This is a genomic window from uncultured Eubacterium sp., from assembly GCF_934295145.1.
GTDB lineage: Bacteria > Bacillota > Clostridia > Lachnospirales > Lachnospiraceae > Eubacterium_I.
Genome location: NZ_CAKRAS010000007.1, coordinates 1 through 57,671, shown reverse-complemented (window position 1 = coordinate 57,671; position 57,671 = coordinate 1). Strand labels below are relative to the sequence as shown.

Annotated in this window: 47 protein-coding genes, 1 pseudogene and 1 riboswitch (1 of these 49 running past the window's edge); of the genes and pseudogenes, 37 read left to right on the top strand and 11 right to left on the bottom strand. The window is 43.7% G+C overall.

Going from position 1 to position 57,671, the window contains the following annotated elements:
- The 11 genes from Q0I54_RS02535 to Q0I54_RS02485 all read left to right on the top strand — a co-directional run.
- A protein-coding gene (locus Q0I54_RS02535) for an alpha-ketoacid dehydrogenase subunit beta (protein ID WP_296116174.1) crosses the window boundary here: on the top strand, positions 1 to 919 show its 3' portion. The gene continues 56 nt to the left of window position 1, outside the view; only the last 919 of its 975 coding nucleotides appear in the window; the start codon falls outside the window, past its left edge; its stop codon occupies positions 917 to 919.
- A gap of 86 nt (positions 920 to 1,005) precedes the next feature.
- Positions 1,006 to 2,346: a dihydrolipoamide acetyltransferase family protein gene (locus tag Q0I54_RS02530; RefSeq protein WP_296116171.1), complete on the top strand. Its 1,341-nt coding sequence runs from the start codon at positions 1,006 to 1,008 to the stop codon at positions 2,344 to 2,346.
- 9 nt (positions 2,347 to 2,355) lie between these two features.
- Positions 2,356 to 4,095 carry a dihydrolipoyl dehydrogenase gene (gene lpdA, locus Q0I54_RS02525; RefSeq protein ID WP_296116170.1) on the top strand — a complete coding sequence of 580 codons (1,740 nt, stop codon included), beginning with the start codon at positions 2,356 to 2,358 and terminating at the stop codon, positions 4,093 to 4,095.
- A gap of 21 nt (positions 4,096 to 4,116) precedes the next feature.
- Positions 4,117 to 5,229 carry a 4-hydroxybutyrate dehydrogenase gene (locus Q0I54_RS02520; protein ID WP_296116168.1) on the top strand — a complete coding sequence of 371 codons (1,113 nt, stop codon included), beginning with the start codon at positions 4,117 to 4,119 and terminating at the stop codon, positions 5,227 to 5,229.
- Positions 5,230 to 5,293: 64 nt separating this feature from the next.
- The gene (locus Q0I54_RS02515) at positions 5,294 to 6,604 is read left to right on the top strand and encodes an acetyl-CoA hydrolase/transferase family protein (RefSeq protein ID WP_296116166.1); all 1,311 of its coding nucleotides are present in this window, start codon (positions 5,294 to 5,296) and stop codon (positions 6,602 to 6,604) included.
- A 200-nt stretch (positions 6,605 to 6,804) separates the two neighbouring features.
- Complete coding sequence (locus tag Q0I54_RS02510; RefSeq protein WP_296116164.1) at positions 6,805 to 7,806, top strand: lipoate--protein ligase; 1,002 nt, start codon at positions 6,805 to 6,807, stop codon at positions 7,804 to 7,806.
- A 16-nt stretch (positions 7,807 to 7,822) separates the two neighbouring features.
- On the top strand, positions 7,823 to 8,569 hold the full coding sequence (locus tag Q0I54_RS02505) for an MBL fold metallo-hydrolase (protein WP_296116162.1): 747 nt from the start codon (positions 7,823 to 7,825) through the stop codon (positions 8,567 to 8,569).
- Positions 8,563 to 9,510 (top strand): lipoate--protein ligase family protein, encoded by a 948-nt coding sequence (locus Q0I54_RS02500; protein WP_296116160.1) that lies wholly within the window; start codon positions 8,563 to 8,565, stop codon positions 9,508 to 9,510. The genes Q0I54_RS02505 and Q0I54_RS02500 overlap by 7 nt, the downstream gene beginning before the upstream one ends.
- A gap of 25 nt (positions 9,511 to 9,535) precedes the next feature.
- Positions 9,536 to 9,787: a biotin/lipoyl-containing protein gene (locus Q0I54_RS02495; RefSeq protein WP_296116158.1), complete on the top strand. Its 252-nt coding sequence runs from the start codon at positions 9,536 to 9,538 to the stop codon at positions 9,785 to 9,787.
- Positions 9,784 to 10,647, top strand: coding sequence for a lipoyl synthase (gene lipA / locus Q0I54_RS02490; RefSeq protein ID WP_296116157.1), 864 nt, complete (start codon positions 9,784 to 9,786; stop codon positions 10,645 to 10,647). The genes Q0I54_RS02495 and lipA overlap by 4 nt, the downstream gene beginning before the upstream one ends.
- On the top strand, positions 10,634 to 11,614 hold the full coding sequence (locus Q0I54_RS02485) for a lipoate--protein ligase (protein ID WP_296116155.1): 981 nt from the start codon (positions 10,634 to 10,636) through the stop codon (positions 11,612 to 11,614). Before lipA ends, Q0I54_RS02485 begins: the two co-directional genes overlap by 14 nt.
- Before the next feature lie 168 nt (positions 11,615 to 11,782).
- Here Q0I54_RS02485 and Q0I54_RS02480 read toward each other — a convergent pair whose 3' ends face one another.
- Complete coding sequence (locus tag Q0I54_RS02480; RefSeq protein ID WP_296116153.1) at positions 11,783 to 13,714, bottom strand: FAD-dependent oxidoreductase; 1,932 nt, start codon at positions 13,712 to 13,714, stop codon at positions 11,783 to 11,785.
- 286 nt (positions 13,715 to 14,000) lie between these two features.
- On the opposite strand from Q0I54_RS02480, the gene Q0I54_RS02475 reads away from it, so the two are divergent.
- Entirely contained in the window at positions 14,001 to 15,062 is a 1,062-nt protein-coding gene (locus Q0I54_RS02475) for a GntR family transcriptional regulator (protein WP_296116152.1), read from the top strand.
- A gap of 105 nt (positions 15,063 to 15,167) precedes the next feature.
- On the opposite strand, the gene Q0I54_RS02470 is transcribed toward Q0I54_RS02475, so the two are convergent.
- Positions 15,168 to 17,300, bottom strand: a complete 2,133-nt coding sequence (locus tag Q0I54_RS02470) for a sigma-54-dependent Fis family transcriptional regulator (protein ID WP_296116150.1) — start codon at positions 17,298 to 17,300, stop codon at positions 15,168 to 15,170.
- Positions 17,301 to 17,510: 210 nt separating this feature from the next.
- On the opposite strand from Q0I54_RS02470, the gene Q0I54_RS02465 reads away from it, so the two are divergent.
- From Q0I54_RS02465 to Q0I54_RS02375, 19 genes are all read left to right on the top strand, one after another.
- Complete coding sequence (locus tag Q0I54_RS02465; protein ID WP_296116148.1) at positions 17,511 to 18,548, top strand: alcohol dehydrogenase catalytic domain-containing protein; 1,038 nt, start codon at positions 17,511 to 17,513, stop codon at positions 18,546 to 18,548.
- Positions 18,549 to 18,588: 40 nt separating this feature from the next.
- Positions 18,589 to 18,957 (top strand): hypothetical protein, encoded by a 369-nt coding sequence (locus Q0I54_RS02460; RefSeq protein ID WP_296116147.1) that lies wholly within the window; start codon positions 18,589 to 18,591, stop codon positions 18,955 to 18,957.
- A 3-nt stretch (positions 18,958 to 18,960) separates the two neighbouring features.
- Positions 18,961 to 20,475 carry a sodium:solute symporter gene (locus tag Q0I54_RS02455; RefSeq protein ID WP_296116145.1) on the top strand — a complete coding sequence of 505 codons (1,515 nt, stop codon included), beginning with the start codon at positions 18,961 to 18,963 and terminating at the stop codon, positions 20,473 to 20,475.
- A 313-nt stretch (positions 20,476 to 20,788) separates the two neighbouring features.
- Positions 20,789 to 21,670: an NAD(P)-dependent oxidoreductase gene (locus tag Q0I54_RS02450; protein ID WP_296116144.1), complete on the top strand. Its 882-nt coding sequence runs from the start codon at positions 20,789 to 20,791 to the stop codon at positions 21,668 to 21,670.
- Between the two features lie 38 nt (positions 21,671 to 21,708).
- On the top strand, positions 21,709 to 22,554 hold the full coding sequence (locus Q0I54_RS02445) for a sugar phosphate isomerase/epimerase (protein ID WP_296116142.1): 846 nt from the start codon (positions 21,709 to 21,711) through the stop codon (positions 22,552 to 22,554).
- A 459-nt stretch (positions 22,555 to 23,013) separates the two neighbouring features.
- The gene (locus Q0I54_RS02440) at positions 23,014 to 24,249 is read left to right on the top strand and encodes a Xaa-Pro peptidase family protein (RefSeq protein WP_296116141.1); all 1,236 of its coding nucleotides are present in this window, start codon (positions 23,014 to 23,016) and stop codon (positions 24,247 to 24,249) included.
- Positions 24,250 to 24,400: 151 nt separating this feature from the next.
- Positions 24,401 to 25,177, top strand: coding sequence for an SDR family NAD(P)-dependent oxidoreductase (locus Q0I54_RS02435; protein ID WP_296116139.1), 777 nt, complete (start codon positions 24,401 to 24,403; stop codon positions 25,175 to 25,177).
- Positions 25,178 to 25,529: 352 nt separating this feature from the next.
- Complete coding sequence (locus tag Q0I54_RS02430; protein WP_296116138.1) at positions 25,530 to 26,489, top strand: carbohydrate kinase family protein; 960 nt, start codon at positions 25,530 to 25,532, stop codon at positions 26,487 to 26,489.
- A gap of 89 nt (positions 26,490 to 26,578) precedes the next feature.
- Positions 26,579 to 28,003 carry a sigma 54-interacting transcriptional regulator gene (locus tag Q0I54_RS02425; protein WP_296116136.1) on the top strand — a complete coding sequence of 475 codons (1,425 nt, stop codon included), beginning with the start codon at positions 26,579 to 26,581 and terminating at the stop codon, positions 28,001 to 28,003.
- A gap of 256 nt (positions 28,004 to 28,259) precedes the next feature.
- A complete protein-coding gene (locus Q0I54_RS02420) occupies positions 28,260 to 29,711 on the top strand; it encodes a 4-hydroxyphenylacetate 3-hydroxylase family protein (RefSeq protein WP_296116135.1) in 1,452 nt (483 codons plus the stop codon).
- Positions 29,712 to 29,869: 158 nt separating this feature from the next.
- The gene (locus Q0I54_RS02415) at positions 29,870 to 30,172 is read left to right on the top strand and encodes a NifU family protein (protein ID WP_296116134.1); all 303 of its coding nucleotides are present in this window, start codon (positions 29,870 to 29,872) and stop codon (positions 30,170 to 30,172) included.
- A gap of 72 nt (positions 30,173 to 30,244) precedes the next feature.
- Positions 30,245 to 30,712 carry a 3-hydroxyacyl-ACP dehydratase FabZ gene (fabZ, locus tag Q0I54_RS02410; protein WP_296116132.1) on the top strand — a complete coding sequence of 156 codons (468 nt, stop codon included), beginning with the start codon at positions 30,245 to 30,247 and terminating at the stop codon, positions 30,710 to 30,712.
- A 7-nt stretch (positions 30,713 to 30,719) separates the two neighbouring features.
- Positions 30,720 to 30,971: an acyl carrier protein gene (locus Q0I54_RS02405; protein ID WP_294785857.1), complete on the top strand. Its 252-nt coding sequence runs from the start codon at positions 30,720 to 30,722 to the stop codon at positions 30,969 to 30,971.
- A 98-nt stretch (positions 30,972 to 31,069) separates the two neighbouring features.
- Positions 31,070 to 32,587, top strand: coding sequence for an AMP-binding protein (locus Q0I54_RS02400; protein ID WP_296116130.1), 1,518 nt, complete (start codon positions 31,070 to 31,072; stop codon positions 32,585 to 32,587).
- A gap of 14 nt (positions 32,588 to 32,601) precedes the next feature.
- Positions 32,602 to 34,872 carry an acyl-CoA reductase gene (locus tag Q0I54_RS02395; protein WP_296116129.1) on the top strand — a complete coding sequence of 757 codons (2,271 nt, stop codon included), beginning with the start codon at positions 32,602 to 32,604 and terminating at the stop codon, positions 34,870 to 34,872.
- Positions 34,873 to 34,989: 117 nt separating this feature from the next.
- The gene (locus Q0I54_RS02390) at positions 34,990 to 37,101 is read left to right on the top strand and encodes a SulP family inorganic anion transporter (RefSeq protein WP_296116128.1); all 2,112 of its coding nucleotides are present in this window, start codon (positions 34,990 to 34,992) and stop codon (positions 37,099 to 37,101) included.
- Positions 37,102 to 37,388: 287 nt separating this feature from the next.
- Complete coding sequence (locus Q0I54_RS02385) at positions 37,389 to 38,381, top strand: LacI family DNA-binding transcriptional regulator (RefSeq protein WP_296116126.1); 993 nt, start codon at positions 37,389 to 37,391, stop codon at positions 38,379 to 38,381.
- A 465-nt stretch (positions 38,382 to 38,846) separates the two neighbouring features.
- Positions 38,847 to 41,840, top strand: a complete 2,994-nt coding sequence (locus Q0I54_RS02380; RefSeq protein WP_296116124.1) for a glycoside hydrolase family 2 TIM barrel-domain containing protein — start codon at positions 38,847 to 38,849, stop codon at positions 41,838 to 41,840.
- Between the two features lie 101 nt (positions 41,841 to 41,941).
- On the top strand, positions 41,942 to 42,853 hold the full coding sequence (locus Q0I54_RS02375; protein WP_296116123.1) for a DMT family transporter: 912 nt from the start codon (positions 41,942 to 41,944) through the stop codon (positions 42,851 to 42,853).
- Positions 42,854 to 42,948: 95 nt separating this feature from the next.
- On the opposite strand, the gene Q0I54_RS02370 is transcribed toward Q0I54_RS02375, so the two are convergent.
- From Q0I54_RS02370 to Q0I54_RS02335, 8 genes are all read right to left on the bottom strand, one after another.
- Complete coding sequence (locus Q0I54_RS02370; RefSeq protein ID WP_296116121.1) at positions 42,949 to 44,331, bottom strand: NCS2 family permease; 1,383 nt, start codon at positions 44,329 to 44,331, stop codon at positions 42,949 to 42,951.
- Between the two features lie 326 nt (positions 44,332 to 44,657).
- Entirely contained in the window at positions 44,658 to 45,713 is a 1,056-nt protein-coding gene (locus tag Q0I54_RS02365; protein WP_296116119.1) for a type IV pilus twitching motility protein PilT, read from the bottom strand.
- A 19-nt stretch (positions 45,714 to 45,732) separates the two neighbouring features.
- Positions 45,733 to 46,197 carry a hypothetical protein gene (locus tag Q0I54_RS02360; RefSeq protein WP_296116118.1) on the bottom strand — a complete coding sequence of 155 codons (465 nt, stop codon included), beginning with the start codon at positions 46,195 to 46,197 and terminating at the stop codon, positions 45,733 to 45,735.
- The gene (locus Q0I54_RS02355; RefSeq protein ID WP_296116116.1) at positions 46,194 to 46,721 is read right to left on the bottom strand and encodes a hypothetical protein; all 528 of its coding nucleotides are present in this window, start codon (positions 46,719 to 46,721) and stop codon (positions 46,194 to 46,196) included. The genes Q0I54_RS02360 and Q0I54_RS02355 overlap by 4 nt, the downstream gene beginning before the upstream one ends.
- A 16-nt stretch (positions 46,722 to 46,737) precedes the next feature.
- Positions 46,738 to 47,223 (bottom strand): DUF4860 domain-containing protein, encoded by a 486-nt coding sequence (locus Q0I54_RS02350; protein ID WP_296116114.1) that lies wholly within the window; start codon positions 47,221 to 47,223, stop codon positions 46,738 to 46,740.
- Positions 47,220 to 47,573, bottom strand: a complete 354-nt coding sequence (locus tag Q0I54_RS02345) for a hypothetical protein (protein WP_296116112.1) — start codon at positions 47,571 to 47,573, stop codon at positions 47,220 to 47,222. Before Q0I54_RS02345 ends, Q0I54_RS02350 begins: the two co-directional genes overlap by 4 nt.
- A gap of 16 nt (positions 47,574 to 47,589) precedes the next feature.
- Complete coding sequence (locus Q0I54_RS02340; RefSeq protein WP_296116110.1) at positions 47,590 to 48,642, bottom strand: type II secretion system F family protein; 1,053 nt, start codon at positions 48,640 to 48,642, stop codon at positions 47,590 to 47,592.
- Between the two features lie 62 nt (positions 48,643 to 48,704).
- The gene (locus Q0I54_RS02335) at positions 48,705 to 49,679 is read right to left on the bottom strand and encodes a transglutaminase-like domain-containing protein (protein ID WP_296116109.1); all 975 of its coding nucleotides are present in this window, start codon (positions 49,677 to 49,679) and stop codon (positions 48,705 to 48,707) included.
- 216 nt (positions 49,680 to 49,895) lie between these two features.
- Between Q0I54_RS02335 and Q0I54_RS02330 the strand changes: the two genes are divergently transcribed.
- The 5 genes from Q0I54_RS02330 (at position 49,896) to Q0I54_RS02310 (ending at position 55,034) form a co-directional block, all read left to right on the top strand.
- A complete protein-coding gene (locus Q0I54_RS02330) occupies positions 49,896 to 51,143 on the top strand; it encodes a BTAD domain-containing putative transcriptional regulator (RefSeq protein WP_296116108.1) in 1,248 nt (415 codons plus the stop codon).
- A gap of 76 nt (positions 51,144 to 51,219) precedes the next feature.
- On the top strand, positions 51,220 to 51,657 hold the full coding sequence (locus Q0I54_RS02325; protein WP_296116106.1) for a hypothetical protein: 438 nt from the start codon (positions 51,220 to 51,222) through the stop codon (positions 51,655 to 51,657).
- A 271-nt stretch (positions 51,658 to 51,928) separates the two neighbouring features.
- Positions 51,929 to 52,453: a cob(I)yrinic acid a,c-diamide adenosyltransferase gene (locus Q0I54_RS02320; protein WP_294787024.1), complete on the top strand. Its 525-nt coding sequence runs from the start codon at positions 51,929 to 51,931 to the stop codon at positions 52,451 to 52,453.
- Between the two features lie 17 nt (positions 52,454 to 52,470).
- Positions 52,471 to 53,511 carry a hypothetical protein gene (locus Q0I54_RS02315; protein ID WP_296116105.1) on the top strand — a complete coding sequence of 347 codons (1,041 nt, stop codon included), beginning with the start codon at positions 52,471 to 52,473 and terminating at the stop codon, positions 53,509 to 53,511.
- A complete protein-coding gene (locus Q0I54_RS02310) occupies positions 53,508 to 55,034 on the top strand; it encodes a MutS-related protein (RefSeq protein ID WP_296116102.1) in 1,527 nt (508 codons plus the stop codon). Before Q0I54_RS02315 ends, Q0I54_RS02310 begins: the two co-directional genes overlap by 4 nt.
- 211 nt (positions 55,035 to 55,245) lie before the next feature.
- On the opposite strand, the gene Q0I54_RS02305 is transcribed toward Q0I54_RS02310, so the two are convergent.
- Positions 55,246 to 56,829, bottom strand: coding sequence for a Na+/H+ antiporter NhaC family protein (locus Q0I54_RS02305; RefSeq protein WP_296116101.1), 1,584 nt, complete (start codon positions 56,827 to 56,829; stop codon positions 55,246 to 55,248).
- Between the two features lie 318 nt (positions 56,830 to 57,147).
- A riboswitch (Lysine riboswitch) is annotated at positions 57,148 to 57,322 on the top strand.
- A gap of 215 nt (positions 57,323 to 57,537) precedes the next feature.
- Between Q0I54_RS02305 and Q0I54_RS02300 the strand changes: the two are divergent.
- Positions 57,538 to 57,671 (top strand): annotated as a pseudogene (locus Q0I54_RS02300) (3-aminobutyryl-CoA ammonia lyase); the annotation flags it as partial.

Sequence of the window (57,671 nt, the reverse complement as noted above, 5' to 3'; positions counted from 1 at the left end):
AAGAGACGACTCTGTATTTAATATGGGTGAGGATGTTGGATTCCTCGGTGGAAACTTTAAATGTACCGAAGGTCTGATGGACAAGTACGGAGATTTAAGATGTAAAGATACACCAATCTCTGAGCAGGGATTTGTCGGCATGGGAGTTGGAGCTGCTTTACGTGGACTCCGTCCGGTAGTTGAACTGATGTTTGGTGACTTTATGATGGTTTGTATGGATCAGATTTGTAACCAGATGGCAAAAATCACCTATATGTCCGGTGGACAGGTAAGTGTTCCGATGGTTATCCGTATGCCAATCGGTGGTGGACGTTCCTCCGCAGCGCAGCATTCCCAGTCTTTCCATGCATGGGTTGCTCACTGTCCGGGTATGAAAGTGGTTGTTCCGTCCACAGCAGCAGAGGCAAAAGGTTTATTGAAAACAGCAATCCGCGACAACAACCCGGTTGTATTTTTTGAGCATAAAATGCTTTACACAACCAAATTTGATGTTCCGGAAGATGAAGATTATACTATCCCATTCGGACAGGCAAGAATGGTATCCGAGGGTGATGATATTACAGTTGTAACAAACTCTATTATGACTGTAAAAGCAGAGAAAGCAATTAAAAAATTACAGAAAGAAGGTATTTCTGTTGATCATATCGATCTGAGAACTATTGTACCTCTTGATACAGACACAATTATCAAATCTGTGAAGAAAACAGGAAAACTGCTCATCGTAGATGAAGGACATGAGAGCTTTGGTATTAGCGGCGAAATAGCAACCAGAATCATGCCGGAAGTGTTCTATGATCTGGAAGCACCGGTGAAACGTCTCGGTACTGCAGATGTTCCGCTTCCATTCAGCCCGGCTCTGGAGTTTCCACTGATTCCGGATGATAAGAAAATCTACGCAGCAATCAAAGAAATGTTATAACAATTCCATTTCAGGCAGTTTTACAGAAAAATGTAAATCATGTGTCGGGGAATATGATAAGTCAGTAAAAATGGGAGGACATAAGAATGGCAGAAGTAATCTGTATGCCGAAACTCGGATTTAATATGGACGAGGGACAGCTTGTACGCTGGTGTAAAACGGTCGGCGAAGAAGTAAAAAAAGGCGAAGTACTTTTTGAGATAAATACGGATAAGACTACAATGCCGGTAGAAGCAACCGGTGACGGAGTGTTATTAAAAACAATGCTTGGAGAAAACGAATATGCAGATGTATTTACTCCGATTGCAGTTGTTGGTGCGGCAGGAGAAGATGCAGATGCAGCACTGGCAGCTTATGGTGACGGCGCAGAAGGAGGAAATGCGCCGGCAGCACCTGTTGAGGGAGAAGCAGCAGCACCTGTTACAATTGCTGCAGAGGAAGCTCCGGCAGTGGATGTCAAAGATCTGAAACTGACACCGAAGGCAAAGAAGCTGGTAAAAGACGAGGGAATCGATCCTGCATCCTTAAAAGAAATCAAAGGAACCGGTTTCCGAGGCGGTATCACAGCGAAAGATATTAAAGCATCACCACTTGCAAGAAAACTGGCAGAAAAGAGAGGTGTGGATCTTGCTACAGTAGCAGGAACCGGTATCAATGGCAAGATCATGAAAGCCGATGTGGAGAAAGCAGCAAGTGCAGCTCCGACGGCAGCACCTGTAGAAAATCCGGATAAGAAGATTCTTTCTTCTGTTCCTTACAAGGGAGTACGTAAGATTATTGGTGATAAACTTGCTGAGAGCAAATTTACAGCACCGCATCTGTACTTTACAGACGCTGTAGATACAACAAATATGACTGCTTTCCGTAAACAGATGAACGAAGTATCTGACAGAAAGATCACAGTATCTGACATACTTGTTTACGCGGCAAGCAAAGCATTGCAGAAATTCCCGGGAATCAATTCTTCTCTGGTAGACGGCAATATCGTGACATACAAGAGTACCAATATCGGTGTGGCAGTTGCCGGTGACAATGGTCTGATCGTTCCTGTTATCAAAAATGTTCAGGAGAAGACTTTGACAGCCATTTCTGAAGAAAACAGAGATCTGGTTGACCGTGCAAAAGAAGGTCATCTGAAACCAGAAGAATATTCCGGAGGAACTTTCTCAATCTCCAACCTTGGAATGTTTGGTATCGGTAACTTTACTGCAATTATCAATCCGCCAGAGGCAGCAATCCTTTCTATCAGTTCTGTTCGTAAGACACCGGTTGTCATCGAAGAAGACGGCGAGGACAAGATCGAGATCCGTCCGATGATGAACATTCAGCTTTCCGTAGATCACAGACTGATCGATGGCCTGTTGGCTTCACAGTTCGTAGAGTATATGAAAGAACTGCTGGAAAATCCGTTAAAAATCTTACTGTAGGAGGGCATCATGGCAGAAGTAATCATCATGCCAAAACTCGGTTTCAACATGGATGAAGGCGAGTTAGTAAAATGGCACAGAAAAGAAGGCGAAAGCATCAAAAAAGGAGAAGTCCTTTTTGAAATCAATACAGATAAAACAACGATGCCGGTAGAAGCTACCGCAGATGGAACCGTATTAAAAATTGTCCTTGCAGAAGGTGAAACTGCTGATGTATTCACCCCGATCGCCGTTGTCGGCGATCCGGGCGAGGATGCGGACGCAGCATTGGCTGCAGCAGGCGCAGAGGTGGATGCACCGACTCCGGTACAGGCAGAAGAAACTGCAAAAGTAGTAGAAGCTACACCGACTCTGGCAGCAGTTTCAGGAAGTTACGATTACGAAGTGATCGTTATTGGTGCTGGACCGGGCGGTTATGAGACAGCAATCAAATCTGCTCAGTCCGGCAAGAAAACAGCCATTGTGGAAGCAAAACATTTTGGTGGTGTATGTCTGAATGAGGGATGTATTCCGACAAAGACACTGGTTCGTACCGCAAATCTGTATACAGAAATGAAAGAAGCAGAGAAATTTGCAATCTTCGGAGTCGATCAGTCTGCATTAAAAGTAGATATGAAGAAACTGCAGGATCGCAAAAATGGTGTAGTAACGACTTTAACAACCGGTGTACAGGGATTGTTACGCGGTAATAAAGTGTCTATCATCAATGGTCATGCTTCCTTTACAGATACACATACCATCGAAGTAGAAGGAAAAACTTATACATCTGAGTACTTTATCATTGCTACCGGTTCCAACACATTTATGCCGCCGTTTATTCCACTGGAAGGCAATACAAATGTGATCACAAGCCGCGAAGCATTAAATATTGATTCACTTCCAGAGTCCATCGCGATCATCGGTGGTGGTGTTATCGGAATTGAGTTTGCACATGTATTCTCACACCTTGGTTCCAAAGTAACTGTTCTGGAGCTGATGGATCACATCTTGCCAATGGTAGATGAAGAAGTGTCCGATATGGCGAAAAAACGTATGGAGAAAAACGGTGTAGTATTCTGTAACGGTGCAAAAGTACAGAAAGTAAAAGACAATAGCGTTATTTATGAATACAACGGAGAAGAAAAATCCGTAGAGGCAGAAGTTGTTCTGATGGCAGTCGGACGTGTAGCAAATACCGACGGATTGAATGCAGAAGGCATCGGCATCGAGTTTGAGAAAAAGGCGATCAAGACAGATGGCCATATGCATACAAATATCCCGAATATTTATGCCATTGGTGATGTTAATGGAAAAGTTATGCTGGCACATACCGCATCCCATGAAGGTTTTGTTGCAGTGGCAGACATTTGTGGCGAAGGTGGTCATGAAATGGATTACGGCAGAATTCCATCCTGTATCTATCTGGATCCGGAAATTGCCTGCATCGGTCTGACAGAGAAACAGGCAAAAGAAAAAGGCTATGACATTCAGGTCGGCAAATTCCCGATGATGGCAAACGGCAAATCTCTGGTTGAGGGAGACACCGACGGAATCGTAAAAGTGATCCTGGATAAAGAACTGGGAGAAATCCTTGGTGTACATCTGTATGGAAAACATGTGACAGACATGATTGGAGAAATCTCTGTAGCAATGAATCTGGAAGCAACTGCTGAGGAAGTGATCGGAGCCATCCATCCGCATCCAACGGTTTCTGAGGCAATGCCGGAAGCATTTATGGCAGCTTTCTATGGCCGGGCAATTAACTGCTAAGCATCGGCGAAAGGAGAACAAATGCAGGAATTAATGTTAAAACCAACCATTTTTAAATATGATACCGTAAAAGAATTTGTAGATGAATTTAAACCGGGTAAAGGTGATCTGGTTATCACAAATGAGTATATTTATAATCCGTATTTCGGGCAGATGAATCTGGAATGTGATGTGATTTTTCAGGAAAAATACGGTGCGGGTGAGCCATCCGATGATATGGTAGAAGCAATGTATAAAGATATCAAAGGAGAACATAAGCGTGTAATAGCCATCGGTGGTGGAACTGTCATTGATATTTCCAAACTGTTTGCATTACAGACAGTTTCTCCGGTTTTGGATCTGTATGACGGCAAAATTCCGCCGGTCAAAAACAAAGAGCTGATTTTGATTCCGACCACTTGTGGAACAGGTTCCGAAGTGACCAACATTTCCATCCTTGCGTTAAACAGCAGAGGAACCAAAAAAGGTCTGGCGGTGGATCAGATGTATGCGGATACCGCCGTACTCATTCCGGAGTTGTTGGAAGGACTTCCGTTTGGCGTATTTGCGACAAGTTCCATTGATGCATTGATCCATGCCATTGAGTCCAGCCTTTCCCCGAAGGGGAATGAGACAACAAGACTGCTTGGATATCAGGCAATCAGCATGATCCTGAATGGATATAAAGAAATTGCAGAAAAAGGAAAAGAGGCACGGATTCCGCTGCTCAGCCAGTTCCTTATGGCTTCGAACTATGCGGGCATCGCCTTTGCAAATGCAGGTTGTGCAGCCGTTCATGCAATGAGCTATCCGCTGGGAGCTACTTATCATGTGGCACATGGAGAATCTAATTATGCGATGTTTACCGGAGTTATGAAAAATTATATGGAACTGAAAACGGATGGGGAGATTGCAGTTCTGAATAAATTTATTGCCCATATTCTTGGATGTAATGAGAAAAACGTTTATGAGGAACTGGAGAAACTGTTAAATGTAATCATCCAGAAAAAACCATTACATGAGTATGGTATGAAAGAGTCTGAGATTGAAGAATTTGCAGATTCCGTTCTGGAAAATCAGCAGCGTCTGCTGACAAATAACTTCGTGCCATTAGACAGAGACAGACTGATCAAAATCTACAGAGAACTTTATTAATAATATAACAGCGTCAGATGTTCTCTGATAAGGGGGCGTCTGGCGACAGAAAAGGGGACTTTTTATGGACTGGAAAAAAATATATAAGGGAAGAACCTGTACGGCAGAAGAAGCAATATCCCATATCCGATCCGGAGAACGGGTGGTTGTAGCGCATGCATGTGCAGAACCGGTAGTCCTCACAGATGCAATGACAGCGGCAGCCGAGAAGTACGACTGGAAGGACGTAGAAGTTGTACATATGGTTGCTATGGGAAAGGCCGGTTACTGTGCACCGGAGATGGAAAAATATTTTCGACATAATGCATTGTTTGTCGGAGGATCTACCAGACAGGCAGTAGAGGAAGGACGTGCAGATTTTACGCCGGTTTTCTTCTCTGAAGTACCAAATCTGCTTCGTAATGACATGCATGTAGATGTGGCGCTGCTTCAGGTCAGCGCACCGGATGAACATGGTTACTGTTCTCTTGGGGTATCCTGTGATTATACCAAAGCGGCGGCTGAGTGTGCAGCGATTCGAATTGCACAGGTGAATGAAAAAATGCCAAGAGTCATGGGAGACAATTTTATCCATGTATCCGAGCTGGATTATATTGTTCCAATGGATACCGATCTGATCGAACTTCAGCCGCCAAAGATCGGTGAGGTGCAAAAAAAGATCGGAGAGTACATTGCGTCACTGGTAAAAGACGGAGATTGTCTTCAGTTGGGAATCGGAGCAATCCCGGATGCGGTTTTGATGTTTTTAAAAGATAAAAAAGACCTTGGTATCCATTCTGAAATGTTTTCTGATGGTGTAGTTGATCTGATCAATGCGGGTGTGATCACCAACAAATGCAAACAGATTGATAATGGTCAGTGCGTGGCAACGTTCCTGATGGGAACAAAGAAATTATATGATTTTGTAGACAATAATCCGATGGTTCAGATGAAAACGGTGGATATCGTAAATGATCCACGTGTGATTTGCCAGAATGACAATGTGGTATCCATCAATTCCTGTGTGGAAGTGGATCTGATGGGGCAGGTTTGTTCTGAGTCAGTGGGCTTAAAACAGATTTCCGGAGTCGGCGGTCAGGTTGATTTTGTACGGGGAGCAAATATGTCAAAAGGCGGCAGAACCATCATGGCGATGCCGGCTACAGCAGCAAAAGGAACGATCTCAAAGATCGTACCACTCCTTTCAGAAGGAGCGGCTGTCACAACATCCAGATGCGATGTGGATTATGTTGTGACAGAATACGGAATTGCAAAATTACATGGATGTACGTTAAGAGAACGTGCATATCAGTTAATTCATATCGCAGCGCCTGAGTTCAGAGAAAGTCTGAAACAGGAATATGAAAAACGGTTTCGCTGCAAATTAGAAGATTAAGTATATCAGGTCAGAAGTGGACGCCATCCCTTTTTTGAACGTTTTCAGATATATTTAATTTCACTACCCTCTTTTTTGGGAATCATCGGCGGCCGATGGTTCCCTTTTGCCTTATTTGAAAGAAAATTACGCTGAACATGAGGTTCAGGTACAGATAGAAACAGAAAAGAAAGTCAGATAAAAAAAAGGAGATATAGTATATGAGAAAAAAAGTAGTTTTTATAGAAAGTAATTCAAATGATCCGAGATTTAATCTGGCACTGGAGCAATATGTATTTGACGAGATGCCAACAGATCGTGAGTATTTCTGGTTATGGCAGAATCATAATACTATTGTGGTCGGAAAACATCAGAATACGGTACAGGAGATTAATCATGAATATGTGAAAGAACATGACATTACCGTTGTGCGCAGACTGTCCGGAGGTGGTGCCGTGTATCATGATATGGGAAATGTGAATTTTACCTTTATCGCAGATGCAGGCAATATGGAGCAACTGAATTTGCAGGCTTTCTGTCTGCCGGTTGTAAACACGCTGGAACAGATCGGTGTCAAAGCAGAAGTCAGTGGCAGAAATGATATCACCATTGACGGAAAGAAATTCTCCGGGAACTCTCAGTATATCAAGCATGGACGCATCATGCATCACGGAACATTGATGTTTGATTCAGATCTGTCCGTGGTGTCTAAAGCTTTGCAGGTGTCCAGTGATAAATATGAGTCCAAAGGATTCCAATCCGTCAGAAGCCGTGTGACGAACATCAGACCGTATGTGCCGGGAGATATGGGCATGGAGACCTTTAAAAGCATCCTGAAAAAATACATGGTATTTGGCAGTGATGTGGAAGTATATCATCTAAACGAAGAAGACCTGACGCGTATCCGCAAGATCCAGGAGGAACGTTACAATACCTGGGAATGGACCTATGGTGAATCACCGGAATTTACCGTACACAAAAAGCGCCGGATCGAAGGATGCGGACAGATCGAAATCCATATGAACGTGGAACAGGGCTGTATCAATCAGTATCGCAGTTATGGAGACTACTTTGGAGACGGAGATACAGAGGAATTGCAGGAACTGTTAAAAGGTTGTCATCTGAATGAACCGGCATTGCATAACCGGCTACATGGATTTGATCTGGAATCATGTTACCGTCATCTGGATCAGAATGCTTTTATTCAGTTGCTGATCGCATAGAGAGGATAAAAAACAGATGAAAACAGAAATTTTTCATGCAGGGAATGCTGGGCTGTTCTTTTACCGGGATGGAACAGGAATTTTAATTGATGGAATTTATGATGGAAGTAATGTTGGCATGTCCGCCATGCCAGAAAAGTGGAAGGGGGACTTGGAACAGTGCAAAGGAATCTGGCAGCATGTAGATGGACTTTTGTTCACCCACAGACATCCGGATCATTATCATGAAAAGATGACAGAGGCATATATGGATATGTTATCTATGCAGAAGAAAACGGTTATCACTTATGCGCCTGACTGGGAAAAAACCAATGCAATGTACCGTGATCTGGGTGATGGTATGAAGCGGATACGGATTAAAAATGCTGAAATAATTACAAGAAGGACAATGCATGATGGTGGACCATGGAAATGTGATCCACATGAATCATTTTTGGTCAAAATGGGAAATGAAACCTTCTTTGTGGCAGGAGATGCAGCACTTCTGCTGGATGATGCAAAAGCCTTTCGCAAGTATGCCTATCGGATCAATGCAGCATTTGTAAATCTGTATCAGCTGGGAGGCTTCGGTGGAAGAAAGTGCGTGGAGCAGCTTGGCGCGGATCGTATCTTTCTGTATCATCTGCCATTTCACAGTGATGACAGCTGCTATTACTGGCTGCTTGGCACACAGGCGGCAGAAGGGTTTTCAAAACGATATGGGATTCCGGTGGAAATAATGGAGCATATGAGCTGGATGGACGGGGAGAGAATGATATGTTGACAGTATATAACAGTTCGAAAGATCCATTTTATAATCTCGCATTAGAGGAATACATTTTTATGAGATATCAGAAGGATGATATTTTTTATCTGTGGCAGGACAGACCGGCTGTCATAGTGGGCAGTTATCAGAATATCTGCCGTGAAGTAAACATGAAAAGTTTGATAGACCGGAATATCCCAGTGCTCAGAAGAATCACCGGAGGCGGGACCGTATATCATGATCTTGGAAATATAAATTATACGCTGATACGGAATGCGGGAGACAATCCGGATTATGATATGTGTCTGGAACCGGTAATCCGGGCACTTATTGCACTGGGAATACCGGCGGGCAAAAACAGATCCTGCGACATCTCTATTGGCAGTCAGAAAATATCCGGCAGTGCACAGCGGATGGTCAGAAAACGTATCCTGCATCATGGAACGCTTCTGTTTTCGTCAGATCTTGAACTGTTGGATGAGATCACAACGCATCATAAAAATGAATGTTTCCAGTCACATGGAACAAAATCTGCAGTCTGTCAAGTGACAAATATCAGTGAGCATCTGTCAGAGGCAATGACACTGGAAGAATTTCAGGAAAAACTACTGGAGGAGGTGCTGCCTGCGGATACGAAAAGGATCCACCTGGGAATGTCCCAGGTGGCGGAAGTGCTGCAACTGAGGGATAAGAAGTATCATAGCTGGGAGTGGATCTGGGGGCAGACACCGGCTTTTACTTATGAAAAGAAAGGAATGTATCGTGGAAAACCAATCCGGGTTTCCTATCAGGCGAAGAAAGGAATGATTTGTGCGTTTGCGCTACAATCCGAATGGTTCAGAGAATCGGAGGCAGAGATGCTCTTTCAGGGAGCCAGACTGGATCCGGTTGGATTTTACGAATCCTGTGAAAAACTTGGTGGAGAATATGCAGATGAACTGATGGAACTGCTGATGTAACAAAATATGGAAAGTGAGGAAATAAATGATGAAAAAGGAAGTAAAAATGCCAAAACTGAGACCGGAAATGAAACGTGGCGTGGTATGTGCCTGGATGAAAGAAGAAGGGGAAACCGTGCGTGCCGGAGAACCGCTGTTTGAAGTGGAAACAGATAAAGTGGTGAATCAGATCGAAGCTCCGGAGGATGGCATTTTAAAACAGCAGCTTTGTGAAGAAGGAGATACCATAGAGGTGGATGCTGAGGTAGCTGTACTGGAAGTGGAAGGAGGAAAATGATGGAGCGAAAACCAGACTGGCTGAAGGTACGGTATAATCAGAATGCAGTTCAGGAAGTGGCGGAACTCATGAGAGATCTGAACTTAAATACGGTATGTAAAGAAGCGAATTGTCCGAATCTGGGAGAATGTTACCAGAAGCATACCTCGACATTTATGATACTTGGAAGTATTTGTACCAGAAACTGCCGTTTCTGTAATGTAACGACTGGAAGACCGCTTCCACCAGATTCGAAAGAGCCGGAGAATGTAGCTGAGGCGGCAAAGAAACTTGGTCTGCGTCATGTAGTGCTGACCTGTGCGACCAGAGATGATCTGCCGGATGGCGGCGCGGAACAATTTGCGCAGACTGTTATGGCAATTCATGAAAAATGTCCGGGGACGACCGTAGAAACGTTGATCTCAGATATGAAAATGAATACAGAAGCGTTGGATGTGGTGCTGGATTCCAGACCGGATGTACTGAACCACAACGTGGAAATGGTACGTTCACTGCAGAAAGAAGTTCGTCCACAGGCAGATTATGAGAGATCTCTGCGGGTGCTCCGGTATTGTAAGGAGAAAAAACCGGCATTGCTTACGAAAACAGGATTCATGGTAGGACTGGGGGAAACAGAGGAAGAGATTTCAGAACTGATGGACGATATTCTGGAAACCGGATGTGATATTCTGACGATAGGACAATATTTGCAGCCAACGAAAGATCATTACCCAATGGCGCGGTATGCTACACCGGAAGATTTTAAGCGTTACAAAAATATGGCATTACAAAAAGGATTTCAGCATGTGGCATCCGCTCCTCTGGCACGCAGTTCTTATCGTGCATGGGAGGTATTGGAGGGGCAGCATGATCTATATTGAAACAGGATCTGCGGATGTATATTATAATTTCGCATTGGAATATTATTTTACTGTGGAAAAAATACTGCCGGATACGGTTTTTCTGTTCTGGCAGACAACACCGACATTGATGGTTGGAAAATTTCAAAATGTTCTGGAAGAGATCAATAAGCCTTATGCGGATGAGCATGGGATACATATTGTTCGGCGGATGAGTGGGGGAGGAACAATCTATACAGATCTTGGAGGCTGGCAATTTACCTTTATACAGAAAAGATCAGACCGGGAAATAGAATTTCAGGAGTATATCGAACCGGTTATTGATGCATTGAGAGAACTTGGAATATACGCATCATTTAACGGGAGAAATGATCTGACGATTGACGGACGAAAATTTTCCGGAAACGCACAGTATCGTCTTGGAGAGTGTACGGTACATCATGGTTCGTTGCTGTATCAGACTGATATTGATCAGATGGTTGCATCTACAACGGTGGATGATTATAAAATATTGTCCAAAAGTATAAAATCTGTTCGTGACAGGGTGACAAATATTGCAGATCATATGCAGAATCCGATGGAGGCAGAGAAATTTAAGTGGCAGATGGTGAAATTCATAATGCACGGACGGACAGACACTTATATTGTGACGGAAGAAGACAGGCAGCGGATCCGTCAGATCGCAGAAGAAAAGTTTCACAACTGGGAAAGCATTTTTGGAGCATCCCCTAGATTCAATATCGAAAGAACCGGAAGGTTTGCGGGAGGAAAGATGCAATTTCAACTGGAAATCAAAAAAGGACAAATCTGCAATGCGGCAGTATATGGAGATTTTTTTGCAACTGTGGATGCAGAAAAAATCTGCGGGGTTCTGATCGGGTGTAGATATGATCGAAAAGTTATATTGGAGAGATTAAAAAAACACGATATGGAACATGCGGTATACGGAATCACAGCAGAGGAAATCGCGTCACTGATTGCTGATTAGGTATATGGCGGAAATTGATAAAAGAGTAGAATAACAGGAATAAAAAACAGCCCGATCAGAAAATATTCTGACCGGGCTTTGAATGTGCAGTGATTTGGAGAAGAATATGTCAGCTTTCGCTGATCAGAATCACGTACCAAGTCTCACGTGCGTTCGACTTGAACTGTATTATATTGTCAATGCTGCGGTATAACCTTCTTTGATGGCATCTAGTGCATTGCCCGGTTTTAATGCGTCTCCGACGTATACAACCTCAGAAACGAGAGATTCTAGCGTATCTTTTAATTCGGTATTGGCACGCATGCCGACAGCGGTAATTACATAGTCAAACGGTCCGAGAATCTGCTCATTACCGCCAAATTTTACAGTAATGGTATGATCTTCGTTGATGGTTTGTACAGCGGTACTTTCATGAATATCAACACCATGCTCTGCAAAGGATTTCATCAGGAAACGCTTCATATTACCAGGTTCCTCTGCAACAATCTCGGGAAGCATCTCGATGATGGTTACCGGGTTGCCATGGGTAGCAAGGAAATTGGCTGTCTCACCGCCAACCAGACCGCCACCGATGACCGCTGCTGAACCGTTTACCTGAAGTCTGCCTTCCAGAAGATCAACAGCACTTACGACGAAATCCTGATCTTTGCCAGGAAACGGTGGAACAAACGGATGACTTCCGGTTGCGACAACTACCGTATCCGGCTTATCTGCAGCAACAATTTCCGGTGTCAGTTCCGTATTATAGAGGATGGTTACGCCAAGCTTTTCCAACTGAGTACGCTGCCATACAACAAAAGCAGAAATCTCACCTTTCCAAGGTGGAACTGCAGCTGTCTTATACATGCCGCCAAGATGATCAGATTTTTCAAATATCGTAACGGTATGTCCGCGCTGTGCCAGTACAATGGCTGCTTCTGCACCGGAAGGACCGCCGCCGGCCACATAGATATTTTTCTTTGTCTCAGCTGGGGTGATTTGCAGCTCATCTTCCATAACAGTACGTGGATTTAAGGTACAGCTACCATGAAAACCGCTGTCAATTTTCTCTGTACAGCCCTGAAGACAGGCGATACAGGTGATAATATCTTCAAAATGTCCACACAATGCTTTGTTTGGCATATGAGGATCGGCCAGAGAGGCACGTCCCATATAACAGGCATCAGCCTTTCCACTGCGGATAATACTTTCTGCTACCAGTGGATCATTGATACGTCCAACCGTTGTAACCGGAATATCAACGACTTTACGGATTTCCTCAGCGTAGTGGGTTAGCCATCCATGTCCCATGACAGCAGGTGGAACCTGCATATACCAGGTTTCGTAAACGGCCACAGATACATTCAGGGAATTGATGCCGGCTTCTTCCAACATAATTGCCATAGCTTTGGTATCTTCGATGTTTGTGCCACCGTCGGTACATTCTTCTCCGGAGATTTTATAATCAATCGCAAAATCGTCACCGCATTTTTTACGGATATTTTTAATGATTTCCACCGGGAAACGCATGCGGTTTACAAGGTTTCCGCCATATTTGTCCGTACGTTTGTTGGAATAAGCGGAAGCAAATTCACAGACGAGATATCCATGGGCACCATGGATCTGTACACCGTCAAAACCAGCCTCTTTGGCACGCAGTGCAGCATCACCGAATTTTTCAATCATGTCGTCAACTTCCTGCGTTGTCATTTCATGCGGAAGTGCTTTTTTTACCGGACATGGAATCGGAGACGGAGCCCATACCTGACATCCTGTGATCCATTCTTCAGTCTGGCGTCCACCATGATAGATCTGTGCGTAGATTTTGGCACCGGCAGCATGTACGCGGTCCGTAAGTTGTCTGTGTGACGCAATCTGATAATCTGCCCATAATCCCGGAACATATTGATATGTTCTTCCGGTCGGGTCGACAGCATAATCTTCTGTAACGATCAGTCCCCATCCGCCTTTTGCCTTTTCTTCATGATATGCGATGAACTTTTCGGTCGCTGTACCATCTTCGTTACAGCAGTTCATGACCATCGGAGAAACGATAAACCGGTTTTTGATGGTAACCGGTCCTAATGTAAGCGGTGTGGACATCATTTTTAATGTTGCCATAATTTGTATATACCTCCCTTTTTGATTTAGACTTGTAAATATATCGTTAGTTTTGCAAGTCACCTGTTTAATGCAGTCATATTACCATACAAATTTCGTAAAAACAATAGATAAGTATACAAATAAATGCATACAACTCAATGTTTGGTGACTTCTAACATAAAATTTGTGGGAAAAAAGTTCAAAATAATCATACAAATTTGAAAAAGTAGTTGTATAGTAAGACTAAATGCTATATGATAGAACTAATAAGAATGGTGAAATTAATGAAAAGAAAGGATAAAATATGATACGTTTTAAATACAGTGATCTTGCAGTATGGCTGAGAGAGCAGATTATTGCGGGCGTCTACAAAGATGGTGATCGTATTCCCACAGAGACAGAACTGGCGGAACACTTTGGAGTCAGTCGGGATACTGTAAGAAAAGGAATCGCAGTGCTGGAAAAAGAAAATATGGTTTATAAGGTAAAAGGAAGCGGCACCTATGTGCACACATCGGGGTATCCGATCGTATCACCGGAAAATGCCAATTCTAAACGGATAGGCGTGCTGATGAATAATATTGATAATTATATTTTCCCGGCGATTGTACAGGGAATTAATAATGCGCTGGATAAATGTGGTTATACAGCAGTCTTACAGTTTACAAACAACCGGATCTCACAGGAACGAACTGCTCTGGAAGATTTTTTGTACGGTGATTTTGCTGGATTGATCATTGAACCTGCCAAAGCAGCGTTGCCGCAGCTCAATTATGATTTGTATCAGCAGATTGCAAATACTAAACCGGCGATATTGCTGCATGCCAAGATTCCAACGCTTCCGATATCTGCCATTACGACAGGGGATGAAGAAGCAGGATTTAAATTGACAGAATATCTGTTGAAAAAGGGACACAGAAATATTGTGATCATTTGTAAGCTGGATGAACAGACCGGAACAAAGCGCTATCTTGGTTTTGTAAAGGCGTATCAGAAAGCCGGGATTGAAATAAGGGACGAGAATATATTTTGGTATAACAGTGATGATCTGCTGGCAACCTTTACGGATCCCTTGAATGTGAGGTTATTTACAGCATTATCCACCTGTACGGCGGTGATCTGTCAGGATGATATGGCAGCATTGCATTTGAGAAGATATCTGAAGCTGCACAGTGTTTTTAATCAGAACATTGAAATTTGCGGTTTTGATGATTCTGATATTGCAAAAGAGCAGGGGTTTACTTCTGTTGCTCATCCAAAAGAAAAATTTGGGGAATATGCGGCGATGCGTCTGCTGGAGAAAATAAAAGATCCTTCATTGGATGTATCTTTTGATTTTACTCCGAAACTGGTAATAAGAGAGTGATAATAACAGAAATGGTATAAGTAAGATTAAGATAATATAAGAAAACGGGGTGTCCATTGCGGACAGTCCGTTTTCTTATATTATTTTGCCTGAAATATGGTGATTTTACCAGACACGGAATGTAGTCAGATCGATATTGTATTTTTTGATTTTGCGGTATAGCGTTCGGCGCGGAATATGAAGCCGTTCAGAGACGCTCGGAATATGTCCATGTTCTTCCCGTAATACTTGAATGATCATGGCACATTCCTTGGCCGGGGAAAGCGGCAGGGTGGATTCCGCAGTGGCATCAACTGGAGCGGCAGATGTCTCAGGCTTATGCATGGAAGAAGCAGTAAATGGTGATATTGCAACTGCAGAATCAGGAACAGCCTGAGGTGCTGTGTAGTAGTCGTTTATCAGATCGGGGTCGGAATAATCAGAAGGCTCTGTGGAGATCTGATGATCCACATGCAGAAACAGTTTTAAAATCTGACTGGAAGAGATCGTTCCGTCCGCTGAGGAACAGATCACCCGTTCTACCATATTTTCCAGTTCCCGGACGTTTCCCGGCCAGTTGTAGTTCAGCATCAACTGTCGGTCTTCCGGTGTAAAAAAATTCAGATCCAGTTCGCCGGAAGTATGCGATTTCGTAAAGTGATCAATCAATGGAGAGATGTCTTCTTTACGGTAGCGCAGTGGAGGAATCGTGATGGAGAGTACATTTAAACGGTAATAGAGGTCACTTCGGAATTGTTTATTTTGTACTGCTTCTTCCAGGTTGGAGTTTGTAGCGGCAATGACACGAACGTTGATCGGAATCGGTTTCTTGCCACCGACACGGATGATTTCTTTATTCTGTAATACACGAAGTAGTGTGGTTTGCAATTCCAATGGCATATCGCCGATTTCGTCCAAGAAGATGGTTCCGTCTTCTGCAAGTTCAAATTTACCCGGGGCACCGTTTTTTTGCGCACCGGTGAAAGCACCGCCCTCGTAACCGAAGAGTTCACTTTCAATCAGATTTTTTGGCAGGGCGGCGCAGTTAATCGGAAGAAACGGCCCGTTTGCCCGGTTGCTGGCGTTGTGCACCGCCTGAGCCAGCAGGTCTTTACCGGTTCCGCACTCTCCAAGGATTAGCAGATTGGAATCATTTTTTGCAGCCAGTTCCCCTAATTTTTTTACCTGTTTCATACTCAGAGAGTCGCCGATGATCGTATCAAAAGTGTATTTTGCCGAAAAATGACTGATACTGTTGACTAGTTTGTAAATATTCTGACGCTTGTCGATAGTCAGGATCAGATTCTGCGATTCGGAGTCACAACAGGATACGTTGATCAGGATTGCCTGTGATTTACCGGAAACGGTTGTGATGGTTGCTTCCTGATTGTAGATGCTTTTGGTTGTCTGGATAATCGTATCGGTCATCTTACGGCTGCCTAACAGCTCATACAGGGACAGACCGGTGAGACTTCTGCCCGGCTGAAACATGTCAAGTGCTTTTTTGTTATACTGAATGACCGTTCCGGCGCGGTCGATCAGGAGCACTGCATTGGAGAGGGAATTCAGCATCAGGTTCAGGTTATTATTTGCTGAGGCAAGCTGTCTTGCGTAAATCCGGAGGGAAAATTCTTTCTGAATGCCGTCTGCGGCCGCTGTGATCATGCCAAGGGAATGTGCCGAGGTAAGATTGCAGGGGCCGATTAGGGACAGGCATCCGATGAGCAGACCGTTCTGGTCATGCAGCGGAGCCGCGCAACAGGCGTATTCCTGATTGCATTCCAGAAAATGTTCTTTGCCGTATACTTCACATGGTTCATCAATGGCAAGGCACATGGCGATACCGGAAGTCCCCGTAGCATTTTCGGAACGGCGGCAGCCAATGCGCAGACCGGTTTTTGTGGCCTGATTGCGGATTTTGCCGTCATCCGTGATCAGATCGAGGATATATCCGTCTGCATTGGCAAGTGCCATGGCAAAATTGGTTCCTTTAATGTAGGGAAAAAATCCCGCCATATGTGCGTGGGCAGTCTGGATTAGATCGTGATTCTGTTCCAGAAGAACCTGCAACTGCTCTGCAGGGAGCGAAGTATGGATTGGAACGAGTGGATCGATGCCATAAGCGATAGATCTTTTCCAGGAGGCAAGGATTTCGGGACGGAGTGTATCCAGGGTCTGAGGAAGCGGAGTGCCGTCTGCGATGTACTGTTGCCAGTAATTTCCGGTCGTATTTGCGTATTCGTCAGTGTATGTAATCATAAAAACCTCCTTGTGCCAAAAAAAAGACAATGATGTGACATGAACGCAGTTATCTTGTAAAATTATGACACGAATTTGGCAGATGGTCAAGGCGAAAAAAGACAAATTTCAGACAAAAAACAGAAAAAAACAGGATTTTATCTGGTAAAGCAGAAAATGGCACACGAATTGCTTTAATAGTAAAACATAAAATAAACAGAGGAGGTAGTAATGATGGAAATGAAAGCTGTCGTATACGAAGGACCGGGAAAATATTCAATCACAACCAGACCGGTACCGGAAATCAAGAGAGAGGATCAGATGCTGGTAAAAGTGCTGGCTGCAAGTATTTGTGGAACGGATGTACATATTCTTGCAGATCCGCCTGAGTATGAGGCTACACCTGGAATTGTGTTAGGACATGAATTTGTAGGTGAAGTTTTAGAAGTTGGTTCAGGGGTAAAAACTTTTAAAGCAGGGGATCATCTCATCTGCGACAATAACTTACAGTGCGGCGTTTGTCCGGATTGTCAGGAAGGCAACTACAACGTATGCTCCAATGTGAAGGCAATGGGCGTACAGATTGACGGTGTATTTTCGCAGTATGCTGTGATTCCGGAATCATCTGCAGTAAAAATTGACAGGGATGTTCCGTTGGACCGTGCGATTTTTGCGGAGCCGTTAAACTGTGTTATGGGCGCAGTGAAGAAACTGAAAGTAATGCCGGGTGACAACGTAGTGATCCTGGGCGGCGGACCAATCGGAATGTATTTTGCAACCTTGTTGAAAATGAGCGGTGCGGGAAAAGTTCTCGTATCGGAAGTGTCAGAGTTCAGAGCAGAGTATGCGTTAAAGAGTGGCGCAGACCGTATCATCAATCCGATGAAAGAGGATCTTGCAGCAGAGGTAAAGAAAGAGACGCATGGTCGCGGCGCAGATATCGTAGTAGATGCCGTTGGTGTTCTGGTCAATGATGCAGTAAAATGTGTAAAACCGGCAGGTCAGGTATTATTATTCGGATTAAATCAGAATGCGAGACAGGAAGTCTGTCAGTCAGACTGGACCAGACAGGGTATTACTATTTATGGAAGCTTCATTGGCTGTTACACATTGCAGACCGTAGGAAAAGTTCTGGAGAGCGGTGCAATCAACTTTGATCACCTCATCACACACAGACTTCCGCTGGAAGACTTCGCAGAAGGTCTGGCAGCAATGAGAGAGGGAACGGCATTTGAAGTAATTTTATATCCTTGGGAGGATATTCGCTAGAGAAAAATTTTGGTATATATAGAGATGGAGGGACTTTTGAATGATTACCACAATATTTATGATACTGGGCATTTTATTTATATTAAATGGGATATCATCCATGGGAAATTCCAGAGTTGTGGAAAAAGTTCGGGCGCAGATGCCGCAAGGCTGTGATATCTTCTTTGGTGGTTCCAAGGGGCTTCTCTTCCTTTCTTCTACAGATGCCCTGGTAGCCGTCTGGCGAAACGGAAAGATTGCAAAAGCGTATTGCATCAAAAGCGGATGGCTTCGGAAATCAAAGTCGAAAGACCTTCATCTCGATGGCTATAAGATGGAAAAAATTTCAGACTATATGGGGAATTTGAAAGGTCAGGAACAGAAAGCCTGTTCCATGGCGCTCCGTCAGTATATGAGAAGGAGAAAATAACGTATGAAAACAGGAGTTATCGTATTTGTTGTATTGTATGAAGTGATTACAATCGCGCTGGTAATGATTTTACTGGCAAGACAAAATAAGAAAAAAGGCAACCAGGATGAGTCCTTTGCTCTTGGTGGAAGGAGTCTTGGTACATGGGCAATCGGAACGACCATGTGTCTGACACTGTTAGGCTCAGGACATTTGACCGGTACATGGGAAGGTTCCTTAAGTCTTGGTGCTACACAGATCTGGCATGTTATGGCAAATGGATTTGCAATGGCACTGGGTGCTTACACGATTTATCGTTGGGCACGTCGTATGCGTATCACAACAACCGGTGAAATCGCAACAAAACTATACTGTTCAGAACTGGCAGTACTGATTGCGGCAGTCAACATCGCAGTATGCTGGGCTGTTACATCTTTTGAAACACAGGCACTTGGAATTATCATCAATTCACTGACTGGTATTCCGTTAAAAATTACAGTACTGGTAGCTGCAGTCATTGGATATTGTTACTGTGTATTCGGTGGAACCAAGCAGGTTGCCATGTTAAATATCATTAATGTAGTTATTCTTTATGTAGGTATGTTTGGAGCCCTGATCTTCGTAATCGCCAAACTCCCGGGACACAACTTTAGTTCGGTTGCAGATTATTATGCATCCCGTCCAGCGGAATATCCGAACTTCCTGTTATTTACAGGTGGTAAAGAGCACTTTCTGAATGTAGGTATTCCAATCCTGATCGCACCGTTCTTTGCTCATATTTCCGGACAGCAGACCATCCAGACTGCAGCATCCGCAAAGAGTGAAAAAGCATTAAAGAGAATCGCATGGTTCGTAGGACCAATGAACGTAATTATCGGCGCAATTTCCATTTGTCTTGCAATGACAGCACGTCAGATGCCTGAATTTGCTGCTTTTGATAACAAACTTGTAACAACACAGATGTTATTATCCCTGATTCCACCATGGTTTATTGCAATCCTGTTTGCAGCATTTGTTGCAGCACTGCTTTCATCTTTCGGTGGATTCCTGATGGGACCGTCTACCGCGATCACTGTAGACTTTATCAAACGTTTCTATAAAAAAGATATGACTGAGAAACAGGAAGCAAATTACATTCGTCTGTTCATCACCATCGGTGCAGTGATCTGCTGTATCATGGCTCAGACCTTACCGACCATCGTTGTCATGTTTACATGGATCTATTCATTCATGATTCCGGTAGCGTTACTCTTTATTTTTGGTATGTGGTGGAAACGAAATGCAAAAGTCGGCGTACTTACCTTTGTTATCAGTTGGATTGTAGCAACGTTCTGGACATTTGGAACAAGCATTCTTGAGAAAGCACATTTGGAGAATATCCATGTAAGTTATGTGATCATTGTAACAAGTCTTCTGGTTCTTATAGTCGGAAATCTTGTATCAAAAGACAGCAAACCGGGTTACTTCAAGAGCAAAGAGTGGTATGACTCTGAGGAATATCGAATCTACTGTGAAGAGAAAGCAAGAGGCGACGCATAAGACAGAATGGGAGGAAAGATATGTTATTTATAGATATCGCATTGAAAGCAGTTGGAATTCAGATCATTTATGCGGCAATCGTTGTAACAATATTTACAATTGCTGACAAAAAGAACAAACACAAAGATCAGTAGGAGGAATGGCAAATGCAAAACGAATTAACATTATGTGCAATCCTGATTGTGGTAATGGCATTCTTTATGGTGCTCGGCATGGTTGGAATCCGAAAAGAAAAAAGAGAACAGAAGCTCGAGGAACAGAAATAATAAAAAGATCATCTGAACGCAGGTGATGAATTGAGAGGTGTGTGAACATGAAAACAATTGGTTGGATTGGACTTGGAAATATGGGCAAGCCGATGTGCAAAAACCTGATCAATGCAGGCTATCCGGCGGTGATCAATGATGTATCCAAAGATCTTGTGGCGGATGTACTTGATTTTGGTGCACAGTGGGCAGATAGTCCGGCAGAAGTAGCAAAAAAAGCAGATTATATTTTTACAATGCTTCCAAACGGCGCAATCCTGCGCAGTGTGGCATTGGGTGATACCGGTGTGATCATGGGGATCGAGGCAGGCAAGATCATGGTAGACATGAGTACCGTTTCCGCTGCAGATTCCACCATCGTGGCAGAAGCGATCGAAGGCAAAGGTTGTGGATTTTTACGCTGTCCGGTGACCGGAAGTACGGGACCGGCGGCAAAAGGTCTGTTGGGTCTTCTGATCTCCGGTGATCCAAAAGTATATGAAGAAGTAGAACCGCTGCTTGACAAACTTGGCAAAAACAAATACTGGATGGGTGAAAAAGAAGAATCCCGCGTAATGAAGATCGCATTGAATACCATGGTAGGAAATACGACACAGCTTCTGGCGGAAGCCGTTTCCCTGGCAGAAAAAGCTGGTATTCCAGTAGAAAAATGCATGGATGTTATTTCAGGAAGTGCTGTAGGTAATCTGGTGGTTCAGTCAAAAGTAGATCTGATCAACACTGGAACATATACACCTGCTTTCAGTGTAAAAATGATGCAGAAAGATTTTGATCTGGCGATGGATACTGCAAAACAGTACGCGGCATCCCTTCCGGTAACCGCAATGGTTCGTCAGTTTTATAACGAGGCGGCAGCATGTGGAAAAGCAAATGAAGACTATGCCGTACTGGTACAGCGTCAGGAGAAAAATGTAGGGATTGACCGCTAGAGGAAGTGCCAATCGCCTGAAATAAGGAGGACAAAGCTATGGGAACTTATAATAACAAATTAATCGCAAGTCACTGGGCAATCGCAGGAAATCATTACTGTGGAGATCATGTGGAGATCGCAGATACCGATTTTAAAGAGAGAATGGAAACCATTGGAAAAGTAGGTTTTCAGGGAGCCGGATTTGTAGAACTTGATCTGTTACATACAAAAGAAAAATATGGTTATAAAGAAGCAAAAAAAATCGCGGATGCGAATGGAATCACAGAGATTGAAGTAGAAGTACTGGATAAATGGTGGGACTATGACAATGCGGAAGCACAGCAGACAAGAAAAAATGTCTTTGAGGCAGCAGAGCAGCTTGGAGCACGTCATATTAAAGTATTCGGCGCAGATGGTGATTGTGAGAAAGACCGTTTTATCGAAGAGTTTGCAAAACTCTGCAAAGATGCTGAGAATATCGGAACAAGAATCGCCATGGAGTTTATGCCATTTAAAAAAGATATGAACTGCATCAAACAGGGACTGGAAGTATTTCGTGCAGCAGGTGCCAAAAACGGTGGTTTCTGCCTCGATAGTTGGCATACCTTTATGGGGCCAAGTTCCTATGATGATATCGCGCTGATCAAACCGGATGAGATCGTGACCGTAGAGCTGGATGACGGTTATGCAAATCTGGTCAGTGGAAGCATGTGGCGTGATACCTGTGATTACAGATTACCGGCAGGCGAAGGTGATTTTGACTGTAAAGACTTTATCGAGCGTGTACTGGCTCTTGGTTATACCGGTACGATTGGTTGCGAGATCATCGCCATTGATCATCGTGAATTGCCGCTGAAACGTGCAGCAGCAAGAGCATATGCATCACTGAAACAGTATTTATAAGATACTGTTTTGGAGATATAGAACCTTTTAACTGTTTCTTTTTTATATTCCTGATACTATATGTACGAACAAAAGATACCGGCCTCAAACCAGCCAGTATCTTTTGTTATTTTTACAGAAATCTCCATTTCGTTATAAAAACACAACATATTTATGATACACCCCTTTTATAGATGCAAACAAAAGTACAGACAGCTGTTGAAAAAGACATGTATGTGCCAAATGAGTGTCAAGAATAAGAAGAATGGCACAAATCATGGCACAAAAATAACATTTAAAGACAAATAAAGCAGATAAAATAAGTATGTAAAAGATGAGGGAGGCTGAAAACATGCGGGGTTGCGGATTTTTTGCCATTTGCATGGAAAACTGGCACGTGAATTGCTCTATATATAGACATAAGAAACAGATAGAATACAGCAAAGTAATTCTAAGGAATACATAAAAGGAGGATATGCAATGAAAGCAGGATTTTGCGGCGTGGATTTTGAGGATAATGTAAAATATGACAGACTTCACGCAGATCGTCTCGAAAGAGCAAAGAAATTTTTAAAGGAGTCAGGATTTGGTGCATTACTGTGTTACGATTTTGACAATATTCGTTATATCACAGGTACCCATGTAGGTGAGTGGAACAGAAACAAAATGAATCGTCATTGCCTGCTTATCGATGGTGTAGATCAGCCAATCTTATTTGATCCGGCATGCCCTTCTAAACGTCAGAGAGTATCCTGGATCAGACCGGAAAACATTATGCCAGCAGTTGGATCCATGAGAGGATCGATTCCTTCCGAAGTAGGAATGGTAGACGAAGAAGTAAAAGAAATTGTAAGTTATCTGAAAGAATACGGCGTAGACAAACGTCCGCTTGGTATTGATATCGTAGATATCCCGCTATATCAGGGACTGGAGAAAGCCGGTATCACAATCGGCGATGGTCAGGCTCCGATGGTAGAAGCACGTATGATCAAGACAGCAGATGAGATTGAACTGTTAAAGAGTTCCGCTGCCATGGTTGACGCAGTATATTGGGATGTGGCGAAAAATCTTCGTCCGGGTGCAACAGAGAACGAGATGGAAGCACTGATCCAGCATCAGCTTTTCAAATGGGGCGCAGAGTCCGTAGAGTTCGTAAACTGCATTTCCGGACAGCGTGGTAATCCACATAGTCATACAACATCTAACCGTATGATTCGTCCGGGTGAGCTGGTATACTTCGATATCGGTAATGTATACAACGGATATCATACATGCTACTATCGTACTTTCTCCTGCGGAAAACCAACCAAAGCACAGGAAGAGGCTTATGCAAAAGCACTGAAATGGATCCGTGATGGTATCGATCAGATCAAACCAGGCAACACTACAGCAGATGTCTGCAAAGTATGGCCGTCAGCAGAAGAACTTGGATTTAACAATGAGAAAGAAGCATTCCTGCTTCAGTTCGCACATGGTATTGGTCTTGGTCTCTGGGAGAAACCGGCAATATCACGTCTGTTCTCACTGGATCATCCATTCGAGTTCAAACCGGGTATGACATTTGCCATCGAGACATGGTGCCCATCCGAAGACGGAACAGGAAGTGCACGTATCGAGGAAGAAATTGTTGTTACAGAGACTGGACATGAAGTTATTTCACACTTTCCTTCAGATGAAATCACATCCTGTGGTTTCCCAGGCTGCTTATTCCCGTAAAGCAAAGATTTATTCAGGAAGAAACAACGGTAGACATAGACGATGGTCTCGGAAAGAGGAGAACTTTCCGAGACATACCAAAATAAGATGTTTAGCATTAAAAAAATGCATGAACTAATATAAGAGAAGATATTTTCAGGAGGAAAAAATTATGGCAAACAAAATTGCAGTGATTACAGGTGCAAGTAAAGGTTTAGGACAGGAAATCGCATTTCAGTTCGTAAGAGACCTTGGATTAGATGTTGTGTTGGTAGCAAGAGGCGACTCCAAACAGACTGAGGAGAGAATTGCTGCTTTAGGAAGAACGGATTGCAGAGTACTTTCTGTTGCATGTGATATCAGTGATCCGGAAAAAGTTGCAGAGATGAAGAAAAAAGTAGATGAGTTCGGCGGATGTGATATCCTGATCAACAATGCAGGTATTTACCCATTCATCTTATTTGAAGACCTTGACTACAAGATGTGGAAATCTTACTTCGCAACAAATGTAGATGGACCTTACAACTGTCTGCAGGCATTCCTTCCTGGAATGAGAGAGAAAGGCTGGGGAAGAGTTGTAAATATTACATCTGACTCCTTCATGAATGGTCAGGAGCCGAAACTTTCCGGTTACATCTCCACAAAAGGTGCTGTTATCGGTCTGACAAGAGCACTTGCTTCTGAGTATGGTCCATATGGCGTAACTGTAAACTCTGTAGCACCTGGATTATTTGTCTGTGACCAGACAATCAGCAACATTGGTGGAGCACCGGGAGAAATCGAAGAAGGCGGATTCAATAAATGGGATCTTATGCTTGGCTTACAGTCTATCAAGAAATATCCGTATCCGGAAGATTTCACAGGAGCTATTAAATTCCTTGTATCTGAGGAAGCTGGCTTCATGACAGGTCAGACAATGGTAGTTGATGGTGGTATTGCCCGCGTATAACGTATCAAAGTTATAATTGTAATTAGACATAATATTATAATAAGTAACATTAGACATTTTCCTTAAAATAACCTGCTAAAAAATAAAACAGTGTCTGCGGGATGCTGAAAAAATACTTTAATACATACCCATTATGTTAAAAGAATTATTTGAAATAGTAGAACCCCTCCCATGACTATATCATGGGAGGGGTTCTACTATGAGATTAAATTTATACACAAATGTATGTACATTAAATGCGGACAATACAGTGACTTATGAAGTCTACATGCCACAGTAGACAGTTATCCTTTTACGATTGACGATTTACTAAGAAGCGGTATAATGAAATCTACTGAGGAGGAATTGAAAAATGGGAAAAAACATTGACATTGTCGCACTTGGCGAATTACTGATTGATTTTACAGAAGCTGGAACAGGCTCGGATGGTATGCGTTTGTTTGAACAGAATCCGGGTGGAGCTCCTGCAAATTTGTTGACTGTGGCCAGTCACATGGGATATCGGACCGAATTTATCGGAAAAGTAGGAAAGGATATGCATGGTGCATTTCTGAAAAAGACACTGGAGAAAGAAGGTATCGGTGTTTCCAACTTGATAGAGGATGACAGTTATTTTACTACGCTGGCTTTTGTTGCTATTGATGAAGAGGGGGAGCGGGAGTTTTCCTTCGCAAGAAAACCGGGTGCAGATACGCAGTTGAGTCCGAATGAGTTAAATACAGAACTTTTACAGGATTGCAAGATTTTCCACTTTGGTTCTTTGTCTCTGACTGATCAGCCTGCAAAGGATGCGACAATGACAGCAGTAAAGCTGGCAAAAGAAGCAGGTGCACTGATTTCTTATGATCCGAATTACCGTGCAACTTTGTGGAGCAGTGAAGCAGTTGCAACAGAAGCGATGAAATCAATGATTCCTTATGCGGATGTCATGAAAGTATCCGATGAAGAAAGTTTATTACTTACCGGGGAGGCAACTTATGAAGGCGCAGCAGATAAACTGCTTGCCATGGGTCCGAAGCTCATTGCAGTAACGCTTGGCAGCGAAGGGGTATTGATGGCGACGAAAGAGAAAAAAGAGCGCGTGAAGGGATTTTCCGTACAGTCCGTAGATACAACCGGTGCAGGGGATTCCTTCTGGGGAGGTACATTAAGCGCATACTTATCACTGAAAAAACCAATCGAAATCCTGACATGGGAAGAAATTCACCATTGTGCCGTATATGGAAACGCAACTGCAGCACTTTGTGTACAGAAACGTGGTGGAATCCCGGCAATCCCGACGAAAGAAGAAGTTGAGAAGATGTTAGCATAAGAATTGCTTTTTATATATTGCAAAATTGCAGAAAAATTCGTATTATAAGAGAAAGCGATGCGTTTTTGCAATGAATGAGGAGCAAATTTATGAGTATACAGGGAAAAAATACCGAAAATTTTCATGTGGAAGATTATCTGGAAGCCGTATTGGATAATTTTCATGACGGCATTTATATTACAGACTGTGAGGCAAATACCGTATATCTGAATCATAGTTATGAACTGATCAGTGGTCTGAGAAAATCAGAAATGATCGGGAAAAATATGAAGGATCTGGTGGAGGCAGGAGTAATTTCAATGAGTGGTACACTTGCTGTGCTGGAGGGTGGGGAACCGGTGACAAGTGAACAGATCTTTCGTACCGGAAAACGTGCAGTGATCACAAGTACACCTGTTTTTGACGGGGAGGATCATACGAATCTGGTCATGGTGGTGACATTGGTTCGCGAGATTACAGAAATTTATTCTATCCGCAAAGAACTGCAGCGCAAGGAACAGCAGAACCGTCAATATATGCAGGAACTGGAGCGCATGCGCAGAGAACTGGACGGAGATGTGGAGCTGGTGGCCGTTGCGGAAGCAAGCAGCAAGTTGCTGAAGTTTGCAGAAAAAATGGCTATGGTTGACATGCCGGTATTACTTTGGGGAGAAAAAGGTTCCGGAAAATGCCGGATGGCAAAGTATATCCATGCACATTCCAATCGCTCGGAAGCAGCTTTTCTGCGTCTGGATTTTTCTGCGGTGCCAAAAGATGACCTGGAGACGTATCTGTTTGGAAAACCGGGAAATGCAGAGCATGAGTCACAGATCGGTCTGCTTGAAAGTGCGGATGGAGGTACGCTGTATATTGAAGAACTGGCGGATATGCCGGGAGATATCCAGGGAGATTTGCTGTCACTGCTTCGGGATGGCTGCTGCATAATGAAGGAAGGCTATCAGCAGAAATTAAATATCCGGATGATTGCAGGAAGCCGGTATGCGATACCACAGTTGGAGAAAATGTCCAATATCAACCGACAGCTTCTGCAGCATTTTTCATTGTTTTCAGTGGAAGTACCTCCACTGAGGGAACGCAGGGAAGATATTATACCGTTGATTGAATTTTTCCTGAATCAGTATAATCATAAGACAGGTCAGAACAAGCATTTTGACAGAGAAAGCTACCAGTGTCTGAGTGACTATCCTTGGCCGGGAAATGTGCAGGAACTGCGGAATCTGGTGCAGCGGTCAGCGATTGTCAGTGCCGGTGAGGTGATTCGCGTGCAGGATCTGTTTTTACATGATCAGGTGGAAAAAGTGGAGCAGTATAAAGAAACGAATGTGTATCCGGATCAGACAGATCTGAAGATGGAGGTTGCAAAATTTGAAGCCGGATATCTGGAACATGCCTTTCAGAGATATGGAAATATCCGTGAGGCAGCGGCAAGTCTGGGAATGGACAGCTCTACGTTTGTGCGAAAAAGACAGAAATATGAGCAGCTTGGACTTATGAAAAACGAAAAGAGAAAATAAGAGAAAAACGGTTGAACGAAGAAGAAATAAATAATGAAAGTGGATTGTGAATATCTGCTTTTACATCGAAAAAGACTGCTGTTTGTGCACATTGTACAGGAAAATGAGCGCAAAGGGCAGTCCTTTTTTTAAAATCAAGTAATATTTTGTGAAACCTCATAATTGCAAAAATACATACAACGGTGTATAATTGCATCATAAACAAAAAAGTGATGCAAAAACGCAAATAAAAATGCAAAAATGGAGGTAAGACAAAATGGCACTTATGACAGGAGAACAGTATATCGAGAGCATCCGAAAAATGAACATGGAAATTTACATGTTCGGCGAGAAGGTAGAAAATCCGGTAGATAACCCAATCCTTCGCCCATCTTTAAATTCGGTAAGAATGACGTATGATCTGGCTCAGGATCCGCAGTATCAGGATCTGATGGTCGTTACTTCTCCGTTTACCGGCGAGAAGATCAACCGTTTCACACATATCCATCAGAGCACAGAAGATCTGAAAAACAAAGTAAAAATGCAGAGATTATGTGGACAGAAAACGGCAGCCTGTTTCCAGCGTTGTGTAGGAATGGATGCGTTTAACGCAGAGTTTTCCACAACTTATGAAATTGATAAAAAATACGGCACATCTTATCATGAGAACTTCAAAAAATTTATGAACTATTGTGCAACAAACGATTTAACCGTTGACGGAGCTATGACAGATCCGAAGGGTGACCGCTCCAAAGCACCTCACGCACAGGAAGATCCGGATATGTATCTGCATGTGGTAGAGCGTCGTCCGGATGGTATCGTAGTACGTGGTGCAAAAGCGCATCAGACCGGTATCTGCAACTCTCATGAAGTTATCGTTATGCCGACCATTGCTATGGGACCGGATGACAAAGATTATGCTGTATCATTTGCAGTACCGGTTGATACAGACGGAATCTTTATGATTATCGGACGTCAGTCCTGTGATACAAGAAAACTGGAAGGATCCCAGATGGATGTTGGAAACTGTGAATTTGGCGGTGTGGAGGCTCTGGTTGTTTTTGAAGATGTATTCGTACCAAACGACCGTATCTTCATGAATGGCGAAGCAGAGTTTGCAGGAATGCTGGTAGAGCGTTTCGCAGGTTATCATCGTCAGTCCTACGGTGGATGTAAAGTTGGTGTGGGCGATGTCCTGATTGGTGCGGCAGCAGTCGCAGCTGAGTACAACGGTGTTGCAAAAGCTTCTGCAGTAAAAGACAAACTGATTGAAATGACACATTTAAATGAGACACTGTTCTGCTGTGGTCTTGCATGTTCCACAGAGGGAACTGCGACAGAGTCTGGCGCATACATCATTAATCTGCTTCTTGCAAATGTATGTAAACAGAATGTAACACGTTTCCCATATGAAATCGTTCGTCTGGCAGAAGATATTGCAGGTGGTCTGATGGTTACAGCTCCATCCGAGAAAGACTTCCGTGATGAGAAACTTGGCAAATATATTGACAAATATTTCAGAGGTGTTGCAGATGTGACCACAGAGAACCGTCTGAGAATCCTTCGCCTTATCGAAAACCTGTCTCTTGGTACCGCAGCTGTTGGATATCGTACAGAGTCCATGCATGGTGCAGGTTCTCCGCAGGCACAGCGTATCATGATCGCACGTCAGGGTAACTTAGGTGCTAAGAAACAGCTTGCAAAAGCAATCGCACATATCGAGGAGTAGGCTTTTTAGCTGCGATTAAAAGTAAAAAAGTAAAGGTGCCTGCGTTCGTTTTCTGGTTGTACAGAAGGGAACGCAGGTATATAATTAAAAAGATAGATAGAATGTATGGAATCATCCGTAAACGATCTTATAGTTTTTAATTATGAGGAGAAACTACCATGGGAGAATTAGAAATCAGCAAAATAGAACAGGTTTTGGATGAGCGGGTGCGCCCGAATCTGGCTCAGCATGGAGGCGATATCGAGATTGAAAAACTGGAGGATGATATCCTTCATGTGAGAATGCATGGACAGTGCAGCGGATGTCCTTCCGCAGAGCTGACCTTGGAAAACCTGGTCAGTACAGAGTTAAAAGAAGCCTTTCCGGAACTGAAGGATGTAGTGTTGGTGACCGGAGTCAGTGATGACCTGATCGCACAGGCACGACAGATCATGCGTCAGAGAAAAGCAGTAAAGAAATGAAATAATATCTGTACATAGAATGAAACACAGAAAGAAATAGAAAAATGTCTGTATGCCGGAGTAGAATGTAATATGGTAGAACATAATATGATGGAAAAAGATGAAATAGAAAAAATTTTGCCGCACAGAGAACCGTTACTTTTGGTGGATCGTGTGACAAAGTTGTATCCGCCGGATCGAATTGAAGCAGAAGTGGATATTCAGACAGACTGGCAGATTTTTCAGGGGCATTTTCCGGAAAAACCAGTTTTGCCCGGGATTTATATTATGGAGAGTATGGCACAGACTGCAGATATCCTGCTATTGCTTATGGAGCAGAACAGAGGAAAACTTCCGTTGTTTTTTCAGGTAAGCCAGATGCGTTTTTACCATCCGGTGTATCCGGGAGAACGGTTGTATCTGAGTGCACAGCTTATCTGCGATGCAGGAAACGGTATGTATGACTGCAGAGTGACGGCCAAAACAGACGCAGGACGTGCGGCAGTTGGTATGATCACCCTTGCCATGAAAGCAGCATCAGGAAAAAATAAAATCGTATGAGGATAAGATGATGACGAATCTTGAAAAATATAACAAAATTATAAAAAGAAATTTACAGGCAACAGATGAGGATCTGAACGATGACGTGCTTGTATATAATAGATATAAAAAATGGGAATCTGTGCGACATGTAGATATGGTCGCAGACCTGGAAGAAGCATTTGGCGTGTTCTTTGAGACACTGGATATTACTTCCTTCAGTACTTACAGCAAAGGAATTGAAATCCTGGAAAAACTTGGTGTGGATATGAGTAAATAAGCGACATCGCTGATAGTCTTTTTTTAGATAAATGTTACCAAAATGTACGGTGATTATAAAATAATAGTTACAAATCATAAAAAGTAGAAGGTATGAAAATGTATTTTGAAATGGAATTAAAACCTGCAGACCGTCCCGCATTGCAGACGGATACAGGCATTTGCATTACATACGGTGAGCTGCGTGAGCAGATTGCAGAATTCAGACATGCAGTCCGCCGGCGCAGCTTTGTTTTTTTATTATGTGAAAATTCACAGGGAGCTGTGATTGGATATCTGGGTTGTTTGAATGTAGGAGCGGTGCCACTGTTATTGAACGCAGATCTGGATGAAACAGTGCTTCAGGATATGTATGAGCGGTATCAGCCGGAATATGTATGGATGCCGAAAAAAAAGAAAACGGTGTGGGAACCCTGCAGTTTTTTGAAAAAGCAGAAAAGAAAAGATGAAACTATCAATAAAAAGGAAGAGAAAAGCAGTGAGATCATATTTGAACTGGCAGAATATGCATTATATGCCACAAAAGCATCAAAGTGTGAACTGCATCCGGAACTGGCCTTGCTGCTGACTACTTCCGGAAGCACAGGAAGTCCGAAACTGGTGCGTTTGTCAAGGAAAAATCTGGAAAGTAATGCAGCATCAATTGTGGAATATCTGAAACTGACAGAATCAGAACGGGCAATCACCTGTCTGCCGATGCAATATACCTATGGCTTGTCTGTGCTTAACAGCCATTTTCTGGCGGGAGCCTGTGTACTTCTAACTACCAGAAGTGTGGTACAGCAGCAATTCTGGGATTATTTCAGATCAGCAGGAGGAACAAGTCTGGTGGGAGTCCCATATACCTATGAATTGTTTCAACGGCTGCATTTGTTTGATAAACAGGCAGAAGCTGGGGAGCAGCCATGGTATCAGCATCTTCGTTATATGACACAGGCAGGAGGCAGACTGAAAGAAGCCTTACAGCAGAAGGTTGGTGTTTGGGCAAAGGAACATGGAATCAATTTTGTGGTGATGTACGGGCAGACAGAAGCAACTGCACGAATGAGCTATCTGCCGCCAGAACAGTGTCTGCAGAAAATCGGAAGTATCGGCATTGCGATTCCGGGGGGAGCCTTTCATTTGGAAGATGTGGATGAGACAACCGGAGTCGGAGAACTGGTCTATGAGGGAGCAAATGTAACACTGGGAATGGCAGAAAACCGGACAGATCTTAGAAAGGGTGATGAACGAAATGGAATTTTGCATACCGGAGATCTCGCAAGAGTCGATGAAGATGGGTATTATTATATTTCCGGTCGCAAGAAACGGTTTCTCAAGATTTTCGGAATCCGTATCGGGCTGGATGAATGTGAACATATTTTGCAGAAAGCCTATGAAGAAGTTGATTGTGAATTCGTCTGTGTGGGAACAGATGATCATCTGCAGATTTATACAACGGATCAGATATGTGCACAGACAGCTGCACAACTGCTGGCAGATCGACTGCATATAAGCAACCGAGCCGTGCAGGCGTATTATATTGCAGAAATTCCGAAAAATCCTTCCGGGAAAACGCAATACAGTAAATTACAGGGTGAACACAGGTCGCAAAGTGAATGTCCGCTTTACCTATGAGGGAGGGGAGAAACTTGGAAGAACAAAGAGTACATGAAATATATTGTCTGGAAAAAGCACAGAAAGATGAGCAGCTTACTGCACAGCTAAAGGAATTGAGCATTTATCACAGGAAGCATTGCCCAGCTTATGCCAGAATGCTTGACTCATATGGTTTTGATGAGGAGAAAGTAACACATTACAGTGAGCTTCCCTTTCTTCCGGCAGGATTATTTAAACGACTCACATTGAGCAGCATGTCGACGGAACAGGATGAGTATAAGGTTATAACTTCCTCCGGAACAAGCAGTATGGCTTCCAAAATAGTTTTGGACGGGGAAAATAGAACACGTCAGCAGGTAGCACTGGCAAAGATTGGTGCAGATTTCCTTGGGAAAAAAAGACTTCCGATGCTGGTGATCGATGCACCTTCAGCCCTGTCCGGGATGCAGCAGTTTTCAGCGCGGGCAGCAGGAATCAGGGGATTTTCTCTGTTTGGAAGATACCGCACCTTTGCATTAAAAGAAGATATGTCATTGGATTTGGAAACGCTGGATCAGTTTCTGGAAAAATATGGTAATGAGCCGTTTTTGATCTTTGGCTTTACTTTTCTTATCTGGAAGTATCTGGTGCTGGCCTTAGAGCAGTTGGGGCTAAAAAAAGACCTGTCTAAGGGAATCCTAATACATGGCGGCGGTTGGAAGAAGCTAGCTTCTCAGGCGGTTTCAAAAGAGGAATACAAAGCAGGACTGCTCCGGGTTTGCGGCATTGCAGAAGTACATGATTACTATGGTATGGCAGAGCAGGCGGGCAGTATTTTTATGGAATGTGAATGTGGGCATTTGCATGCCTCTGATTATTCAGGCGTTCTCTTTCGGCGGGCTTCTGATTTTTCGCTTTGCAATATTGGAGAGCGCGGAATCATTCAGGTAGTGTCGACTCTTCCGAAAAGCTATCCGGGGCACAGTATTCTGACGGAAGATGAGGGCAGATTGCTGGGAGTGGATGATTGTCCGTGTGGACGAAAGGGCGCTTATTTTGAAGTGATCGGTAGATTAAAACATGCGCAGATCCGGGGATGTTCTGACACTTTCGAGAAGAATAACCGGCAAAAAGGTCTTCAATTTTTACTGGGCGATATTACAAGTTTGAATGAACTTGCAGAGCAAAGACCATATACTCCCTTTTCAGAGGAAACCATCAACTTTCTGGATACTTTGTATCAGACAATCCGGAAAGAAAATCATAGTGTGCAGGCTGCAGATCTGGCCGCATTTTCTTTTTGGTGCAGAAAAGGGAATTTAAAACATCTCAGGGATCAATACGACTGTCAGTGGAATGGGAAAAAGGTAATCGGAAGAGGTGTCGCATTTCACGTTGTTCCGTCTAATGTCCCGGTATTGTTTGCCTTCAGTATGGCTGCATCCCTGCTGGCCGGAAATCCAGTGGTTTTGCGGATGCCGGAAAAAGAGACCATGCAGGAGCGCATTATCCTTTCTTGCATCCGACAGGTGATGGAGCAGCAGCCGGAATGGAAAAAAAGAATCGTGATCGTTCGTTACGGTCATGAAAAAGAAGTCACAGATGCACTCTCAGAGCTTTGTCAGGTGCGGGTGATCTGGGGCGGAGACAATAGCATTCAGGAAATTCAGAAATCGGTATTGGAACCTGGAAAAACAGAACTTGCGTTTGCAGATCGCAGGTCAGCAGCTGTATTTTCAGCGGTGGAGATTTTGAAAAAAGAAGATTTGACGGATATTGTGCGGGCGTTCTATAATGATACATATTTAAATGATCAAAATGCCTGCTCGTCTCCAGCCCTGATTTATTGGCTGGGAACAAAGGTAGAAGTACAGCGCGCACATGAACGATTCTGGAAGGCTGCAGTTCCTTATATTCAAAGTAATTATGAACTTGGAGCACACCTTGCGGTGCAGAAATTAGAACAGGCCATGTATATGGCAGCTGTTTGTGAAAATGTACAGATTAAAAGTTATGGCGATACTGCAGTGCTGGTCTGGCTTTCTGTACTTTCACCGGAAGTTTGGGATGATACGGTGCCTGGAGGGTTTTTCCTGGAGTGTAGCGGAGAAAATCTGGAGAATCTTTATCCGGCACTGACAAGGAAATGTCAGACGTTAACCTGTGTGGGAATGGATCGAAGCCAGATGGCTGCGGAGCTGATCCGTTCAGGTGTCCTGGGTGTCGATCGCGTGGTAGAAACAGGACATGCGTTGGATTTTTCACTGATTTGGGATGGAATAGATCTGATCAGGCAGATGAGCAGGCAAATAGAACTAGTGTAGACTTGCAGAGATGCACAGAAGAATATGTCATGCATTGCATGACGTGCATCTCGCAGCAAGAATGCCGAGGGCATTCTTGAATAATAGAAACTTGTTGGAAATGGAGAGACTGCTGCGATGAAGATTGCATATACTTTGCGAAATTATAATAAGAAAAATCTGGGAAAGGATATTCTGGCAGGATTGATCATCATGGCGGTGTCCATTCCGATTTCCATGGGATATGCACAGATCGCTGGTTTACCTGCAGTATATGGATTGTATGGTTCCGTTTTTCCGATTCTGCTCTTTGCATTGTTTTCTACATCACCGCAGTTTATCTTTGGCGTGGATGCGGCTCCGGCGGCACTGATCGGTTCCGCACTGGCAGGATTGAATATTACAGCAGGTTCAACAGAAGCACTGGCGGCAGTTCCGATGCTGACCTTTTTTGTAGCATTGTGGCTGCTAATATTTTCTTTATTGAAAGCCGGGAAACTGGTCAATTATATTTCGGCACCTGTCATGGGTGGATTTATCACTGGTATCTGCACAACGATTATTCTGATGCAGGTGCCCAAACTGATGGGAGGAACGGCAGGCGTCGGAGAATTTCTGGAGCTGGCAGAGCACATCGCAGGAACTGCAAAAATAATGAACTTGCCTTCTGTTATTCTTGGTGTCATTTCTCTTGCTATATTATTAATCGCAAAAAGAAGAATACCAAAATTTCCGATGGCAGTGGTACTGATGGCAGGAGGAGCTGTATTCACAAATGTACTTCCGTTACAGGACTGGGGCATTCAGACACTGGCAGCGGTAGAACCGGGACTTCCAAAATGGAGTTTGCCGGATTTCTCCGCAGTTCCGTTAAAAGAGGCGGTTACGATCAGTTTGTCTGTAGCAGTCGTTATCATGGCGGAAACGTTGCTGGCAGAGAATAGTTTTGCACAGAAAAACCGTTATCAGATTGATGATAATCAGGAAATTCTGGCATTTTCACTTGGAAATATTGCAGCAGCATTTACCGGCTGCTGTCCGATCAACGGTTCCGTATCACGAACGGCTATGGGGGAACAGTATCAGGCAAAGACACAGCTGACCGGACTTGTGGCAGGCGGATCTATGATTGTATTATTACTGTTTTGTACAGGTTTTATCGGATATCTGCCGATTCCGGTCCTGACAGCCATCGTGATTTCAGCTCTGCTTGGTGCCACAGAATTTGATCTGGCTGCAAGACTGTGGAAAGTCAGCAGAACAGAATGTTTTATTTTTCTGGGTGCATTTTTCGGTGTACTGTTTTTAGGAACCATCAATGGAGTATTGATCGGTATTATTTTATCTTTTACAGAGATGATCATACGGACAGCAAAACCGGCAACCTGTTTTCTTGGAATCCAGCCGGGACATAAGCATTTCAGAGATCTGAAAGAGGGTGGACAGATCCACCCGGTTTCCCGGGTTTTGATCTACCGTTTCAGCAGCAATCTGTTTTTTGCAAATATTTCCATATTACAGCGGGAAATTGAGCAGGCACTGAAGGAAGATACCAAAGCGGTAATTCTGGATGCAAGCGGTATTGGAAGTATGGATATTACGGCAGCAGACCGTCTGAATCTGTTGAGCGAATCCCTGAAGGAAAAAGGAATCCGGTTTTACATTACAGAGCACATTTCCGGACTCAATACACAGATGCGAAAACTGGGGCTTGGACATTTGATTGAAAATGGAAATGTTCGCCGTACGATCCATATTGCATTAAAAGACATTGGCTATAAGCGTCCATATCCGTTAGAAGGCGGTGTGGATAATGCGGAGCGCAGTGCATCATTAAAACGTGCGGATAATCGCGTACAGGAGTTTGTATGGGCTTTCGGAGCGGATGCGGAGACTGAGATGGAGAAGCAGATCATGCATCAGATCGAGCATTTGAAAGAGACAAAGGATGTGGAAAAATTACTGCATGGAAGCTGGTCTCATATGGAAGAACTTGATCTCGATGAATGGCTGGAACATCTGGAAGAGCATTTAAAAGAAATTGTGCGTATCTCCGGGAAAGATGAACATGCACTGGCACAGAAGATTGAACAGCACCGGCAGGAAATCCATGAACGGATTGCCAGAGAGCATCCGGAGCTGGCTGAACGGTTCCGGGAACGCAGACATCTTCTGGATGAGCATTTGAAGGAACGGCATCCGGAAGTGTTTGTTTTAATTGAAAAATACAGGGAAGAAAGAAAAGAATAGTCTTTGTGGTTGAACAGCAGCCGGATTGATGATATGATTTATCTCAGTCGAGAAGACTTCCACTTCTGCAAGTGGTGAGTAATAACAAGTCTTTCTCAGTGGGAGTACAATCTTCGACTGAGATAAACGCTCCGCGAGGATGTGCAGTGATTCTAAGAAGAATATGTCAGCTTTCGCTGACCAGAATCACGCACCAAGTCTCACGTGCGTTCGACTTGAACATAATAGTGTAAGCAGATCGATTGGATCCGCTTACTTCGAAACAAAGAAAATTGGGGTGTTTGTGAATGGCAACAATCAAAGACATTGCCGCAAAAGCGGGGGTCTCAATTGCAACGGTGTCGAGAGTGTTGAATCATGATGAGACTTTAAATGCACAGGAAGAAACCAAAAAAAGAATTTTTGAAATCGCTGAGGAACTGGAATATAAAGTACGCGCACAGAAAAAACGCAGAAAAAAATTAAAGATTGGCGTGTTTTACTCCTATTCTCCAGAGGAAGAACTGGAGGATCCATACTATTTGTGTATCCGCCTTGCGTTAGAACGAAAGCTGGAAGAAGAAGGATATCTCAGACAGACGGTAAAAATGGAAGATACAGCAGAATCATTGAGTGGGCTTGATGGTGTAATCTGTACCGGAACATTTACAAGTGATATGATAGCCGTTATCGAATTGTGGAAATGTCCGGTTGTATTTGTGGATGCAAATCCGAATCCGGAGAAATTTGACAGTATTGTGGCGGATTACCGCCAGGCAGTAGAGGAGATTGTTTCGTATCTGGTCGCATGTGGTCATACAAAAATCGGTATGATTGGATGCAAGGAGTTGAATGCACAAGGAGTGGAATCTCTCGATACCCGCATACACTGTTTTCAGGATGCATTAACTCGGAAAGGTCTGTATCATCCGGAATATACAAAGTACGGTGCGTACTATCCAAAGTATGGATATGAACTTCTGAAAGAATTATATCAGGAAGGAAATCTGCCAACTGCAGTGTTTGTGGCAAATGATTCTATGGCAGCAGGAAGCTATCGTGCAGCATATGAGCTTGGACTGCGCATACCGGAGGATATCAGCATTGTCGGGTTTAATGATATTCCGGCTGCAAAATATATGATCCCTCCTCTTACAACAGTTCGCTTGTACATGGAATTTATGGGAGAGTATGCCGTCAAACTTTTGGAGGAACGAATTTTGCATGGGCGCGAAATATGTGTAAAAGTATCCGTTCCAACGCAGTTATGCATTCGTGACAGTGTAAAAATAATAAAATGATTACAGTGTCAAAAGGTCTGAGTCCACCTGTGCTTGCACAAGGGTGGATGAATGACCTTGGGGCACGCCCCGATATGAGCATAAAAGTGGGATTTTTATCCCACGATATGCGAATGGCGGGAAGGATTGTGGGAGTGCAAAGCACGGAACAATCCGTGTAATCAAGATTTGGGTGTTTTGACACCCAAATCATAAAATAAAATAAAAGAACTGTAGAGCAAGTGAGATGTTTTATGGTTCTTTTTTTTGATTGCTGTTATTTGCGATGCAGAGAGAGTGCTGCGATCAATTGTGAAAAATAAATAAAACAGATGGATAAATCATGTGTAAAGTGCGAAAAAAGAAATTTTACCAGTAAAAATATTTACATTTTACCAATAAAATAGTATATTGATTTTACCAGATGGATTAAGTTAACGTGTTGGAGAAGGGGTCATTTAAATCGAACAGAGAGGAGAGAATACTATGGCAAGAAAAGCAGTGAAAAGATGGGAAGACAATCAGATGACCGGGATCGGCAGAAGAAATGCAAGAACTTCTTTTTATAAAGATTCCCAGAAACGAATGAGCCTGAACGGACAATGGGCATTTTTGTATCTGGATGCACCGGAACTTTCGCCGGAAGGATTTGAACAGCCGGGACTGCTGGAAGGCTGGGATCAGATCGATGTACCGTCCGTGTGGCAGCTGCGTGGATATGACCGGATGCACTATACGGATGTATTGTATCCGTTTCCGATCAATCCACCTTATGTTCCGGATGAAAATCCAACCGGAATTTATAAAAGGAGTATTTTCCTGGATGAAGCGTGGCTGAAAAAAGATACAATTCTGAAATTTCATGGGGTAGACAGTGCATTTGATGTATGGGTAAATGGCATGCATGCAGGTTATGGTAAGGTGAGCCGGCTTCCGTCTGAATTTGATATCACAGAGCTGGTAAAAGCCGGAGAAAATGATATTACAGTACGTGTATATAAATGGTCAGATGGCACTTATCTGGAAGATCAGGATATGTGGTGGCTGTCCGGTATTTTCCGGGATGTGGAACTGATCAATGAAGAGAAAAATGCAATCCTGGATGTACAGGTGGATGGAACATTGGATGACAGTTATCAAACTGGATTGTTTACAGCCAAAATTACAGGCAAACAGCCATTGGGACAGGCCGCATGGAAGCTTACTTATCGAGGCGAAGTGGTTGCTTTCGGAGAAGCTGCCACCGAAGAGATGCAGGCCAGTGTGGATGCGGAAATTTTGCATGTGCATGCGTGGACAGCAGAGACACCGGAATTATATGAGTTTACAGTCAGTACCCGAACACAGGAAGTGACCGTGCGGTGTGGTTTTCGCAGGATTGAGATTAAAGACGATAATTTCCGCATCAATGGTCAGGTGATTTTACTGAATGGAGTGAATCATCATGACTATAATCCGAAAGAAGGAAGAACGGTTACCAGGGAACAGATGGAGGCTGATATCCGTCTGATGAAACAGTACAATATCAATGCGGTCCGCTGCTCCCATTATCCTGCAAATGAATATTTTTATGATCTGTGTGATACATATGGCCTTTATGTGATCAATGAAGCAGATCTGGAATGTCATGGATTCGAATGGGTAGAAAATTATACCTGGATCACAGATGATCCTGCATGGAAAGCAATGTATGTGGATCGCAGTGTCCGAATGGTGCAAAGAGACCGCAATCATCCCTCCATTATTATGTGGTCTATGGGAAATGAATCTGATTTCGGCTGTAATTTCAAAAGTGCAGCGAAAGCGATCCGGACACTGGATGATACCAGGCTGATTCATTATGAAGGTGATTTTGAGGCAGAAGTAGCAGATGTCTATTCTACGATGTATACGCGGTTAAAAGGTCTGAAAGAAATTGCTGAATATGAAGTAAAAGGAAACAAACCGCATGTGATGTGCGAGTATGGGCATGCGATGGGAAATGGTCCGGGAGGATTAAAAGCATATCAGGACATGTATCGCAAGTATAAACGCTTGCAGGGCGGATTTCTCTGGGAATGGTATGATCATGGGATCTATACGGAGAAAGATGGAGAAATCTATTATAAATACGGCGGAAATTATGGTGATTTTCCTACCAATGGAAACTTTTGTATTGATGGAATCCTGATGCCTGACAGAACACCTTCTCCTGGAATGGAAGAGTATAAGCAGATCATTGCGTCGGTAGATATTACCGGTGTGGAAGGAAGTATGCACAAAATCCGTATTTCAAACTATTATGATTTCCTGGATTTAGATGCTGTGACGCTTCATTGGGAGATTGTTGCGGAAGATGTTGTCATACAGGAAGGCTGGATGACAGATCTTACTTTGGCACCACATGAAAGCATGGTTCTTGCGTTACCGATCGTAATGTTTGACCTACAGGCAAATACAGATTATTACATTAATCTGACTGTATGCCAGAAAGAAGACAGCCTGTTTGCACCGGCCGGTCATGAGATCAAAAAAGTGCAGATTCCGATACAGATCCGCAAGGATGAATTTTCAGTGCGGGAAGCAGCAGATCCGCTTCGTGTGTCAGATCGTGCAGGAATTCTTACGGTGGAAAATAATCTGGTAAAAGCAAGATTCAGTACTGTATTTGGAAAATTACTTTCATATGGAACAGAAGACAGAGTATATCTGACAGAAGGTCCGAGAATGAATGTATATCGTGCTACCATCGATAACGATATGTATAAAAAAGAAGACTGGATGAATAAATATTTCTTACAGAAACCGGTAGAAGAGACAGCGTATGTCAACTGGGAGGAAGAAGCAGATAAAACGGTAGTTCGGATCGGGACATATTTTAGCTGCTATAATCAGTCCTGGGGATTTAACTGTGACTATACGTATGAGATTTATTCCTGTGGACAAATGCGTGTAGAGCTTCAGGGAAAAGCGGTGCAGAGAGGAAAACTGGAGCCGGAATTTTTCCCGCGTATCGGAATCACGATGAAAGGAAACAGAGAATTCCAGAAAACAATGTGGTATGGCATGGGACCAGGCGAAAGCTATGTGGACAGTAAAGCTGCTTCTATCATGGGCATTTATAAAAATACAGTAGATGGAATGATGACGAATTATGTATTTCCGCAGGAAAATGGACATCGTGAGCAGGTGAAATGGTTCCGCATCGGAGATGGTGAAAACGGATTACTATGCAAGATGGAACATCCACTTGGACTGAATCTGGCCAATTATACGGATGAAAGTCTGGAACAGGCACAGCATCCGTTTGCAATTGAAAAAGCGGATGATGTGATCATTCATCTGGATTATCTGCATTCCGGTCTTGGAAGCAACAGCTGCGGAGAAGAACAGCTGGAAGAAAATAAAGTAAAGCTGCAGGATTTTGCACTGGCATTTACACTTCAGACAGTAACGGACGGAAGCGAGATCAGAGAAGCAAGGAAGCAGTATATCAGATGAGAGATGCACAGAAGAATATGTCATGCATTGCATGACGTGCATCTCGCAGCAAGAATGCCGAGGGCATGCTTGAAAGAATAGAAAAAGAGGAGGATTTTAGTGTGAAAAAAGGAGTTGCAATCGGAGGACTCATACTTGTGACCGTCATTTGGGGAGGCGGTTTTGTGGCAAGTGACATGGCATTGGAAAGTATGAAACCATTTCAGATCATGATGATCAGATTTTTGCTTGCGTCAGTGTTGATGGGTCTGGTAAGCATGGGACATCGGAAAAAAGAAGCAAAGATTGAGAATCGCGCAGGGGCGGTCAAGGCAGGTATGCTGATGGGACTTACACTGTTTGCCGGATTTGCATTGCAGATTGTCGGCCTGCAGTATACAACCCCTTCCAAAAATGCATTTCTTACCGCATTGAACGTCGTCATCGTACCGTTTATTGCATTTGTGATTCTGAAAAAGAAAGTCGGCGTAAAAGGAATTATCGGGGCGATTATGGCAGTGGCAGGAGTCGCGCTGCTTTCCCTGAACGGCAATCTGACACTTGGCATCGGAGATCTGCTCTCACTTTTCTGCGCCGTAGGATTTGCATTTCAGATTTTCCTGACCGGAGAATTTGTAAAAAAATATCCGGCAGCAGTGTTGAATCTCGTTCAGATGTTTACCGCATTTGTGCTTTCCATGATCAGCATGTTTGTATTTGGAGAGACCGATTTTCAGGTTACGACCAAGGGATGGCTTAGCGTCTTATATCTCGCTGTGATCAGCACGACCATCTGTTATCTGCTTCAGACCGCATGTCAGAAGTACGTAGAAGAAACAAAAGCAGCCATCATACTTTGTATGGAGTCCGTATTTGGAACGCTGTTTTCCATTATCATTCTGCATGAAGTGATCACACCGCGCATGGTGGCAGGCTGTATCATTATCCTGATTGCCGTAATTATTTCCAATCTGTCGGAATCCGGCGGAGAAGGAAACGGGGAAAACGTGCAAAAGGCAGGAGAAACCGCATAGTAAATACGAAGCAAACAACAAAAAACTCCCGGGAGGAATCGCCTCCCGGGAGTTTTTTGGAATAGCATCCAACATCTGATATACAGAATGAATTTTTACAGGAATATATACTTCAGAACAAACAATACTGCCAGAATATACATGAGCAGACTGATCTTCTTTTTCTTTGCATTACCTGTAATAACATTTAATACCACGTAAGAGATAACTCCCATAGAGATACCTTCGGAAATGCTGTAGAAGAACGGCATTGCCAGGATGCAGATATAACATGGAATTGCCTCGATGACATCATTAAAGTTGATATTTGCCACATTTGTCAGCATGTAGAATCCTACGATTACCAGTGCCGGAGCTGTCGCGAAGGACGGGATGGCAAGGAAAATCGGGGATAACAGCAGAGACAGTGCAAACAGGATGGCTGTTGTAATAGATGTCAGACCTGTTCTACCACCTTCGGATACACCGGAAGCACTCTCAACGAATGTTGTGGTTGTAGAAACACCGAGAACAGCTCCAGCAGTAGTACCAACAGCGTCAGCCAGTAATGCTCCTTTGATACGTGGAAGCTTGCCATCTTTGTCCAGCATGCCTGCTTTTGTAGATACACCGATCAGAGTTCCGATGGTATCAAACATGTCTACGAATAAGAATGCAAACAGGATAACCACAAAGTTCAGTGATAAGATACCGGAGAAATCCATTTTACAGAAAATCGGAGCAATACTCGGGATAGACAGACCGTTGCTGAAATCCGGGATCAGCGTGTAGAAACCAAGTTCCGGGTTTGGAACGTACAGTCCGACACCCTGACAGATCAGGCCCAGTGCCCATGTGATCAGAATACCCCAGAGGATATTTCCTTTGACATTTTTAATAACCAGAGCACCAGTGATGATGATACCGATGATCGCAAGCAGAACAGTAATTCCTACATCATTAAATGTAGCATTTACGTTATTTACTTGATTATAGCCGTCTACAGAGAACAGCTGAAGCAGTGTGGAACCGCCGATAACGATGTGTGCGTTCTGAAGACCGATAAATGCGATGAACAGACCGATACCAACACTGACTGCAGATTTCAGATTCTGCGGGATCGCATTGAAGATTGCTTCACGTACGTTTGTCAGGGACAGAACGATGAAGATGATACCTTCTGCGAAAACAGCAGCCAGAGCATACTGCCAGCTGTAACCCATACCGAGAACTACGGTATAAGCAAAGTACGCATTCAGACCCATACCCGGTGCCAGAGCAAATGGATAGTTGGCAAACAGTGCCATTGCGAGTGTACCAATAAATGCAGCCAGTGCAGTTGCAGTGAAGACAGCTCCGTGATCCATACCGGCGGCAGACATGATACTTGGGTTGACTGCCAGAATGTATGCCATGGTCATGAAGCTTGTGATTCCGGCAATAATCTCAGTTTTGACATTTGTGCCGTTTTCTTTGAGCTTGAAAAATTTTTCTAACATAACTTCCCTCTCCTTAGTTTGTTAAATGAAATGAGTAACTCACACATTATAACGTCTTTCAAGGAAGAAAGAAAGAGCTTTTTTGTTAAATAATACAAATGTTTACGATATTTACATTAGTTATCAAACTTATATTAGAAGCAGTAATACGAAATAGAAATATCAATTATAAAATAATATACTAATCATATTGACATAATATGAAAAAACGATATAAAATAAAACCGATTGTACATGAGGAGACGAAAAATACGTATTATTACAGGAGGTTGCGAGGCTGATGGAACCAGAGAGCAATATGAGAATATGGCTGTATGGACATTTTTTTAAAGCTTCTTTTTTAACATCTCTGGATTGGACGCATATGTAAGTGCCACTTCAGGAGCAACTTTTCCTTCTTTGACAAGCATCTGCAGACTGTAATCAGTGGAATGCATGTTTTCTTTATTTGCAGAATATACGGTCCCCTCAATCTGCGGGATCTTGTTATCTCGAATCATATTTCGAATGGCCGGTGTCACGGTCATGACCTCAAAAGCAGGAACCTGAGTGCCGTCTACCGAGGGGATCAGCTGCTGACAGATAACCGCCTGAAGCACCATGGAGAGTTGAACTGCAATCTGACGCTGCTGGTTGGCTGGAAAGACATCAATGATACGGTCCACGGTATTGGCAGCACCGATGGTGTGAAGGGTGGAAAATACCAGATGGCCGGTTTCGGCAGCTGTCATGGCCACGTCGATGGTCTCATAATCACGCATTTCTCCAAGCAGGATGACATCCGGGCTCTGACGCAGGGAAGCGCGCAGGGCTTTGACATAGCTTTGGGTATCGATACTGATCTCACGCTGGCTGACAATACTTTTGTCGTGGCGGTGCAGATACTCGATCGGATCCTCCAATGTGATAATATGTTTTTCCATGGTGTGGTTGATCTGGTTGACCAGACAGGCGAGGGTCGTTGATTTTCCGCTTCCGGCAGGACCAGTGACCAGAACAAGACCTTTCGATAATCCGGAAAAATCCATGACGGATTGTGGGATGCCGATATCTTTCGGATCCGGTAGTTCAAAGGTGATGACACGGATAACTGCGGAAAGGGCGCCACGCTGTTTGTAAGCGCTGACACGGAAACGGGACAGGCCCGGAATAGCAAAAGAAAAATCGTCATCGCCGCGTTTTAATAAATTGGAAATGTCACGGTCTCCGGCTAATTTGTAGATTTCTTCGACACAGGCCTGCGTCTCTTTTGGCATCAGTTTTTCTTCATGTTCGCGAAGAATCCGCCCGTTTGCACGATAGGAAGGTGGAAGACCGGCGACAATAAAGATATCCGATGCATGATCGGTGACTGCTTTTTGCAATAATTCATTTAAATTCATGATAATAGTTCCCCCATTTTTAATCTTTACTTGCTCCGCTTCCAAGTACCGGAAGGGTTGTTTGCTGTGTCCACTGCGATGCGGCAGCTTCTTTCCAGCATACGACGCGGCGGGAGCCATCCGATGGATCTGCCAGTATGGAAACTTCCAGATTCTGGCTGTCTGTCATTGGAATTGTATAGCTGATCAGCCATTCGCTATTCTCATCAGTGATGGTGATATCATTGATTTCCTGTAATGCCATGTAAGGTGTTTCTGACTGAAGGGCAGTATCAATATCTGCCAGTCGGGCAGATGCTTTGGCGCTTGCAGAGGCGTAAGCGGTCTGATGATCAGCAACTTTCTGTGTGTAGGACTGGTCTTTTAACGCACTGGACAGTGATAAGGTTGCAAAGGTCACAAGACACAGAATGATAAAAATGACCAGCAGATAAGAAGTACCAATCTGAAATCCCGGCCAGGATTCGTGTTTCTTTTTTCTCATGAATGTGACGTCTCCTTTCCCGGTGCCGGACAGAAATCTGTTTCCATGGAATAAATCATGGAATCAGAATTTGTTGTATGATCAGTTCCAACGCGCTCAGCAGAAAAAGTACCGTGCTGCAGAGCTCCCTGTGGTTCAATCTGAATCAGAATCCGATAACTTGCCTCGCCAGAATTGCAGATCTGCCAGTTTGCATCATAATAGATCAGGTATTCGGAAACCTCTGACGGAGTGGAATTGTCTGTATCTGAACCGGCAGCAGTATTTTCCGAAGAAGATGAGGAATCAGCAGAAGTATCAGAAGTAACTCCCGGCAGATCCTGAATGGAATCACCGGCGAGAAAGACTTCTGTAAGTCCGGATATTTTTTCCAGGGCCATATTCTGTTCCCGGGTCTGACGACTGATCAGATGGGCCCGTACAAAAATCTGCACGCAGACCGCTGAGGTCAGACTGAAAAATAAAATTGCTATGATCAGTTCCAGTAAAAACAAGCTGGAACGTTTTGCAGGTGTTCGTTTCATAACGTTCTCCTATTGGTTACGGTGTACTTTTGACACTGACATAAGTATCAGAAATGCTGCCATCCTCGTTGGTACAGGACAGGTGAAAAAGACCATTTTGTGATTCTTCAAATGCAAAGTCCTTTACCGACAGGATCTTGCGGCCAGCGGATGCGCTGGCAGAGACATCTTCCCGAATGAAAAGTTCTCTGAGATATCCATCGTACTGATACAGGTAAGTGGTATATGGCTGATCCGCATAAGTCTGATGAATGATAATAGCATCCTGGCCATCAAAGGTTCCTGCATCAATGGCACCATATTCGTCACTCTGATGCAACTTTTCTGTCACGTAGGACAGTGCCGTGCGGCTGGAAAAAGAATCTTCCGAGTCAGCAACCTGCCGGCTGTAAATACCGGAGGCCAGTACCACCAACGCTACAGAAGTTGCAGTCAGTACAAAAAAGAGTGCCAGAGGAAACAAAAAATCAATGACATGTCTGCGTTCGTTCCTGTGTTTCATTTTCGTGCCTCCTGTCGTTCAATCACTGTGATATCCGGCAGGATATTGGCTCCTGCGATCTGATAATCCACAAAAAAGAGGGTTGTGTCATACTGGATGCCGCAAGTGTCTTTCAGCTCCTGCAGCGTCTCCGGATAGCGTCCTTCCAGCGTATAATATTGGGTCACGCCGCGCCAGAGGGCATTTTCCAGACTGGATTTCTGTTCCTGGACTGCCTGGGCGGACATGTGTGAGATGCCGCTGAAAAACAATCCGCAGATACAGAAAAATACGAGCAGGGACAGGCACAGATTCCGGAAGGGATGCGCATGTCTGCCGTGATAAAAGCGTTCCTTTTTTCGATGAAGCATCGGGGGTCACCTCCTGTTATAAACCAGCCATAATGCCAAGCAGCGGCAGCATGACGGACAGAAGGATGATTCCGACGATTACGGAAAGGATAATGACCAGAGTTGGTTCCAGTATTGCGATAAAGGAGGTGATTCGCTCATTCAGTTCCTCTTCGCATCGGTCCGCGATCTGTTCCATCACTTCATCCATCCTACCGGATTTTCCGGCAATGGAAGTCATGCGGGCGTACACACCGGTAAATACACCGGTTTTGACCAGTGCGGTGGAAAGTTCGGTACCGTTTTCCATTTCTTCACAGCATTTTGCAATCTTCTGACGGAAATATTCATCTTCGATCAGATTCTGGGAAAACTCCAGTCCACGTTCCGGTGTCAGGCCACTTTTTAATGCCAGTGCCATAGCACCTGCAAAACGGCACATCGAGGATTTTTCGGAAACATCACGGGAAGGACGGAAGGCATGCCCCAATTTGCCGAGCAGGACACGCCCCTTTGCTGTGCGGGTGAGGTAGATGCCAAATGCCACCAGGCCTACGATCAGCACGATAAAAACCAGCGCATAACGGGAAAGTCCGTTACCAATCATGAGAATGCCACGGGAAAGTCCCGTCATTTCCGTGCCAAGCTGCCGGAATACCTGATGAAAGACAGGCATAACTTTTGTCACAAGGATTACAATGACCACAAACATCATAATGATCATAATCAGAGGGTAGGAGAGAGAATTCCGGATATTACGGATTAAGGAATCCTCCCGGTTGTAGTGCTGTGACAGGGATTCCATGACATCGTCGAGACGTCCGGTTTCCTCACCAATCTGTGTCATTCGGACCAGATAGGATGGAAATACACCGGTCTTTTCCAGTGCATCCGCAAAGGCATCTCCTGCCAGCATGGCCTGATACATTTCATCGATCAGTGCCTTTTCCGGTTCGTTTTGTGTATCTTCCATCAGAAGTTCCAGACCTTCTAACGCTGAGATGCCGGATTTTAAGATCATGGACATTTCACCGCAGAATGACGCAATTTCCGGATTGGATAGAGATTTTTGCTGCGTCTGCTTTCCCATTCGTTGTTTCCTCCATTCATTCATTATTTCTGAAAATTAAATGTTACATACAGGCTGTTATTCTAATAAGTATATTTCGTGACATAATTGCTGCCGTCACCGACATATTTTTTTACATTGGAAGCACTGTTATTTGCTGCCAGGGTCGGATCCATAATGGACCAGTTCTTTCCATCGAATTCAATGATATTGTCCACCCAGCCTACTTCCGTGACATAACAGCTGATCCAGGCATGGTAAACATCGCCGGAATAACCGACATCCAGTTTCGTCGGGATCCGCTGGGAACGGAGCATGGCCGACATCAGTGACGCATAGTCAAAACAGATACCGGTACCGGAACTTAAAGTATCGTCCGGGGACGGAATGTAACCATATGGAACAGAATCCGCCTTTTTCTGATCGTAGGAAATATTTTCAATTACGTAGTTGTAAATATTTGTGATGGCATCCAGATCAGAAGAACATCCATGTGCAAGTTCCCCACCTTTTTTTACACTGGCAGAGTCTGCTGTGAAATTCACGTAAAAATTCGGATATAAAAAAGGTAAAAATTCATTGGAAATCTCAACATCCAGATCCTGGGTAAAGGAGACTGCATACAAATTGTCCTCCACGGAGACAGATTCCAGTAACGTGACTTTATAGGAACCGTTTCCGCCGGGAAGCGGATAAACGGAATAGTCCCCGGAAGCTGTGACTGGATATGTATACTCTGTGCTGTCCGGCAGTGTGATCTGAAGTTTAACTTTTTCATTGGTTCCACTGTAGCGCAGCATCAGATAACCGTCTGCAGTGTGGGAAGCATCCAGCGAGACAATGTCGGAACCGTAAGTTACTTCGCCGGAAGCCTCTGCCACAAGAACCTGTGGTGTGGCATCTCTGGTGCCGGAGTCCTTTGCAGCAGGGGATGTATCTGAAGCATTTCCACTGCCGAAAGAGCATCCCGTAAGAAGTAAAATGAACAGCATCAGCAAAAAGGAAAGGATGCATCCGTGTCTGCACAGACTCCGGTGCAGTTGACTGTGAGATCGCACGGAATCAGCCTCCTTCCCTCTGTAAGATCGTCGTTCAATCAACATGATTTTAATAAAGATAAGTATATCATACTTGAATTTCCTTGACAAATTTGTTTGCTTGCGAAATATTTTTTTATGCATTTCTGTATACAAATTTTGATTGACAAACAAGTGATGGACTTTTACAATGAAGTTAGGCAAGGGGAAATCGTTAATGAGAAACGAGGAAAAAATATGAATGAGAAATTAGCAGAATTGGAAGTCCACATGTTGGGAGATTTTTCGGTCATGTATGGGGAGCAGCCGATATCATTTGGAAAGAACACCACGACTAAGGCAATGAAACTGCTTCAGATATTATTATATTATGGAGAACAGGGCATTGCCAGAGAAAAACTTCTGTCTGCATTGTATGGGCGGGATGAACTGGCCGATGCGGCTAATAACCTTCGTGTAACGGTTCATCGTCTGAAAAAGATGATCGTGGAAGCAGGGTTACCTGAGGCAGAGTATGTAAATATCAAAAAAGGTATTTACAGCTGGCAGGCACCGATGGAGACAGAGGTAGATGCCAGGGTATTTGCAGCATTATATAAAGAAGTAGAAGCCTGCGAGGATGCCGGGCACAAAGAAGACTTATTAAAAGAAGTCTGCCGGATGTATCACGGAGAATTTTTACCGGATCTGTCTGGTGAAGAGTGGGTACTGATTGCGAGTATCCAGTACAAAAAGATTTATACACAGGCATTGAAAGAACTCTGTGAGATTCTGATAGCAAGAGGTGACTATGAGGAAGCACTGGCATTTTGCGATCCGGCCTGCAAACTGTATCCTTTTGATGAATGGCAGTCGGTAAAAATTGAGTGCTATATCGGACTAAAACGTTACCGGGAAGCCTTAAAAGAATACGAGTGTACCGCAAAACTGTTTTTTGAAGAACTTGGTATCAGCCCGTCGGAAAAACTCATGAAACAGTTTGAGGAGATGAGCAGCCAGATCAATGATACAAAACCGAGGGAACTGCAGGATATCAAGAATCGTCTGAAAGAGGAGGATGTACCGGGTGGCGCATATTACTGCAGCATTCCGAGTTTCCGGGACAGTTACCGGCTGGTTGCACGTATGATGGAACGAAGCGGACAGTCCGCCTACCTGATGCTTTGCAGCGTGACGGATGGAAAAGGTCGTCCGATGGAGAAACCGGAGAAGCTTGAAATCATGATGGAGGAAATGCAGAACTCCGTGCAGCATTGTCTGCGCCGGGGGGATTCCTTTACAAAATACAGTGCTTCTCAGTATCTGATCCTCCTGATCGGCACAAACAAAGAAAATTGTGGTATGATTTTTGACCGTATTCGCAAATATTTTGCAAGAGAACATAAAAGCTGGGCAAAAAATCTGGAGTATTTCGTATCATCTGTAGCAGATGTGGAAAATCTGGATTCGCCGATTCAGTTTAAGGATGAGCAGAGTGCATGGTAAATGCAGAATAACAAATTCTAGTGTCTGTGTATGAAATGTGAGGACAGACAGATTATGAAGGGGAATGGCATAAAATATGGAGTGGAACCATCCAATTGCCTGGCATGTGCCGAACCTGATCAGTATCTGCATTGACAGTATTGTGGATGGCGAAATGTCAGGAGAAATTTATCATTGTTACAGTAAAGAAGCAGTAAAGTTCAGCAATATTATCCGCATGATCGAAGCAGCGGAAACATTTTTTGACCAGTTACGTTTTCCGGAAGCATCGACACAGATACGTTCTTTTGAAAAAAAGGAGCATGTTGTGGAGGCAAAGCCAGAAAAAATCTGTACACCGGAAGATGTGGTGGCAAAACGTGGAACGGAAGGTACATTTCTGCTGAATGTCAGATACCGCCAGAATTCGTCCTGGCAGGGTGAACTTCAGTGGATCGAAGGAAATATCACATATCAGTTTGCCAGTGTACTGGAGCTGATCAAGATATTGAGTAATGCAATGAATGAACGTTAAAGTGAAAAAGCGTTGTTTTTGTGTCAGACAGGACATGAAAGCAGCGCTTTTTATGTAATAGGAAATTACTACGTAATGTTCCTATTACATAAAAACGCTCCGCGAGGATGCGACCAGATGCATGAGGAATATTGCGAATGCCCGCTTTATCATGGGATATTACTTGTAAAACAGATGCCGGCATGCTATGATTGAGATAGTAAAAAGAAGTGGTTCTAGGGGGTTATTCTGTACAAAATGCAGGAGAAAAGTATGTAAGGAGGAAGCAAAAATGAAGGGACTTGTTCATATTTATGAGGGGACAGGCAAGGGTAAGACGACCGCGGGGGTTGGTCTGACGATCCGTTGTGCAGGAAATGGCTTCCCGGTTGTATATTCCCAGTTTTTAAAGGATGGCACAACCGGTGAGATGAATATTTTACGAAAGATACCGAATATTACGGTTCTGGTGGAAGATCATCATTTCGGTTTTTCTTTTCTGATGACACCGGAGGAAAAAGTGGAGGCAAAGGCTGCCTACACAGCATTATTTGAGAAAGTGACAGAGACTGCCGTGGAGCAGAAGGCCCGGCTGCTTGTGATGGATGAGATGCTGGATCTGTGCAATGCGGAACTGATCGATACCGTCAGAGTAGTAGAGTTCTTGAAGAATCGACCGGAGCAGCTTGAAGTAGTTATGACGGGACGTAATCCGAAGCCGGAACTTGTGGAACTGGCGGATTATATCACAAACATGAATGCGGTGAAGCATCCATTTGAAAAAGGAGTACCGGCAAGGAAAGGAATTGAGATGTAGTTGTTATGGAGGTAAGTATGAAATCATTGTACGAACTGGTAGCACCTTACGATTCTGTTTCCCTGATCGGTATGTGTAAAAATGCAGGAAAAACAACCACGTTGAATCAGCTGATCGCCGAGCTGAAGAAAAGCGGGGTTTCTTTTGGTGCCACATCAGTGGGCAGAGACGGCGAGAGCACGGACCTGGTAACTAATACGGTGAAGCCGGGCATTTTTGTTTATAAGGGAACGATTGTCGCAACAGCAGCAGATCTGCTGAAATATTGCGATACAACCCGGGAGATTTTATGTTCCACCGGGATTTATACACCGATGGGTGAGATCATTATTTTTAAGGCAAGGACAGATGGATTTGTGCAGATTGCAGGGCCATCCATGACGAGTCAGCTGGCGGCGGTGTCGGATCTGATCCGGCCATATGGAGTGGACAAGATTCTGATCGACGGGGCTCTGGGACGAAAAAGTCTCTGTTCCAGAAAGGTAAGCCAGAGCACGATTTTGTGTACCGGTGCATCTTATCACAAGAGCCTGGCTACGGTTGTGCGGGATACCGCATATACCTGTGAGATTTTGCAACTGCCGCAGGCGCCTTTTAATGTGCCGGAGGAACTCTGGAATCAAAATGACATGAAGTACATCCCGGTGGCGGATCCGGAACATATCGTATTGCCGGAGGAACGTGTGACACCGGAAAAAATCTGGCGAAAAGGTGCGGAAAATCCACCGGAATACATCGTTGTTCAGGGGGGACTGACGGATGCCATGGTGAAAACGTTGATCATGTCCAATACGGATCTCAAAGGAAAGAAAATGGTACTTCTGGATGGCAGTAAGATCCTGCTTTCCAGTGACATGTATGAAAAACTGCAGATCAAGGGATTACGGTTTGAAGTGGCAGATGCATTGCAGCTTCTGGCTGTGACGATCAATCCGTTTTCTGCCTATGGATTCCATTTTGATAAAGATGAATTTAAGGAGAAAATGTCTGCAGCAATTGACGTTCCTGTATACAATGTCAGGGACGAGTATGAGAAAATTATGGGGGAATTCGCATGATTCAGTTAACATATGAACAAAAAAGCAGTGTGGGACTGCAGTATATTCTGGACCGGTTAAATCCGTCCTCACCTTATGGGCAGGAACGGGTGCGGCGGCTGACACCGTATACGGTGGAGGAGCAGGATCTTTTGATGGAAGAACTGTCCAATCTGGAAAAACTTATGAATAAAAAAGATGATCTGAGGCAGGAGCTTAATCATCTGCGTCGTATATTTATGCAGATGAAGGATGTGCGGCCGACCATCAAAAAGGCACGGGAAATGTGTCTGAATGACATTGAATTATTTGAAATCAAAAATTTCCTGATTTATTCAGAGCAGGCCCGGGGTGAGGCAAATTATGTGAACGGTCAGACGAAAATGACCGGGATGAACTATATGGATCTGGAAGCGGCATTGGATATTTTAGATCCTGATGGGCGTCGGATTCCAAGTTTTTACATCTATGAGGCATATTCTGAGAAGCTGGATGCAATCCGCAAACGCAAGCGGGAACTGGAAAAATCCATGGAGATTGCTGCGGAGGAGACAAAAAAAGAATATCAGAACATGCGGCATGAAGTGGTGCTTCAGGAAGAAGAGGAGGAGCAGATTATTCGGGAACGGCTGACGAATCAGCTGCAGCCATATCTGGATGCTATGCTTTACAATGCAAATGTGACCGGACGTCTGGATTTGCTGCTGGAGAAAGTGACAGCAACCTATTTTGGAAAGGCAGTAAAACCGATTTTCAGTGGTCTGAGTGGAGAACAAAAAGGTGGCACGTATAAAGATACGGAAAGACTGAATGGTTATACAAACACAGAAATCAGCTTTAAATTGGAAAATGTGACAAATCCATGGGTCGCATCGGTATTAAAAAACCGTGGACTGGAATTCACACCGTTATCCATGGAACTGTGCCAGGGGGCAACGGTCATCACAGGAGCGAACATGGGAGGAAAGAGTATTTCACTGAAAACGATCGTATTGAACGTGTTGCTTGCCATGTGTGGCTTTTATGTGTATGCAGATTATGCCGAGATTCCATTCTTTGAGAATATCCAGATGATTTCTGAAGAACTGCAGTCGGTACAGAAAGGACTTTCCAGTTTTGGCGCAGAAATCATTCAGATGAAAGATGTCATCGAAAATGTGGAAAAAGAATTCTGTTTTGTAGTGCTGGATGAATTTTCCAGAGGTACCAATCCTCATGAGGGAGCGGCTCTGGTGCGTGCAGTGACGAAATACCTGAATCAGAAGCATGTGGTTGCATTGCTGGTTACACATTTTGATCATGTTGCGGAATATGGAAAAACACATTATCAGGTTGTAGGACTGAAGGATATGGATGAAAATCAAGTGCAGCATGAAATCCAGACCGCAGGAACCGAAAAGGGTGTTTCAGTTATTGCTTCACATATGAATTATGGTCTGTATCGTGTGGAAAATGAAGGAAACTGTCCGAGAGATGCATTCCGAATCTGCCGTCTGCTTGGATTGCAGGATAATGTAATGGATTTGCTGGATGAGAAGGAGTAATAGTTAAAAAATAAGTACATATAAAATAAAAAACTGTCTGTCTGTGAAAGATTCTTATAGAGGAAAACACGGACGGGCAGTTTTTGTATGGCTAGATGAACGCTTTACGCAGAGCCGGGTATTGACAGAACAAGAAAGAACCGATGTATTCTACATCGGTTCTTTCTCATTTGCTTTGTTAAGAGAATTTGAAGTGTCAGTATATAGAGATTTAATCTTCTACTGAGTTAATGATTTCCTGCTGTTCAGGTGTATATTTCCAAACTTTCGGTGCAATCAGAAGGATAACTGTTAAGATTACGATTGCAACGACTAAGGCAATACCTGTACTTGCTGCCTGTCCGAGTCCGTTTGTAACACCGGCAACGACGTATCCGATCGCACAGCACACAGCTACGATAACTGCGTATGGAATCTGGGTACCTACGTGTTTCAGGTGGTTACACTGAGAACCGGTAGAGGACAGGATGGTGGTATCTGAAATCGGTGAGCAGTGATCGCCGAATACAGAACCTGCTAATGTTGCAGACAGACATGTGATTGTCATGCTTGGAGCTGCTACGGAACAGATAGAGATGATGATCGGAATCAGGATACCAAATGTGCCCCATGCTGTACCAGTTGCAAAAGAAAGTAATGCTGCAATGATAAAGATGATCGGAGCAAGGATGATAACCGGGATACCGGAGGTAGCAACAACGTGTGCTACGAATTCGCCTGTTCCAAGGTAGTCACGGCATACGCTTGCGATGGTCCATGCAAAAGTAAGAATGATACAAGCCGGAACCATTGTGCAAACACCCTGACTGATGCCACCGAATAATTCTTTGAAAGTAAGAACACGACGGCATAAGTAGTAAATAAATGTAAATACTAATGAACAGAATGCACCAAGTGCAAGTGCCGTAGCAGCAACAGTATTACCGAAAGCTTCCATGATGGAAAGACCCTCACCGGAGAATAATCCACCAACGTACAGCATACAGAGTACACAGGATACGATCAGGACTACAATCGGAATAACAAGGTCGCATACACGGCCGTTCTGGTTCTCTTTCTCAAAGCTGGATAAGTCGTCTTCTGTCACATCCCCCTCTGGTGATGAGAAGATACCTTTTGCAGCCAGTTTGTCAGCTACCAGCATCGGTCCGAATTCGGATTTCTTCTTGAATGATAAGAAGAGAACCATAAAAATAGATAACATTGCATACAGATTCAGCGGAATCGCCTGAATAAATGTCTGCATACCTGATACAGAACCATCTTCCGGGAAATAGGAAATAACGGAAGCTGCCCAGGATGAGATCGGCATGATAACACAGAGTGGAGCACCGATGGCATCGATCTGGTAAGCCAGTTTCTCACGGGAGATCTTGGATCTGTCTGTTACAGGTCTCATGATCGTTCCAACTGCCAGGCAGTGGAAGTAATCATCAATACTGAAGAAAATACCAAGTAAAGCTGTTGCAAAAAGAACGCTCTTTCTGTTTTTCAGCTTACTGGAAGCCCATTCTCCGTAGGCTCTTGCTCCACCGGCTTTGGTAATGAGAATTACCAGAACACCTAAGAAGCAAAGGAAAAGGATCATGTCGGCATTGGACCCCACCTTGTCGATCATGATGGTTACTGTTGTAGAGAGCACACCAAACGGACCAAGTCCTGCAAGTGCTGAATAAATGATTGTACCAGAGAAAACACCTGCCAGAAGTGCGAATACAACTTCTTTTGTAAGTAAGGCAAGTACAATTGCTACAATCGGTGGAATAATAGATAGAAACCCCGCATCTACCAACATAATAAAATACCTCCTGCGTATTATATTTGCCTGACATTACGATTGCTAATTCCTTTTTATCATAAAAAAAATTGCTTGTAAAGCATTAAAAAAAATTCTGGGAAAGGTTACCAAAAAGTCACCGGTTAATACTGTGTAATATAGATAACTAACCAAGTGCAGTCTTTGAAAGAAAGAATAGTGTTCGCGGTTGACACACAAAAAACAGCGAAATATACAAAAGAGACAAAAAATATACTTAGTTTCTGTACAAAAGTGCCAGTTGACAGGAGGGGTTACCAGGTGGTAACATAAACGCGTAAACAAAAACAACATATTGCAGACAATAGAGGCGCAGCTTATTGGGTAATCGCAAATGTCAAGGAAAATCACTTCCAATGATGTAGATGAAGGAGTAAGTTGCCGAAAGTACTGATTCGTGATTGAATCTTTACTTGGGACAGAGATGTACAGTTTCTGTACTGTCATGATATCATGGAGCACTATTAGCAAATCGTAGTACCTAATTAAACAAGGCGGGAATTGATTTGTTAATAGTATTTTTTTACCTAAAACCACTCTTTTTTCTATATATCCATGATGCGTGGAGCGCTATACAATATGTATTAGCTGCATTTGCAGCAGGTACTTATTAATGGTTGACTGTTTCGAAAGAAACATAAAACACACATCAGAAGGTATGTATAGGAGGAAGAAAAAATGGAAAAAATGAAATCAGTGATCAGACTGAGAATGAGCGCACATGATGCACACTACGGTGGAAATCTGGTAGACGGAGCAAGAATGCTTGGTTTATTCGGAGATGTAGCTACAGAACTTCTTATCTTAAATGATGGAGATGA

Coding starts and splice junctions, on each gene's coding strand:
- Q0I54_RS02510 (WP_296116164.1), top strand. CDS start 6,805: ATGAGAAAAAAAGTAGTTTTTATAGAAAGTAATTCAAATGATCCGAGA.
- Q0I54_RS02390 (WP_296116128.1), top strand. CDS start 34,990: ATGAAGATTGCATATACTTTGCGAAATTATAATAAGAAAAATCTGGGA.
- lipA (WP_296116157.1), top strand. CDS start 9,784: ATGATGGAGCGAAAACCAGACTGGCTGAAGGTACGGTATAATCAGAAT.
- Q0I54_RS02330 (WP_296116108.1), top strand. CDS start 49,896: ATGAATGAGAAATTAGCAGAATTGGAAGTCCACATGTTGGGAGATTTT.
- Q0I54_RS02325 (WP_296116106.1), top strand. CDS start 51,220: ATGGAGTGGAACCATCCAATTGCCTGGCATGTGCCGAACCTGATCAGT.
- Q0I54_RS02310 (WP_296116102.1), top strand. CDS start 53,508: ATGATTCAGTTAACATATGAACAAAAAAGCAGTGTGGGACTGCAGTAT.
- Q0I54_RS02340 (WP_296116110.1), bottom strand. CDS start 48,642: ATGGGAAAGCAGACGCAGCAAAAATCTCTATCCAATCCGGAAATTGCG.
- Q0I54_RS02500 (WP_296116160.1), top strand. CDS start 8,563: ATGTTGACAGTATATAACAGTTCGAAAGATCCATTTTATAATCTCGCA.
- fabZ (WP_296116132.1), top strand. CDS start 30,245: ATGGTAGAACATAATATGATGGAAAAAGATGAAATAGAAAAAATTTTG.
- Q0I54_RS02385 (WP_296116126.1), top strand. CDS start 37,389: ATGGCAACAATCAAAGACATTGCCGCAAAAGCGGGGGTCTCAATTGCA.
- Q0I54_RS02445 (WP_296116142.1), top strand. CDS start 21,709: ATGGGAACTTATAATAACAAATTAATCGCAAGTCACTGGGCAATCGCA.
- Q0I54_RS02520 (WP_296116168.1), top strand. CDS start 4,117: ATGCAGGAATTAATGTTAAAACCAACCATTTTTAAATATGATACCGTA.
- Q0I54_RS02450 (WP_296116144.1), top strand. CDS start 20,789: ATGAAAACAATTGGTTGGATTGGACTTGGAAATATGGGCAAGCCGATG.
- Q0I54_RS02420 (WP_296116135.1), top strand. CDS start 28,260: ATGGCACTTATGACAGGAGAACAGTATATCGAGAGCATCCGAAAAATG.
- Q0I54_RS02415 (WP_296116134.1), top strand. CDS start 29,870: ATGGGAGAATTAGAAATCAGCAAAATAGAACAGGTTTTGGATGAGCGG.
- Q0I54_RS02430 (WP_296116138.1), top strand. CDS start 25,530: ATGGGAAAAAACATTGACATTGTCGCACTTGGCGAATTACTGATTGAT.
- Q0I54_RS02320 (WP_294787024.1), top strand. CDS start 51,929: ATGAAGGGACTTGTTCATATTTATGAGGGGACAGGCAAGGGTAAGACG.
- Q0I54_RS02440 (WP_296116141.1), top strand. CDS start 23,014: ATGAAAGCAGGATTTTGCGGCGTGGATTTTGAGGATAATGTAAAATAT.
- Q0I54_RS02360 (WP_296116118.1), bottom strand. CDS start 46,197: ATGAGAAAAAAGAAACACGAATCCTGGCCGGGATTTCAGATTGGTACT.
- Q0I54_RS02425 (WP_296116136.1), top strand. CDS start 26,579: ATGAGTATACAGGGAAAAAATACCGAAAATTTTCATGTGGAAGATTAT.
- Q0I54_RS02495 (WP_296116158.1), top strand. CDS start 9,536: ATGATGAAAAAGGAAGTAAAAATGCCAAAACTGAGACCGGAAATGAAA.
- Q0I54_RS02515 (WP_296116166.1), top strand. CDS start 5,294: ATGGACTGGAAAAAAATATATAAGGGAAGAACCTGTACGGCAGAAGAA.
- Q0I54_RS02370 (WP_296116121.1), bottom strand. CDS start 44,331: ATGTTAGAAAAATTTTTCAAGCTCAAAGAAAACGGCACAAATGTCAAA.
- Q0I54_RS02470 (WP_296116150.1), bottom strand. CDS start 17,300: ATGATTACATACACTGACGAATACGCAAATACGACCGGAAATTACTGG.
- Q0I54_RS02405 (WP_294785857.1), top strand. CDS start 30,720: ATGATGACGAATCTTGAAAAATATAACAAAATTATAAAAAGAAATTTA.
- Q0I54_RS02380 (WP_296116124.1), top strand. CDS start 38,847: ATGGCAAGAAAAGCAGTGAAAAGATGGGAAGACAATCAGATGACCGGG.
- Q0I54_RS02435 (WP_296116139.1), top strand. CDS start 24,401: ATGGCAAACAAAATTGCAGTGATTACAGGTGCAAGTAAAGGTTTAGGA.
- Q0I54_RS02400 (WP_296116130.1), top strand. CDS start 31,070: ATGTATTTTGAAATGGAATTAAAACCTGCAGACCGTCCCGCATTGCAG.
- Q0I54_RS02475 (WP_296116152.1), top strand. CDS start 14,001: ATGATACGTTTTAAATACAGTGATCTTGCAGTATGGCTGAGAGAGCAG.
- Q0I54_RS02305 (WP_296116101.1), bottom strand. CDS start 56,829: ATGTTGGTAGATGCGGGGTTTCTATCTATTATTCCACCGATTGTAGCA.
- Q0I54_RS02530 (WP_296116171.1), top strand. CDS start 1,006: ATGGCAGAAGTAATCTGTATGCCGAAACTCGGATTTAATATGGACGAG.
- Q0I54_RS02350 (WP_296116114.1), bottom strand. CDS start 47,223: ATGAAACACAGGAACGAACGCAGACATGTCATTGATTTTTTGTTTCCT.
- Q0I54_RS02355 (WP_296116116.1), bottom strand. CDS start 46,721: ATGAAACGAACACCTGCAAAACGTTCCAGCTTGTTTTTACTGGAACTG.
- Q0I54_RS02485 (WP_296116155.1), top strand. CDS start 10,634: ATGATCTATATTGAAACAGGATCTGCGGATGTATATTATAATTTCGCA.
- lpdA (WP_296116170.1), top strand. CDS start 2,356: ATGGCAGAAGTAATCATCATGCCAAAACTCGGTTTCAACATGGATGAA.
- Q0I54_RS02505 (WP_296116162.1), top strand. CDS start 7,823: ATGAAAACAGAAATTTTTCATGCAGGGAATGCTGGGCTGTTCTTTTAC.
- Q0I54_RS02460 (WP_296116147.1), top strand. CDS start 18,589: ATGATTACCACAATATTTATGATACTGGGCATTTTATTTATATTAAAT.
- Q0I54_RS02315 (WP_296116105.1), top strand. CDS start 52,471: ATGAAATCATTGTACGAACTGGTAGCACCTTACGATTCTGTTTCCCTG.
- Q0I54_RS02465 (WP_296116148.1), top strand. CDS start 17,511: ATGATGGAAATGAAAGCTGTCGTATACGAAGGACCGGGAAAATATTCA.
- Q0I54_RS02365 (WP_296116119.1), bottom strand. CDS start 45,713: ATGAATTTAAATGAATTATTGCAAAAAGCAGTCACCGATCATGCATCG.
- Q0I54_RS02345 (WP_296116112.1), bottom strand. CDS start 47,573: ATGCTTCATCGAAAAAAGGAACGCTTTTATCACGGCAGACATGCGCAT.
- Q0I54_RS02455 (WP_296116145.1), top strand. CDS start 18,961: ATGAAAACAGGAGTTATCGTATTTGTTGTATTGTATGAAGTGATTACA.
- Q0I54_RS02480 (WP_296116153.1), bottom strand. CDS start 13,714: ATGGCAACATTAAAAATGATGTCCACACCGCTTACATTAGGACCGGTT.